Here is a 57,671-nt window from a genome sequence, read left to right on the forward strand (position 1 = left end):
TTAAGTTGAAAGTTGCTTTAAATTTTTTGCCTTTAATTTAGTTCACTTTTATATCCCTTTCATCACTAATCATATTTAAATAAAATTAATTCATTATTATTTATAGTATTAAATTCAATTTTTTTATTAAAAATAATGCTAATGTATTTTAAAGTACTAAATGATTTAGCATAACTAATTACAATACTGATAATAGATTTTTTCGATCAATATCATTTTCAAGAATCGCTTACTCCCTTACTATTGGTTGATTATCACTCAATTAATAATAAAATCTTTGTTATTAGAAATGGGATAAATTGTGCATAAAAGCACAAGCCACAGCACAATTAATTGTGTTGTAGCTTGTGTTTTAAATACAAGCTAATATAAGAAATGAACAGGTAAATATTGAATCAAAATACTAGATATTAAATGTTATTAATTAAATCCTTTAAAAGGTTGAATTAAGGTATTTATTTAATAGCAGTGCAGATACCATTTTTAGATTCACTTTCTCCTCGGCAGTGATATACAGCATTGTAAGTGTGTAAATCACAATATTCTTTTTCATCCTCATCATATAGCCAAAGGCGCTTATAAGAATTACTTTGGTTTGGTGCTGCCGCCCAAGAGTTAGGATAAGCATTTTGGTTTGGATCACCCCATTCACCTAATAATGTGCCTATTTCTCGGGTGAATTTTGCATTTTTACCTTTTGGTGCATTGCTTACTTCATTTGCATGGCTTATACGATAATTGCCGTCTAAATTTTTGCACCCTGTAACTATTTCTTCTGCACTTCCTCTATTGGCCCTTGGTTGGCCAATTAGGTTTTTATCCCAGCCACTGAACCATTTGGTAATGGTAAATGGATACTCAATAGTCTTGCCAGTAATTTTATTTTTTCCTTGAATGATAACTGTAAACCCGTTATCAGATTTCATAATAAGGTTCCAAGCCATTTCAGTGTGCATCGCATCTACGGTGTTAAACATGACGGCCACTGTATCAGCATTACTAGAAATAGTCACAAGCCTATCTCCTTTTATTATCTTCCAAATGTAATTTTGGGCAAGCCCATTTTTTGCTAATAGAAGATCAAACTTTGCACCATAAAAAGCTGTTGTCGGGAAGTTTCTGCTTGCATCAACATTAGATTGAGTTAAGAAACCATAGTTTTTATCCCATTCATTTCTTACACTAACTGCTGCTTGTGAGGGAGCAAGCTCAGGTTTCGCATAGCATATACCAGAGTCTTCCAATATGGTATAAATTTTTGACGGGTGAGTGCGGATATTGACATTTGGATATTCATTAGCTTTAGGTTCTCCATACTTTGAAAATAATGTTAAATCAGCAAATATTTTTACTTTATAAGGCCCTAATTGCCCTTTCTGGGTTAATGAGCAAAACGTCTCTTTGTCTGTTGGTGTAAATTCGACTAATTGGTTTGATGAATTTGTGTAATACCAGATCATTTCTACTTTTTCTTTTATGGCAAGATAATCTAGTTCATCACCATCAACATCTGTATATTGCTCATTATTTGGTTGTTTTAGTGGGGCTAGCTTTATGTGGTTTTTAAATGGATAGCTAATGGGTAATATAGCATTGCCCATTTCATTACCATAATAATTCTTATTATCAATTGTTAAACCAAACAGACCAAAATCATCAATATGCACCTCAATTTTGTCAGATAATCGAGGTTTACTTCCTTCAATTATATTGACTGTTTGGGCAGATAAAATGGCATAACTTATTGTTGTAAATTGTAATAGGTATATTGAACACACAATTGTTTTAATATGTTTTTTAGCTACATTCATTATTATTTTTTCCATTATCTCTATTTAAAACAATCATTGTGGCTTTAATTTTAATTAAGATTTTTGGTTTAAATTTTGGATAGGGGATTGCTTAGCATAGGCGCTTTATTTTATATAAACAAATCGTTTGATACGATCAATTCAGGCGCCATTAATAGCATACATCTATTTATAGTAATTTTATTTATTGCTGATATCTTTTATTTTTCGATAGCTAATATGTAAATACCCCATACTGATCATCACCAAAAAAATGGATAAATGTCATTTCTATTATATAACTAACAATCATAGACGAACACATTATGGTCAAAAAAATTTAGTGTAGAGTTTAAACAACAAGCGGAAGATTATGCTTTATCTAATGCGAAATTCTAAAAAAAAGCAAATGTGTACTTCATCAACAATCCAAGTCAGTGAAGTACCAATATATGAAACAACATTTGTCATCGTATCTGATACCGCCGGTCTGTTGTCAGTTGAAAGTGAGTGTATCAGGTTACTATGCTTGGCTAAAACGTGAGACTAAATCAACGGGGGATGTTTGATAATATCAAAGCGCTTTATTGGCAACATAAAGCCCGCTTAGGTGCACCAAGTTTAGTACATGATATCAGAGACAAAGGCTACGATGTATCAAAAAGAACCGTCAGTCGAATATTACAAAAATTAGGATTACGAAGTAAAGTAGCACGCAAATTTAAACTTCGGGTAGCACCTAAGCTATTTTATAACATGCTGCCCAATACCTTAAATAGACAGTTTAATCCTGAGCGCCCTAATCAAGTTTTGGTCACTAATATCACTTATATCAAAACACATGAAGGCTGGTTATACCTTTGTGTGATTATTGATTTATTCGGTCGAAAAGTGATTAGACAGCAAACAAGTTCGCATATTGATAGGAATTTAGTTTGTAACACACTGAAACATGCTTTATTTCGTCGTCAATTTCCTAAAGGTGTATCACTTCATATTGATCGAGGAAGTTAATATTGCCGTACGGATTTTAAGCGGTTAGTGTTACGGCATAGACTTAGCCAAAGTATGAACCGAACTAGCAATTGTTGGGATAATGCTGTTGCTGAAATTTTTTTCATACGTTAATTGCACAAATCATGGCAATGTGATTGAATAATTTTGTTGTAGTTGCTGTGACCAAGTTTTACGTGCTTGAGTTAGCGCTAGCGCTTTTTTATGATTTATTTTTGAAGCTGTGATTTTAAACTCAGCTCAGCAAACATCTGTTTGAGCTTACGATTTTCAGCCTCTAGCTCTTTTAGACGTTTGAAGTTTCCAACCACCCTATTTTCCTCCATCGATAAAAAGTTGAATTACCCATACCTTATTTACGACAAAGCTCCTTAACAGGAATACCTGCCTCTGCTTCTTTTAAAATAGGTAAGATTTGATTTTCAGCCATTTTTTCATAGTTAAATCCTCTTTAATTTTTATCATAGAGAATTTACTACTTTTTGCTGTACTATTTTATGAGATGGTTACAGATCAATGCGATTTGCAATAATCGTTCATTCATTTCTATTAGTAGATAGTAGATTATTATTCAATTAATAATAAAAATTTTGTTATTAGAAATGAGTGAAATTGTGTATAAAAACACAAGCCACAGCACAATTATTTGTGTTGTAGCTTGTGTTTTAAATACAAGCTAATATAAGAAATGAACAGGTAAATATTGAATCAAAATACCAGATATTGAATGTTATTAATTAAATCCTTTAGAGGGTTGAATTAAAGTTTTTATTTAATAGCAGTGCAGATACCATTTTTAGACTCACCTTCTCCTCGGCAGTGATATACAGCATTGTAAGTGTGTAAATCACAATATTCTTTTTCATCCTCATCATATAGCCAAAGGCGCTTATAAGAATTACTTTGGTTTGGTGCTGCCGCCCAAGAGTTAGGATAAGCATTTTGGTTTGGATCACCCCATTCGCCTAATAATGTGCCTATTTCTCGGGTGAATTTTGCATTTTTACCTTTTGGTGCATTGCTTACTTCATTTGCATGGCTTATACGATAATTGCCGTCTAAATTTTTGCACCCTGAAACTATATCTTCTGCACTTCCTCTATTGGCCCTTGGTTGGCCAATTAGGTTTTTATCCCAGCCACTAAACCATTTGGTAATAGTAAATGAATACTCAATAGTCTTGCCAGTAATTTTATTTTTTCCTTGAATGATAACTGTATACCCGTTATCAGATTTCATAATATGATCCCAAGCCATTTTAGTGTTCTTCGCTTCTTCGGTATTGAACATAACTGCCACTGTATCAGCATTACTAGAAATAGTCACAAGTCTATCTCCTTTTATTATCTTCCAAATGTAATTTTGGGCAAGTCCATTCTTTGCTAATAGAAGATCAAACTTTGCACCATAAAAAGCTGTTGTTGGGAAGTTTCTGCTTGCATCAATATTAGATTGAGTTAAGAAACCATTCTTTTCATCCCATTGATTAGCAGCACTCCCTTTTGCATCATCAGGTTGTAGCTCTGGTTTTGCGTAACAGAACCCAGCATCGGGACTTATCGTATAGGTTTTAGATGGATGTTGGGTCACCTTATTATTGGGATATTGCTTAGTAGATGGATTTCCATATTTTGACGTTAATATTAAATCCCCTAATATTTTTATTTTATACGGACCCAGTTTTCCCTCTTCTGCTAATGAGCAGAGTGTGTCAGATTTTGCAGGAGTAAATTCTACCATTTGGTTTTTAGTATCAGTATAATACCATATCATTTGTGGAGGGGATTGTGTTGTAAGGTATCCTAATTCATCACCATCAACATCAACATATTGTTGTGTATCAGGTTGTTTTATTGGAGCTATTTTAATTTGACTTTTTAATGGATAAGCTGATGATATTGGAAGTTGTGTTACCTCGTTTCCATAGTAATTTTTATTGTCAACAGCTAATCCAAATAGCTCCAAATCTTCTATATTTTTTTCTAATTGTGGCGATAATGATGGTGGAGTCCCTTCAATACTTTTAACTGTTTGAGCTACTAATTGAGCACAAATCTCTGCGCTAAAAAAGAAAGGACTCAGCCCAGATATAATCTTATTAAAGTCCCTTTTAGTTATTCTTTTTTTCATGCTATTTACTACTTATTATTTGTTCTGTGTTTAAAATTATCATTTATATATTTGCATTAAATTTCTATGTAAAGTTTGTTTTTCATAGAATGAATATCATCTAATTTTATAGTGTAAACAAATTAATAACAATAAAATAATTGCTATTACCTATTTGATAATTAGTTAAGATCTTTCGAGAGATTTTTATATTTATTTATAAAAATAGAGAGCTAATTGAATATTTAAGCAATTAAGACTATAGACGTGAGATGATAAAAGAACACAAAATTAGCTATTTTATTTAGATTTGTAGCGTTGTAAGGTGCTTGTGCGATTTTGTTCTTCTATCCATGCTAGTTTATCGGCATAATTTTTTTCCGCACCACGCATTGTTGGATGGTAATATTTTGTATCGGCCATTTCAGGGGGAAAATAGTTTTCTCCGGCGGCAAAGGCATTGGGCTCATTATGAGCATAGCGATATTGCGCACCATAACCTAAATTTTTCATCAAACTGGTTGGCGCATTGCGTAGGTGTTCAGGGACATCATAATCTGGTTTGGATGTTGCATCCTTCATCGCTTGGTTAAAAGCAAGATAAACGGCATTACTCTTAGGTGCACAAGCAAGATAAACAATGGCTTGAGCGATAGCCCGCTCACCTTCTGCTGGCCCAACTCGAGTAAAGCAGTCCCAAGCAGCTAAAGCTACTTGCATGGCTCTTGGATCAGCATTACCAACATCTTCTGATGCAATGGCTAATAATCGACGTGCTACGTATAATGGATCACCACCAGCCGAAATTATCCTTGCATACCAATAAAGAGCGGCATCAGGGGCTGAGCCTCTAATTGATTTATGAACAGCTGATATAAGATCATAAAAACGGTCACCTTGGTTATCAAATCTTGCACTTCGCTCACCAATGACCTCTTTTAGTAATTCAGGTGTTAATGCTTTGCCATCCGACATATTAACAAGCAATTCAAGAGTGTTAAGCGCTCGTCTAGCATCACCACCAACGAATTCGGCAATTTGTTTTTTTGCTTCTTCTAGTAGAGTAATATTTCGGTTGCCATAACCACAATCGGGATCTTCCATCGCTTGTTGCAAAATTTGCTCAATATCATCATTGCTCAATGATTTAAGTAAATAGACCCTAGCACGAGATAATAATGCTGAATTTAATTCAAAAGATGGGTTTTCCGTCGTTGCACCAATAAATGTGACGGTGCCGTCTTCAACATACGGTAAAAAAGCATCTTGTTGGCTTTTATTAAAACGATGGACTTCGTCAACAAATAAGATCGTTCTTACCCCTGATTGTTGATTAATTTTGGCACATTCAATTGCTTCTCGAATATCTTTGATACCAGAAGTTACCGCCGAAATACGCTCAACTTTGGCATTAGCATGGTGAGCAATAATTTCAGCAAGCGTGGTTTTACCTGTACCTGGTGGTCCCCATAAAATCATTGAATGTAAATTACCCGCTTCAATGGCTTTTGAAAGTGGTTTTTCTTTTCCTAATAGATGTGTTTGCCCAATGTATTGTGATAAGATCTGCGGGCGCATTCTTGCTGCTAGAGGCTTAAATTCATCAGTTGTAAATTCAAAAGACATACTAGGCATGATACACTGTATCCATTCTTTGCGATATTAAACGTATTATATACTTGTTAATCAATAAGTGAAAAATAAAATAGCTTTCCGCATAAATCGAAAAAAGCTAATATTCTTACTTAAATTTAGTTTGTTAACAGTTTTTTTAGAATACAATTATTTTCTAGGACGCAGACATAAGGATTTATCATGAAAAAATTTTTATTATTAATTGGGTTATTGGTTAGTATGTCGTCAGCATGGGCAAACGATAAAGAAGTTTTGCAACAACGCCTAGATAAAATTGATGGCTTTTATGCTCAGTTTTCACAGGATGTAAAAACTGTCGATAATCAACCTGTTCAACAAGGAAAAGGCGATTTATGGGTGACAAGGCCTTATTATTTTAATTGGACAATGAATGAGCCTGATGTAACATCAATTATCTCAGATGGTGAAAGTCTTTGGGTTTATACGCCAGCTGTTGAGCAAGTGAGTGTCATGAATTTGAAAAAAGCCGTTGATAATCGTTTAATGTTACTTATTTCTGATAGCCATAATCCGATTTGGAATGCTTATAATGTAACGCGTAGGCAGAATTCATTTACACTTAAGCCAACAGATGGTTCTAATCAAGACTTTGTCATTTCGGTTTTACCAACTGGCATGATCTCAAATTTTACGATAATTGAAGAAGATGGTCAGCGTAGTTTTTATGACTTGTCTCACCAAGTGTTAGGTAAAGTTGATTTAAATAAATTTAAATTTATCCCACCAACAGGGGTTACTATTGATGATCAACGTTAGCCTATTATGACATCACGGAATATGTCAATCCGTAATATATTAGCGTTATTTTTTATATAAAATAACGCTAATAAGATCATAAAAATTTTTCCTATCGGTTTATATCAGAATTTAGTCAAATATAATGTTTTATTTCTTTCTATAAAATTTTCACTCCTTTTGTTTTAACCTATTAATTTTTTTTAAAATAAAATTGTGCACAATAATTTTTCTTATCTAAGTTAATAAAATAATTTTGATGTTGATCACATTTATCCAATAAACCCTTTAAAGCTAAATTTTTAGCTCTGCATACTCAATTACAGTGGTTCACTTTTTATAGGATAAATTATGACAAACGCATTTTATAACAAACCAACTTATTGGTTTGCTTCATGTTACAGTTTTATGTATTACGCTGCAGGTAGTTTCGTCTTTTCATTTTATGCCATATGGCTAAGTAAGGAGATTGGTTTAACGGCAAAACAGACAGGCATTATTTATTCATTTAATTACTTTATCTCATTAATTATTATGATTGTGTATGGTGTTTATCAGGATAAATTAGTTCTGAAAAAACATCTTATCTGGTTTCAAAGTATCATTATTACCTGTGCTGCTCCTGCATTAATTTATGTTTATGAACCTCTATTACGGCATAGTTTTTATATTGGCGTTATTTTTGGTAGTTTCTTTTTGGGGTTTGGTTGGGTTGCTGGAATGGGATTAATTGACTCCTATTGTGAAAAAATCAGCCGAGCATTTGGATTTGAATTTGGTCAATGTCGCACTTGGGGGTGTATTGCTTATGCTGTAGGTACTTTTATTGCTGGTATTTTGATTAGCATAAATCCTCATTTGAATTTCTGGGCTGCATCAGTCGTAGGAATCTGTTTTATGATTCTAAATTTTAATTTTAAACCAGATTTAAACAAATCATCTGAAGCAATTTTTCAGAAAAAGGACAAATTAAGTTTTAACGAAATTATGTCTGTCTTTGCGCTGAAAAAATTCTGGATATTTGTTGTTTATGTGCTTGGTACCTATAGTCTTTATAATATTTATGATCAGCAATTGTTTCCTGTTTATTTTACTCAGCAATTTGAAGATGTAAATGATGGCTATCGCTTATATGGTATCTTAAACTCGTTTCAAGTTTTTCTAGAAGCTGCTGTGATGTTTTGCGTGCCATTCGTTGTAAATCGTGTTGGGGCAAAAAATGCTTTGATTTTTGCTGCATTTATTTCAGCTTCGCGCATCTTCCTTACAGGGCATGTTAGTAGCATTGCCATTATTTCAATCATTAAACTTATGCACTGTTTAGAGATTTCTACCATTTTAGTTTCCGTATTTAAATATATTGATATTAATTTTAATGCTCGTCTTTCAGCAACCGTCTTTTTAATCGGTTATCAGGTTGCAGGCTCTGTTGGTGTTATTTTGTTTTCTACTCTTGTCGGTGATTTTTATGATACCAATGGTGCATCAACAACATTTAATCATCTTGGGTTAGTCGTTTTAGGATTTATGATTTTTGCTATTTTCTTTTTATGCGGTGATAAAAAAGCAAAATACATAAATAAAAAAATTAGTTAAATATAAATAGTTTTAACAAATTGCATTTTATAAACATTAGTAAGGATTGATAATGAACATATATAATTCAGTAACACAATTTCACTTTGAACAGACTAGAACTATTTCGCCAGAAAATATGACAGGAGAAAAAGGTAAATCTTGCATGAAAGCAAGCATTTTAGGTCCAAGCCGTAAAGGACAGGGATGCATTTCAATTCCTGCTGGTAAAACAGTCACTATTGCCGAAATTTCAGGGCCTGCAGAAATTCGTCATATGTGGTTTACCTTAACTGATAGAACACATTGCGGTAGTTTTGTGTTACGTGATGTTGTTATTCGCATTTACTGGGATGATGAATCAGTGCCATCAGTCGAAAGCCCGATTGGTGATTTCTTTTGTAATGGTTTTGGAGCAAGATGTGATATTAATTCAATGCCAATCGTAGTTAATCCTACGGGGGGATTTAATAGTTATTTTAGAATGCCATTTAATAAAAAAGCAAGAATTGAAATTCAAAATGAACATGAAGCTGATTTGCAGCATTTCTTCTTTACTATTAATTATGCCTTAATGCCAAAACCATTTGAGGCTCCACTTTATTTTCATGCTCAATGGCGTAGGCAACGAGTAACTAATTATGCCGAAGATTATGTGCTATTAGATAATATCAAAGGGCATGGTTATTATGTCGGTACTTACTTAGCTCTAACCGCTTTGGAACGTTACTGGTGGGGAGAAGGAGAGTTTAAGTTTTACCTTGATGATGATAGCGAATATCCAACTCAACATTCAACAGGATCTGAAGACTATTTTGGTGGTGCATGGGCATTCCATAATCGTGATAAGCAAGGTCGCCCATCAGCTAAATGCTTTCAAACGTTATTTATGGGTTATCCATATCAAACCAATCGTGATGCAACGCGTGACTTTTTTCAAACAGGCGACGCTAATCCTGTACACGGTTTTGGTGATGATGCTCTACCAATGCATGGGCTATATCGTTGGCATTTACCTGATCCTATTGCATTTCACAAAAATATTAAACTTGCATTTCAACAAATAGGTAACGATGATATAAGATTGTATGAACGTTGTGACGATATTGCTAGTGTTGCGTATTGGTACCAAAATCCTTCGGCTAATTGCAATCCAATATTTCCTAACAAGCAACAACGAACTCCTCGTTGATATATAAAGGGAATAGTGCTATGGCGAGTAATAAATTAAAAATCAATGATATTGCTCGTTTGGCTGGCGTGTCGGCAACGACCGTCAGCCATATTTTTAATAAACGAGATAAAAAATATCGCATTTCAACACAAACACGGCAACGCGTTCTATCCATCGCAGAACAGTACAGTGATCAAGCTCATATTCGCCAATATCTGGTTAAAGCAAATAGTACTGATACCATAGGCGTGATAGTTCCAGACATGTCCAATTCTTTTTTTTCCATGTTTTTGCACTATTTAGAATCTTCATTTAGACAAAAAAACATACAATTATTAATAACTTGTAGTCATTATAATAAAGAAATAGAAATTAAAGTGGCACAAAACTTAATTGAACGAAAAGTTGATGCTATGATCGTTGTTACTTCATTAAATAGTGATGAGTTTTATGTTGATATTAATCAAAATACGCCAGTATTGTTTTTCGATCGTTATATTAAAGATACTTCATTGCCGTTTATCACGAGTGAATCATTACACTCTGTTGCAGAGTTAATTTATCCATATGCTAAACAATTAGATGAATTTTATTTCATTGGGTGTGATACACAATTAACTTCAATCGAAGCCAGATTGCAAGGCTTTAAAAAAGGTCTTCAACAGGTTGGATTAAACGTCAACTCACAATGGTTATTGAGTGATGACTATTGTCCTAATAAAGGATATGAATTACTCAAACAGCTTCACAAAAAATTAGGGCGACTGCCAAAGGCTATTTTTACTCCTTCATGTAATATATTACAAGAAGTGCTTAGCTATTTAGTGGAAGTAGAAGTTAAACCACAACAAATCTATTTGTGTTCTTATGATTATAATATTTATCTGAATTACTCTTACTATCCAATTGATACTATTGCTCAAGATTTTCAAAGCATGGCTTACACTTGTGTCGATGTAATTGATGCTCTACTTAAATTCAAAGAATTAAAAAACAAAGCTTTTTTTATCAAACCACAAATTATACGCCACCGTTAGGGCTATGCTCATATTATTAACGGTTGGCGTTTTTCATAATGCGCGCTTTATCAACTTGCCATTGACGTTCTTTAATATCAGTACGTTTGTCGTATTCTTTCTTACCTTTAGCAACACCAATTTTCACTTTTGCCCAAGCGTTCTTCCAATAAAGCGAAAGTGCAACAACAGTATAACCTTGGCGATTAATTTGACCGAATAATGAATTTAATTCGCGTTCATTTAATAACAATTTACGTGTGCGCATTGGTTCGCAGACAACATGTGTTGACGCAACATTAAGTGGTGTGATAGTTGCACCAAAGAGCCATGCTTCACCATCTTTAAGTAAAACATAACTGTCACTAATGTTGGCTTTTCCTGCGCGTAGGGATTTTACTTCCCAACCTTGTAGGGATAATCCCGCCTCAATTTCCTCTTCAATAAAGTACTCATGGCGTGCACGTTTATTTAATGCAATGGTTGCCGAACCTGGCTTATGTGATTTTTTCTTAGTCATAATGTGCGTTATTATAAAGTTACATGATATAATATGCCACTAATTTTAACTTTTTATTTTATTATTATGGCACATGTTTTTCACGAAGTTATCGAGCCTTATTCTGTAGAGCAAATGTTTTGCTTAGTGAATGATATTACTCGGTACCCTGAATTTGTTCCTGATTGTATCGCAACTGGTATTATTAGCAAACAAAATAATACGTACACAGCGTTTATTGAAGTTGAAAAGTTAGGCTTTAAAAAATCTTTCACTACAGTAAATCAGATTAATCAACCACATTCTATTGAGATAAAATTGTTTGAAGGACCATTTAAACACCTATCGGGAAGGTGGCAATTTAGTTCACTCGGCGAGAGCAAAAGTAAAATTAGTTTTAGTTTAGACTTTGAGTTTAAGAATAAGTTATTAGATATTGCTTTTTCTCCGGTGTTTAAAGAAGTGATGACAAGTATGGTTAATGCGTTTTCAAAACGAGCAAGGCAGATTTATAAATGATAAATATTCAAGTGGTTTATGCGTTACCAAATAACCCGACGGTAATTAATTGCGATGTAGATGAGAAAACTAATGTCTTGCAAGCAATTACAAAATCCAATATCTTATCGTTATGTCAGATTAAACTAGATGAACATCTAATTGGCATCTATGGAAAACGTTGTGATCTCAATGAATTGGTTAAAAATGGCGACCGTATTGAAATATATCGACCTTTAATCAATGACCCTAAAGAAATAAGACGAAGAAAAGCAGCACAAAAAAATAATGACTAAAGGCAAAGGAAACCAAATGCATAATCTGCTCATTGAAAAGATTGAAACTTTATGCAAAAAGCGTGGTATTAAACTGACTACGCAACGTCGAACAGTTTTAGATATTATGTTAGCGGCAAATAAAGCGATGAGTGCCTATGATCTTTTAGATCTACTCAAAGTCAGTGAACCTCAGGCTAAACCACCCACAATTTATCGTGCGCTTGAATTTTTACTAGAGCAAGGTTTCATCCATAAAGTCGAGTCTTCTAATAGTTATATTATTTGCCCACACTTTCAAAACCCACAGCATATTTCAATTTTATTTATTTGCGATAAATGCCAACAGATCATCGAAAAACATTCACAAAATATTGAATATCAATTCAAAAAATTAGCACAGCAATCTGATTTTTTAATCAAACATAGTGTGCTTGAAATACATGGGTTTTGTCAACAGTGTCAATCTTGATCATTACTCTTTGGTTAATTAACATTATCTGCGATACTGTTGGGCAAATTGCATTTAAATATGCAGCGATTAATTCCAAAGATACGCAAGGTCTGCGTTATTGGCAAAAACTTTTTGGTAATTATTGGTTATGGCTAGGTTTTGCTGCTTACTTTATTGGCTGTATTTTTTGGCTAGCTTTTTTAAGCTCTGTGCCATTATCTCAAGGAATATTACTGGGATCATTTAATATGATTACTGTTATGCTAGCTGGTCGGATTTTATTTAAGGAACATCTGACAAGCTTTCGTCTTATTGGTATCCTTTTTATTACGATAGGCGTAGTTTTGGTTGGACTTACGTAATGAAAAAATTTTATATTATTGGGTTTATCTTACTATTGTTTTTTGATACGTTTGGTCAAACAAGCTTTAAGTTAACCGCATTATCGGCTATGCCTCTTGAAATGAGTATTGATTGGTTTATCCGTATTTTTACTCATGGGTGGGTTTATTTGGTAATTATTGGGTATACTGGAGCATTTGTCACATGGATGATGTTATTAAAAAAAGCACCTGTAGGTCCTGCTTTTGCCGTTTCTCATTTACAGTTAGTTACGGTAATGTTGGTTTCGGCTATTGCGTTTGATGAGCCAATTGCATTTATACGTATGCTTGGTGGGATATTCATTATTATTGGCATTATTTTTTTAGCTCTGGCAGAACAAAAATTAAATCATAATACTTAAAATTTTTTATACTGAAGCGTAGTGCTTCCTTAAGCTTTTTGACAATAGATAATATAGTAATTGATTAGGCTTAATTAAGCATATTTAGTGGGAGATACAATATAATTAATAGATATATTGTGTCTCCCAATCTGATATCAGATTATACTCATAGGGAGGTAAGTTTAGTTGCGTTCGCGTTCCATCACAATTAAATAGGCTTCCCTTTTCCAAAATAAAAATAAGCGACGCATATCTTTTTCCATCGTCACTACACGCCAGCCATCTTTAGCATTTTTATTTAAAAATTCGGAAAATCTAACCTCGTCAGCATTCGCTGAACCTAAAAGTAATGAAGACAATGCGCCTTCTTGGAAAACAACTACCTTATATTCTTTCATAACAATTCACACCTTAATATTATTATAATAATACGATTTTTAATGATAAGTAACATTAAAGATCCTCGGCATTATATATTATGTAAATTTGGTTTCCTAGCACATAATTAATCTTCCATAAAAATATATGATTAGTATGCTTTTGTTCAGTTTGTTGTTTACGACTTTCGATTTATGGTTAAAAGTTTAATTTGATAGTAATGTGCACAGTACAACTCTCTTGTTATGTAGTTCTATATGGCATATTAATTTATAATGAAGTATTAAAAATACCCTCAAATTAAAACATGAGATTGCATTAATGAGAAAGACAATTAAAACTAAATCATAATGAATGAACTAAATTTGTTTATCCAAATTTTTAAGCATTTCGATAATTGGTCGATTAGCATCAGGGAATTCATCAGCATTTAAATCTTGCTGATCTACCCAACGGCTTGGTTGCCCTTCTTTTGCAAAAGGAACACCATCCCATTCTTCTACTAAATAAGCATAGATAGTAATATCGCGATCATCATAACTGTGTTCGACTGTTTTTAAGAATTGGGCTTGGCGGATATGAATGTCAACCTCTTCAGCAATTTCACGTTGTAGGGTTTGATAGGGTATTTCTCCTGCTTCTATTTTCCCTCCTGGAAACTCCCAAAACCCCGCTAGATGGGAATCTTCACCGCGTTGGGTAATAAAGATTTGACAATTTTGTGAACGAATAATACCTACAGCAATTTCAGTATGTTTTTTCATAATTGTGTTTATCTATGAGTTAGGTTAGGGAAAGCTTAGCCTTTCCCTTTCTGTTCTTGTCGATCTTAATCGACGATTTAAGCATCAATTTTGCTCAATCACACTAAATTAGTATCTTATTTAACAGATCCATGACAGTGTTTATATTTTTTACCTGAACCACAAGGACATGGATCATTGCGCCCAACTTTAGCTTGTGTACGCATTATCGGTTGAGCTACTGCTTGGCTTTCATTTTCACCACTCATGCTCACTACTGACTCGTGATTAGCTTGTTGCTTAGCCATTAGTTTTTCCATTTCGGCTAGGCGTTGGCGTTCTGCTTCATCAACTTCATCTTGTGAACGAATTTGCACACGGCTCAAAATACCAATAACATCATATTTTAACGATTCTAACATGCTAGCAAACATATTAAATGATTCGCGTTTATATTCTTGTTTTGGATCTTTTTGTGCGTAACCACGTAAATGAATACCTTGACGTAAATAATCCATAGCAGCTAAGTGTTCTTTCCAAAGCGTATCAAGTGTTTGTAGCATGACACTTTTTTCAAAGTGCCTAAATGCTTCAGCTCCAGCAGTATTTTCCTTTTCTAAATATCTTTCTTGTGCCATTTGTAAGATACGCTCGCGCAATGTTTCCTCATGTAGGTTCTGCTCTTCATCTAACCATTTGGTGATGGGTAAATCCAAATCAAAGTCTGTTTTTAGCGCGGCTTCAAGTCCAGGGATATTCCACATTTCTTCAATTGATTGTGGTTGTATGTATTGGTCGATGAGTGTATTAAATACATCACCTCGGATTGAATCAATGGTATCTTTCATGTCGGCATTATCAAGTAAACCGTTTCGTTCACGATAAATTACTTTACGTTGTTCGTTAGCAACATCATCATATTCAAGAAGTTGTTTACGAATATCAAAGTTGCGACTTTCAACTTTCTTTTGTGCATTGGCAATGGCTTTAGTTACCCATGGATGTTCAATGGCCTCTCCCTCTTTCATGCCAAGTTTACGCATCATGTTCCCCACACGTTCAGAGGCGAAGATTCGCATCAATGGATCTTCAAGTGATAGATAAAAACGTGAAGCACCGGGGTCACCTTGACGACCAGCACGACCACGTAACTGGTTGTCGATACGACGCGATTCATGACGCTCTGTACCTAAAATATAAAGCCCACCTAATGCAATCACTTCTTCGTGTTTTGTTTGCCAAACTTGTTTCGCTTTTTCGATATCTTCTTGTGTTGGATTTTCAATTTTAGCTATATCACTTTGCCAATTTCCACCCAGCATAATATCAGTACCGCGCCCAGCCATGTTAGTTGCAATGGTAACGGCACCTTTACTCCCAGCATTAGCAATGATTTCAGCTTCTTGAGCATGGAATTTAGCATTTAGCACATTGTGTTTAATGCCGGCTTTTTTAAATGCTTGTGAAACTAGTTCTGACTTTTCGATTGATGCTGTCCCAACTAAAACGGGTTGACCGCGTTTTACACATTCTTGTACATCAGTAACAATCGCGTTAATCTTTTCCTTTTCAGTCATATAGACAAGGTCAGATTGATCTTTTCGTTGCATTGGGCGATTTGTTGGAATAACAATCGTATCCAATCCATAAATTTGATTAAATTCAAATGCTTCAGTATCAGCAGTACCTGTCATCCCCGCTAATTTTTCGTATAAACGGAAATAGTTTTGGAACGTAATTGAAGCCAGTGTCTGATTCTCATTTTGGATTTTAACATGCTCTTTTGCTTCAACCGCTTGGTGTAAACCATCAGACCAACGACGACCATCCATGGTTCGACCAGTATGTTCGTCCACGATAACTATTTCGTTATCTTTAACAATATAGTCAACGTCGCGATGAAATAAGTGATGAGCACGCAGGGCTGCATTAACGTGATGCATTAGAACAATATTACTTGGCGCATAAAGTGATTCATCACCTTTCATGATGCCTTGTTTAATCAATAGTTCTTCAACTTTAACTAATCCACGCTCGGTTAAATTAACTTGGCGTGATTTTTCATCAATGGAAAAATCTCCATCCCCTTGAAACTGTTCAGAGTCTTCTTTTTCTTGGCGAGTTAAATAAGGAATGATTTTATCAATACTAATATATCTTTCAGAATTCTCTTCGGCTTGACCTGAAATAATCAATGGCGTTCTTGCTTCATCAATTAAAATTGAGTCGACTTCATCGACTAAGGCGTAATGTAATGGACGTTGTACTCGAGCATCTTTGCTAAATACCATATTATCTCGTAGATAATCAAAACCATATTCATTGTTAGTACCATAAGTGATATCAGCATTGTAGGCTTCACGTTTTATGTGTGGCGGCATATTAGGTAAATTAATACCAACAGTTAATCCTAAAAATTCGAATAATGGACGATTATTTTCTGCATCACGCTGTGCTAAGTAATCATTAACTGTAACAACGTGTACACCTTTACCTGTTAGTGCATTTAAATAGGCAGGTAATGTTGCCGTTAAGGTTTTTCCTTCACCTGTGCGCATTTCGGCAATGCAGCGTTCATTTAATACCATACCACCAATTAACTGCACATCAAAATGACGCATACCAAATACACGCTTACTTGCTTCGCGTACCACCGCGAAAGCCTCTTCCAAAATATCATCTAATTGGATACCAGCAGCAACCTTTTGTTTAAATTCTGTGGTTTTAGCTTTTAATTCTTCATCAGACAATGCTTCCATGGCTGGTTCAAGTGCATTAATTTTTTCAACTCGGTTACGCATGGTTTTTAAAACGCGATCATTGCGACTACCAAATACTTTTGTTAATAATTTTAATAACATAACTTTTCTCTTATTTTTTCAATACGGATTTAAGGAATTAACCTTATATAAAAATTAGTTTTATTTGAGTGATAAGCTCATTAAACGGTAGCTTTAGGTCCAGCTCGTATGCCGTTATAAGGGGATAGTCGAATAACTTTACTTGGTGAAAGTTCAATACTATTGGGTATAACAAAAAACGCTGCGATGCATCGTTTTTGTAAATGTGATAGCGTTTGTGATTTTTTTCGCTCTACTTCTAGGTGATCTTGTACAATAGATGCAATTGCAATAATCCCAATTTGCGAAACAGAAGCTTCCGAGGGAAGCGCTTCATGTTGACATAAACTGAACCCAGCAGCCACTACACCTAACAATAAGTGAGATAACGCGGTTTTAATAATCAAGCTTTTGCTGAGTTTTTGCCAATAATACATCATTGTCATAATGATGATATATTAGCATTTTTAGCAAAAATGAAAAACAATTATTATTTTTTATAGATATTGTGTCATAAGGATTTTGTATAATACAGATCCCCGCTATTAATTCAATGATAATTAAACCATAACGGGAATCGTATTAGGTAGGTTATTCTACCATTAATTGTCCCATCATACCGAGCGTTTCATGTTCAACAATATGGCAATGATACATACGTAATCCAGACATATTTTGTTGAATTTTTATGGTGAGCTTTTCATGTGGACGTAAATTAATAGTGTCTTTTAATGCGACATATTCAGGTGGATTTTTTTCACCATTCAATTCGTGTGAAACAACGATAAACTGTGCGCCATGTATATGAAAATTGTGATCCATATGAGAGTTATTGAAAATTGTCCACTCTTCAACCTCATGAATTTTGCTTTTCAAATCGATCCTTTGCATATCATGGCGTTTACCATTAATTAAGAATAGCATGCCACCACGCGGTTCCTTCATGTCCATCACTTCGGTATATTCAATAGATTTATAGGTCGTGGCGTGCCCTAGTTTTGGCAATTCTCGTAATGTTGACGGGATAGTCATTGATTTTGACTGTGTCAATACCAATTCTCCAAGTATGATATCTTGTTCTGGTGATACATTGCCCATTTTTCCGCGATCGTAACCGATAGATTGTAAATACACTGTACCAGATTGTTTTGGCAAAATAACAAGTTCTGCACGTTCAGCTGGCGACAATAGCAGCGGTTTATTGAGTAAAACAGGAGCTGACATCAATCCACCATCGGTACCAACCAAATAAACATCACAGCCAGGAATAGATAAATTAAGATAACGACCAGAACACGCATTCCAAACTCGTACCCTTGTTGCCGTATTTATGGTGATTTTGGGACGATAGGCACCATTTATTAATACAAATTGTCCTTCTCGACCATTCATCCAATCAACCATTGAATTATCAGCAATTTCGCCTTTATCAGTTAATTTTAAATCTGAAAAAAACCAGTGTTGTTCGGGCAAGAATGCAAGCGGATCGTTTTTGCTGCGTACAATAAATATGCCAGCTAATCCTCGCGCAACTTGTTCTGCTACGGTTTCATGACCGTGTGGATGATACCAATAGGTACCAGCATTCCCTTCTGGGATAGTAAACTCATAAGTTCGGCTACTTCCAGCAGGAATTTGATCTTGTGGATTACCATCTTGATTAGATGGGATCAGCAAACCATGCCAATGTACGGTTGTCGCTTGTGGTAAGTTATTTTTAACAGTAATTTTAACATTATCCCCCTCAAAAGCTTCAATCACTGGACCGGGGATATGACTATTATATGCCCAAAATTCTGTTGTAATATCTTGTGTTAACTTTAACTTAACGGGTTTAGCCTCTAAGATTGCTTCAAAAATACCTTGTTTATTACTGGTATTTTCTAAATGAGTTAATTCTGGTAAATTTAGACCTTGTGGCAAAGCTGAGGTCGGTAATAATTTTTGTGAAACTTTGTTACCCATATTCATCTTCATATTCATGTCTCCCATTTCACCTGTTTTACACTGATCAGAGTTGGCTTCACAAGCCATACCTGACATAGTTGAATTATCCATTTTGGCAAAAGCTTTTGTAACTGCTACCCCACTTAAAGCCGCTGTAATATTGAACAAAAAATTTCGACGTTTCATAATATTCCTATAATCATTTTTTTATGATAAACAATCACTATTTAGTGATTAGCGATAAAAACGAATAACAAAAAATTTTTACTGCAAAGATAGATATGTCGACTAATTTTTTATTGAAAATACAAATTAATTAAACAATTCTTAGTAGTTTTAATTCAGAAATAAACTTTTTATATTTTTGAGCAAAGTTAAATGTAAGGTATAGTTCACAATGTGATAAAAACTGAAGATTAAAAGTGGTACAAGCTGAATCATGAGATGATTTTTGTAATAAAGAATGGCAATCATTATGCTCATTCATGCCTAACTTAGCAATTATGCGGTGTGAAATATCATTAACAGTAACTAATAAGCCGATTGTGATTATCAAATATCTAGCAGAATCAGCAAATAAAAAGAAAATAATTGCTGATGCAATAATAAGGTAATTTTGTTTATTGATGATTCTTAATGACATATGCAAATCTCACTATTCATCTAACAATTACTTAGGCTATTGTACTGAAAAAAGAAGCAAAGTTATACAAAATTTATACACTTTAAGTGAGACTATTTTATCGTCACTAAATGAAGCACTGTTGCTTCATTTAGACTAATGAGTAATAACGTTAACCAATGTTGAATTATGACAACTAATCATTAATATCATGTTGCATTTAATCATACAAAATAATTTACATAATAATAAGCTGTTCTGCTATTATATTTGTATAACTTAAATTGACGAATCATAAAGATATGAAAATTCTCTTTGGTGTTCAAGGAACAGGAAATGGTCATGTCAGTCGCTGTAGAACATTAGCTAACGCACTGAAAAAAGCTGGTGCGAATGTTGATTATATTTTCAGTGGCCGCGATCCTAAAGACTATTTCGACATGCAAGCTTTTGGTGATTATAAAACCTATCGTGGTGTCACGTTTGCAACCCTTAATGGTAAAATTAATTTTCGCAAAACCGTGCAACGGATTCGAGCTTTCAGACTCATTAAAGATGTCCGTGAGCTTGATTTATCAAAATATGATTGCATAATTAGCGATTTTGAGCCAGTAAGTGCTTGGGCTGCACATCATCAACATCGTGAATGTTTAGGTATAAGCAATCAAGCAGTTTGCCAATATCTTAAACCAAAAGAATATGGACTAGTCGCAAATGTGATTATGAAATATTACGCTCCCGTCACTAAACCAATTGGCCTACATTGGTTTCATTTTGGGCATAAGCTAATTCCCCCTATGATTGACACTTTTGAAACTGCGCCAACCGAGGATGGCAACATCATCGTCTATTTGCCATTTGAAGCATTAGATGAAATTACGGTATTGTTAAAACAGTTTAAGGAGCACCAGTTTATCTGTTTTCATCCAGATATAAAACAAACATCACAACAAAGTAATATTAATTTTCAACCGCTTGGGCGTGATAATTTTACACAAGCTTTAGTGCGTTGCTCTGGAATTATTTCAAATACAGGATTTGCATTGATTTCTGAAGCATTGACGCTTGGTAAAAAGATTCTAACTAAACCTGTATCAGGTCAATTTGAACAAATTTATAATGCTCAATGTTTGCGTTCTCTTGATATGGCAACAGTTATGGAAAATTTAAGCTGTATCAAACTCAAATACTGGCTTAATTTACCTTCGCCAAAACCAATCATCTACCCTGATGTGGCTACAGCACTGGCTAGTTGGATTGTTTCAGGGCAAAAAGAGTCGTTACTTTCTTTAAGTGAACGGCTTTGGAGCCAAACTATCTTTCCTGAAAATGTGAATCAGCGAATAAAATCTTTAGGGTATGTGTAAAGGAGCGAATATGATATTAAGTATGATTGTAGCCATGGCGGATAATCATGTAATTGGCTTAAATAATCAAATGCCTTGGCATTTACCCGCAGACTTGGCATGGTTTAAAAAAAATACACTTAATAAACCTGTTATTATGGGGCGAAAGACATTTGAGTCTATTGGTCGTCCGTTACCAGGACGTCATAATATTATTATTTCAAGGCAAGCAACCATAGAATCTAACATGGTTCCAAATGTAAGTTGGGTACCATCAATTGATGCCGCGATATTGTTAGCTCAAACACAGCATATTGATGAAGCGTTTATTATTGGTGGTGGTAATATTTATAAGCAGACGTTACCTTTAGTAAATCGACTTTATTTAACACATATAAAGGCAAAACTACAGGGCGATACTTATTTTCCTGATTATACGCCTGAGCAATGGCAAGTTATTTATCAAGAAGCACATCAAGCCGATGATAAAAATAGCTATCCATATCAGTTTGAAATTTTAGAAAGAAAATAATAAGTCCTAACCTATTGCCACTAAATAAAAAGTGGCAATTTAACATGTCAATTAACCTTGAAAACGTTTGGCTTCAATAACATCAGGTAGTTGTTTTATTTTATTGAGTACTCGATTTAACGAATCCTGATCAAAAATTTCCATATCAACATCGATAGTCGCTAATTGCTGCTTCATATCCGAGCGACTAATTAGACCAAGAACATTAACCTTTTCATTGGCCAAAATTGTAGTAATATCTCGCAATAAACCACTGCGATCGTTAGCAACAATTTGTACCACCATGGTATAGCTTGAGTAAGTATTGTTGTTCCAAACAGCATGAGTAATACGTTCGGGAGCATGATTTTTTAGTTCTTGCAATTGTTCACAATCAGCTCGATGAATCGAGATACCCCGCCCTTGAGTAACAAATCCCGCAATGGGATCGCCAGGAATTGGGCGACAACAATTTGCAATGGTGCACATTAAATTACCCACACCTTCAATAATAATTTCACTGCCTTTTTTATTACTAGCTTTATTAGTATTTTTTGTTTGTGCATTAAATTTTTGGGCAATCTGTTTTAATGCTGCTTCGTCTTCTTCTTTCGCTGTTGGTTTGTTAAATTGTGCATTGATGAAATTGACTAATTGATTTATTTTTACATCACCACTACCAATACCTGCTAATACCTCTTCAAAAGAGTGAGCATTATATTTATTGATTAAGATTTTTTCGACACTTTTTAAACTAATATTTAGCGGTTCAAGTTCATTTGCTAGTATTTGTTCACCAGCAACAATATTTTTATCACGATCTTGTTTTTTAAACCATGCTTGAATTTTGGCTCTTGCTCGGCTACTGTTAACAAATCCTGTATTAGAATTTAGCCAATCACGGCTTGGGTTAGGTTGTTTTTGAGTGATGACTTCAACTTGATCGCCCATTTTTAAATTATAGGTAAAAGGCACAATTCGACCACCAACTTTGGCACCGATACAACGATGACCAACATCACTATGTATATGATAAGCAAAATCAAGTGGTGTGGATCGTGCTGGCAAGTCGACAACATCGCCTTTCGGTGTAAAAACATAAACGCGATCATCAAAAATCTGACTACGAACGGCTTCTTGAATTTCACCACGTTCAGACATTTCTTGTTGCCATGTTAATAATTTTCTTAACCAAGAAATTCGCTGGTCATAAGCTGTCATTTTGTCGGTACTACCTTCTTTATACTTCCAATGAGCAGCAACGCCTAGTTCTGCATCGTTGTGCATTTGTTCAGTACGGATTTGAATTTCAATGGCTCTATCTTGTGGACCATAAACGACAGTATGAATTGATTGATAACCATTTGGTTTGGGATTAGCAACATAATCATCAAATTCTTTAGCGATATGTTTGTAATGGCTGTGGACGATGCCTAAGGCGTTATAGCAATCTTCAATTCGATCGCAAATAATACGGACAGCTCGGATATCATATAGATCTTCGAATTCAAGATGTTTACGTTCCATTTTCCGCCATATACTATAAATATGTTTAGGACGACCATAAACCTCTGCGCGAATATGATCTTTGTTCATCAATTTTTGTAGATGTTTAACAAATTGATGGATATATAATTCACGATCTAATCGCTTTTCTTGCAATTTTTTAGCAATAAGCCGATACTCGTCTGGGAATAAATAGCGGAAACAGAAATCTTCTAACTCCCATTTTAATTGACCTATTCCTAAGCGATTGGCTAATGGTGCATAAATATTAAAACACTCTTTAGCTACCAAAACTTGTTCTTCTTGGGGAGATTTGATTAAATTACGTAAATAGGTAATACGCTCAGCCAATTTGATGACTACACTTCGGAAATCATTGACCATCGCCAATAACATGCGACGAATACTATCAATTTGTTCTGTTGTGGCACTACCGTTGCGGATTGCACGCAATTGACGAATTTCTTTCATTTTAACAATGTTAGAGATGATGTGAGAAATTTCACGATCAAAATCTTCAGGGATATCCTCACGGCGAATAATTTTGGCATCAACAAAAGGAAGCAATAAAGCAGCACATAAACTATTGATGTCCATATTTAGAGTCGATAGGATCTCAACCATTTCGATAGCATTTTGGAAACAGAAAAATTGCTCAGAGGCTCCAGCGCTGTTTTCAAAACAAAAATCCCAAACTTCTCTAAACTTTTTATAAGATGCTGGGTTAGCTAATAATAGTTCTTGTTTTGCCCATTGCTCAACTTCAAATTGAGCAAGAGAATAATGTTCTTCTCGATGTTGGTGCGCACCTCTGATAGTTACCATAAATTATGTTCCTGATTTTATTAACAACAACATTGATTCAATATGTTTGGTTTGTGGAAACATATCTAAAATAGCAACTTGAGCAATTTTGTATCCTGCATCTATAAGTTGTTTGCTATCGCGAGCTAGAGTAGCAGGGTTACATGATATATAAACAATTTTTGATGGAGCTAATTTTGCAATTTCTATTACTGCATTTAATGCCCCAGCTCTTGCTGGATCTAATAATACCTTGTTAAATTGTGATTGGCTCCATATCGAAAATTGTTGAGTATCGTCTAAATTGCTAGCTAAAAAATTGGTTTCAGCACAAATCTTATTACTATTTAATATAGTGTTAAATTTTGCTTTTTCAACCAGTGCATCAATACCTTCAATCCCTGTTACTGTTTTACTTAATGTTGCTATAGGTAATGAAAAATTACCCATACCACAAAAGAGATCTAAGACTTGGTCAGTTGGTTGTAATGTTAACCAATCAAGCGCTTGATTGATCATTTTTTGATTTATTTTACAATTTACTTGGATAAAATCTAGAGGGCTAAAAGTTAATTTTAAATGATTAATTAAATAAAAATGCTCTGTATTACCTGTAATATGTACTAAATCTTTACCATGAAAATAAAGTGAAAGGTTGTGATTTTCTGCGAACTCTTTCAATAAGTTAGCATCATAATCAAGTAAAGGCATAGTATGCCTTAAAACAATAATAATACCACTGTCGACTGAAATTAATTCAATATGACCAAGTGCTTTTTTCTGTTTAAAATTGCTAAATATACTTTGCAATGGTGTTAGCAGCGTATCTAATTCATTAACTAATATGGGACAACGTTTAATATTAATTATTTTGTTTGACTCAGCTTGGCGAAATCCAATAACTAATTCGCCTTTAACTATATTAATTGAAAGCCTTGCTCGCCGCCGATAATGGTAAGGCTGATCGGCAATAATTATGGGGGAATTTTGAGTAATATTTGCTAAAGATTGTCCCGTTTCTTTTTGTAGCAGGTTAATTAATGCACTATATTTTGCTTGTTGTTGCAAATGAGGTGCAATATGTTGCAATTCACAACCACCACATTGCTGATAATATTGACATTGTGGTTTAACGCGATTTTGGCTTTGGTTATGATATCTAATGACTTTGGCTTTAGCATAATTTTTTTTGTCTTCAGTTAGTTCAATATCAACGGTTTCATCAGGCAAAGCTGATTTAACAAAAACTGTTTTACCTTTATAACTAGCAACCCCTTGCCCAAAAGCATCTAAGGATGCAATTGTTACTGTCAATTTTTGTTTAATAAGTTTTTTTTTCTGCTGGGTATAAAAATTAGCCATAGACTTTTTTTTAATTTATATTAAGCGTTTGAGTAATTCTGTTTTGACATGCTTTGGCACTAAATTTGTGATATTACCACCATGATAGGCGACATCTTTTACGATTGTTGATGAAATAAACCCCATCGCAATTGATGGCATTAAAAAAATGGTGTCTAAATTGGATTTTAACGCACGATTCATTTCAGCAAGTTGCCTTTCGTATTCAAAATCGTGTGTTGTTCGGACTCCACGAACAATGACTGTAGCATTATGAGTTTGAGCAAAATTTGCCATTAAATTATCAAATCCTATCACTTCGACATTAAGCAAGTGCTCGACCGAAGTTGATGCTAAATTTACCCGTTCTTCTAGGGTAAACAGTGTTTGTTTATTAGGATTTTCAGCAATAGCAACGATTAATCGAGGAAATAGTAGCGAGGCTCGTGTCACAAGGTCAATATGACCATTGGTGATAGGGTCAAAAGTGCCCGGAAAAATAGCTGTTAAGGCTTTGCTTGTCATATTTTATATTTATCCATTGGGTATGATAACCGTATCATACCCAATTTTGATTAGGATTGTTAGTTTAAACGTACAAATTCTTTTATTCAATTTACATATACGAGGAATACTTACAGAAAAAAGCTAGTTTCTATCAATATATGTCCGTAAATGAGTCAAATGATTTAATTTATAACAAATTAAGTCGTTAGGTGATCATGAATTTGTTAAGTCTGTAAAAGCCTACTTGGTTGTGACCATTCAATATGACGAGAACTATCGGGCAAAAACAGTGCTTCTAGTGCTACACCTGCAAAATTCCCATATTTACCATTGTATCAGTTTGGCTTATTCTGAAAAAACAACCTGTATATATTTGTAATGAAGGTTGAGTTGTTATTACATTCATTATTACTTTTTGAGCAGGCGAAATAAGTTGAGTTGCAATAGTCTGTGTTTTATCTAATAAGTAAATATGCTCATAACCACCAGTTATTTACTGCTCAAGGCTTTCATATAGTTTGCCTAATAAAAGTTCGGGTTGTTACAAATCCATATCGTATTTAATGGCTTTCACCAAATAATTATTGTAAATTAAGTTAGCACCACAAACTGTGATTAAGGATATTCTAACTTATTTCTCCATCAAGATTAAAATAAGCGTAATTAGTTAAATTAACTGATGTGGTTTTTGTTGAGATTGCGTGGAACGCAATAATAACTTTGTTATAATCGGCAAGTATATAAGTGACTTTTACACTCAGCTAGCCAGCCACCCTACTCTTTATCAGGAGAAATTAATCAAAATGTCACCTGTTGCTCAAGTTGGGCTTAAATTTGCTATAGTTTTTTGTCAAAACATAATTTTCCACCATATAACAGATTGGCACATTGATTAGTGCTAAGTAGATAATGTTTATTGTTAATATCAATTGTAACACCTAAATAGGCATCTTATTGTTGGTATTGTTCTAGTGATTGGTATTCAAGTAAGGCTTCGCAATTTTGCCCGTTAACAGGTAATATATAAGAGAGCCATATCACCTCCTTAGTTTAGAAATTTGATATGCATTGCTTGCCTATTTAAAAGTGTAATAATTTGTTTTATAAGAATATCGCACTACTCCATTCACTTTATTTACAGTCGTAAAAACCTTCTTTAATACCAATTTGTTAGCTTAATTATCGCTAACAACCGCTCTAACCGCATTGACTTTATCTTTTAGCACTAAGACCACAGCATATCCGCCAAAGCTACCACCAACCATCCGTACACTATCACCGATTACGCCGTCAATTATTTCAAATAAGGTAATCAATATCGAGGACTATTATTTCAATAATCATCACGCATTAAGTTGTGGCTATTGCTCATAAGTATTGATAATAATTTATAATTACCGCTAGCTAAAGCTTGCGTCACTTTTAGCATGAGTTCGTTTTCAGTGATTACATGATGAGACCATTTGAGTACAATGGGAGCAAGCAAGTTTTAAATATTTTGTGATTCGGTTAATGAAGCATCTCTTAGCTATTTTACTTTAAGGGCTTTGACTGCTACCTCACATAGTTTACATAATGCATGTTGACTTTGTTCAAGTGCAGATATTAATTGAATTATTATGCCACAATTGGTTTTCGGCATCTTGACCAATTAATGCTAACTTGGTGCCATCTAAGGTACAAAAAACAAGTTGAATAATAACTAGGATTTTGTTCTTGAGTAAATGTTTCTTGTTGCATTGACCAAGGGCGTTTCACTCTATGTGGTGAAACGCGCACCTATTGGTTGATTAATAAATTATAGAGACTGAGGATGATCAATCGGATTAAAATTAGCTATTTTTACTTCTATTTTACTTTTGTTTATTTTATCGATGTCATACAATTTAATCAGGATAGCCTTGAGGGTTATTTGATTGCCAATTCCACGAATCTTTTACCATGTCATCTAGTGTTAATTTGGTTTTCCAACCTAATTTATGTTCTGCTTTTTTGACATCAGCCCAAAATGCGGGTAAATCGCCAGATCGCCTTGGCGCAAAGTGCCAGTTAAGCGCTTTTCCTGATACTTTTTCAAAAGCTTTGATCACTTGTAATACGCTATAACCAATACCAGAACCCAAATTATAAATATGAACACCAGCTTTGTTGTGATCGGCTTTTAGTGCAGCAATATGTCCATCAGCTAAATCAACGACATGTATAAAATCACGAATACAAGTCCCATCTGTTGTTGGGTAATCATTACCAAAAACGGATAATGATTCTCGCTTACCTACAGCAACCTGAGTAATATATGGCATAAGATTATTAGGAATGCCAAGAGGATCTTCCCCCATCAACCCACTTGAATGGGCTCCAACAGGATTAAAGTACCGTAGTATAGTCAGTGACCAATCAGATTCGGCAACAGCTAAATCCATGATACATTGTTCTACCATTAATTTACTTTTGCCATATGGGCTGGTTGGTAGCCCTTGTGGCAAGGTTTCAACATAAGGTACAGGGGCTAGTTCTCCATAAACGGTGGCCGACGAGCTAAACACTAGCTGCTTAACACCTGCCTCTCGCATTGCTTTCATTAGAGTGATACTGCCGTAAACGTTATTTTCATAATATTCGAGAGGTTTGTGTACTGATTCACCAACTGCTTTTAGCCCAGCAAAATGAATCACTGCTTTGATATCATGTTCTGTAAAGATCTTAGCTAATAATTTTTCATCACACACGTCACCTTGATAAAAATCGACCGATTGACCTGTAATTTTTTGTATTCTATCTAATACTGATACTTTACTGTTAAACAAATTATCAATAATAATTGGTGTATAACCAGATTTAATAAGTTGGACACACGTATGGCTTCCTATATATCCGCATCCGCCAGTAACTAATATTTTCATAATATACCTTAATCTAATGTAATTATTACAGAAAGTATCTGCTTGAGTTCAGATTGTTCGCTGTTTTTTTTGATTCCATAGATCCCATCAACCACGATCTGATAGTGTGAAAGAAGATATTCGCGTAAAACTAAATGCGATCAAACCAAGAACTAGGTATGCTCCTTCAAATCCTATTTTAACATACATAAAACCTATATAAACATAATAGATATTTGTTTTGCAAAACAAATTTCAATTAAGTAAACTGTTGCTGATAATCGAATAGGGGAGTGTTTAGTAATATATTTAAATGCACCAATAAGTAATAAAGGGGGTTCCGAACATATGTAATGTTTTTAATATAATGACTTCAACAGTGATGCTAACAAATACCGAGTTTGTAATACGAATAGATATAATATTACTAGAAACTAGTAATTTATTTTCTGCCTATTTTTATCGCAATCAATGGAACAAAAAGTATTAAAGTTGCATTTAATAATACACCTAGCGTTGTGACATAACTGAATGCTTTGCGACCTGCTTGCTAGAAAAAAATGAGGTAAAAAGAAGATGTTTTGTTAACCCTGACTTGCACAAAATTAAGCTAAGTTGAGGCCCAAAAGGGCAAATAATGGAATGAACGAGAAAATATAGCCTGTATTTCATCCAGTCCATTCATTTTGAGACTGTTTATAATTCTGTGTCAGTTTAATGCACAAAGAGATCACCTTATCAAGGCGATTAGGAAAAATATTATCAACGGTGACAATGCTAAATTCCAATTTTGGATTGGAATTGTTCCTTTTTTCTCCGCATTTTACAACCCCAAATACAACAACTTGAGCAAGCTATTTTCATTTGGAAAACTGTTTTTGGTCTTTGATAATTTGCGAAATTGCCGATGAATAAACTCAATAACATTCGTGGTATAAATCACCTTACGAATAGGCTCAGGATAGCAGAAATAAGTCGATAAATTATTCCATTTACGACGCCACGACTGGATGATTATTGGATATTTATCGCCCCATTTTTGCTCAAATTCATCTAAGGCATCAATTGTCGCATCACGAGACACCACCTTGTAAAACAGGTTTCAAATCACTCATAAAGGCTTTGTGATGTTTAAAGGCAATACACTTAATTAAATGACAAATTTGATGAATAATGCAAAGCTGAATCGCTGCTTGTGGGTAAATGGTATTCATTGTTTCAGAAAAACCAACCCAGCCATCAACACAAACGATTAAGATGTCATTTAACCCTCTGTTTTGCAAATCGGTCAAAATAGATAACCCAAAATGCGTCACTTCGTTTTCAGATAAATAGAAACCTAATACCTCCTTTTTCCCTGCTAAATTAAGGGCGAGTACGGTATAAACAGCCTGGCTATGATAAACCCCATTTTCTTTTACTTTATAATGGATTGCATCCATCCAAATAAACGGATAAATCGACTCTCGTGGCCGTTGCTGCCATCAACGCAATTCGGGAATGATTTTATCTATAATGGTGGTTAAGGTTGCAGGGGAGACACGAAAAGCATAAATCTCTTCAATATGCTAGCTAATCACCCCCAGCGCATACATACTCAGAATTTTTTGTTCAATTTCATCGCTTAATGTTGTCTGATTTTTTTTGATAAGTTGAGGTTCAAATAAACCATTCCTATCTCTTGGTGCATCAAGTTCGAAACTGCCCGATGTGTTTTTTTATTGTATTTGAACTTTAACCGTTGCGTCGATTAGGGGGAATATCATTGGCTAAATGAAAATCTAACTCAGTAGATAACGCCGCTTCGGTGAGCTGTTTAATTAAAGGCGTTAAAATGCCCTCTTTACCCGTTAACGGTTGGTCATTTTGTAATAACATTAATGCTTTTTCAAAATCAAATTCTTGGGACAGGTGTCATTTCCTTTTTGCTACATAGTTTACTGAAATGACACAGAATATTGAACACTCTCTATTATTTCCTTTTTAGTAGTCCACCTAAGATATTAGAAGTTTTTGATTTAGACTTTGAATTATCTTTAGAATGATGATTTTCTAATTTATCTCGAAGTTTTTCTAAACGATCTTGTAATTTGTCACTAAATACATCATTGATTAATTTAGCAATATCAATTTGATAACGAAGCTTAGCAAATTCACCATAAATACGTAGTGGTATTGTTAACTTTTGTAGCTTTGCAATTACCTCATTTTTAGTATTCCAGCCACCTAACATTTTTAAGTTCAAATTAATATCTAAATCACGGTTTAAGAGCCCGACTCTTCCTGAACCTTCAATGATCTCAAGTGTTGCTGAATTCGCTGTTAATGTTGAAAACTCCAAGTTACCTTGCTTCAAATAGGCATTAGCTGAAATTGTTTGAAATTCGGTGTATTTTTTCTGATTTTCAGGTGTTGTATCATTTTTTGAATAGCGAGCTACCGCATTTTGGATAATACTTTCAATATTTAAATTATTGAGCTTTGCATTTGTTACAACAATGGCCACATTGCCTTGTAAGTTTGCTAACAATTTAGAACCTGATAAGGTGTTACTTTGTAAATCCCCGCTAGCATTAAATAAACCATCTAGATCATGTGCCGTATCTATTTGCTTAAAAAATGTATTTAAATCAACATCAGTTATTTTGGTATTTAGTTTTATTAATGTGTTTTTTTGTTTGCCATTTGCAACACCTGTTGCCAATATATGACCTTTAGCAAAATCTAAACTCATATTTCTGAATATAGCAATACCGTCATTATTAGTTATATCAACATTAATATTGTTAAACGTCATTTTATTGGCGTTAAGTTGCTTGATAGTTAACTTAGCCTTAGCATTGAAAGCATTTAAAAAATTTAATTCATTATTGCTCTTTGTAACATTTGACACCACAGGAGGGGTTTGTTGACTATTAGCATTTCCGTTTGTTTTTTCACCAATTTTCAGTAATGAAGAGAGATCAATTTTATCAGAATTTAACTGCAAATTTATTTCTGGTTTACTTGTTAAATCTGCATTGATAACACCAATGAAATTATTACCATTAACTGAGAAAGATAAATTTTGGCTTTTTAAAATCTGAGGATTATGTTGGTAATTAAAAACGCCACTTATGTTTCCTTTTAATTCTTTTGCTGAATTAGCGATGCCTTTATAAGTAAAATTTAACTTATTTAAATCGATGATTGCTTGTCTTGGAAATTCATTTAAATCGACATTAGCATGTATTAGGTATGACATATCTTGTTGATTTTTATCTACGTTACCGTTTAAATCAATAGCGATATTTTTATCTTTAACTTGTTCTACAATAAGATTAGTATTTCTAAAGTTAATAAGATCATCTTTATATTGTAATACCACTGTACTGTCAGTAACTTCAAATTTATTTAAGCTAAACTGCCAACTAGATGTATTTTTTTTATCTTTAGAATCCGTTGACTCATTAGTGGTCGTATCCATAGGTGTTTTTTTAGCACCATTTTTTGCAATATTACCTTTACTTTCATCAGTGACGTCGATGATTGCTGATTTTATAAATACATTTTTGATAGATAATTTTTTTGAGAAAAGAGGCAATAGTTCAACATCAAGTCGCATATTATCCGCAGTTAATATAGGTTTTTTTACATCGACATCAGATAATTTTACCGAATCTGTTAATATACTCACTTGTGGCCATATATGCCAACGCAAATCGCCATCAATAGTTAATTCATAACCGGTTTTATCTTTTACTGTATCAGAAATAAATCCACGAAAGTTGTTAGGATCTACAAAAACAATAAGTGAAATAATACCGATAGTAATAGCTAAAATTAAGGCAAATAAAAAAACCAATATTTTTTTTACCATATTAATGTTCCTTTGTTAATATTATAAGTTGTTTAGTCTTTATCAATACGACTGGCGACAGCGCCATGTTGGTCTTTATATTTTGCATCTTGCCTTCGATTGTATGGTCTTGCAGCCGCTCCAGTTAATGTTTCAAAACTAAGCGCTCCGATTGTCATTCCAGGTCTAAGTGCTAATGGAATTTTCCCTGAGTTATAGAATTCCAAAACAATTTGCCCTTGCCAACCAGGATCAATTCGATGTGCTGTAACGTGAACCATCAGCCCTAGCCTAGCAAGCGATGAACGCCCATCTAACCAGCCAACCAGATCATCGGGAATAGTGACTGATTCTAAGGTTACGGCTAATGCTAATTCTCCTGGATGCAAATAGAAAGCATCGCTTTCAGCTAATACAATTTCCTCGCTCATCACTCGTTCCAATACCGCAGCAACTTCTTCTTTAGGACCACTTAAATCGATATAAGGTGTGGTATGCTCTCGGAAAGTTCGAAACTGGTTACCTAATCTAATATCAACAGTTGCACCATTAATACAACTTGCTGCTGGTTGTGGTGTGATTTTTAATTTACCGTTTTGTAAATATGCTTCGATATCTCGGTCGCATAATCTCATAAGTAATCCTTAATTCAGCTTGTATTTCTTTATTCTAACAGGAACTTTGAATGTCGTCGATGTTAGTTGTTTAAGGTTTTAGCAACCATGCGCGGCCATAGTGATTATAGTATCCCGCTAATTTGCCAGGTTGATCACCTACCCCTAGATAAAGGTCAAAATGCTGCCCTTTAATTGCACCACCTACATCAAGAGCAACCATTAAACGATTTTCTCGCCTACCACGATATTGCCCATCGCTATCAAGCAGAGGCACGTCAACCAGTACTACAGAACCCATTGGTATTAATGATTTATCAGAGGCGATAGAAGCATTGGCAATTAAGGGAACATTAGCGGCCCCTTTTACTTCGGTATTATATTTGGGTTCAAAAAAAACGAATGAATGGTTTTGAACCAATAATTCTTTAATTTTTTCCTCATTTTTATTCTTAGCCCAATCTTTGATAGCCTGTATCGACATTCTTTCTTTTTCGATTTCACCTTGTTCTACTAGCAATCGGCCAATACTTGAATAACCATGTCCATTTTTACCACCATAACTAAAGAAAACTAAAGGTAAATCATCTTCAAAATCAACATAGGCACTACCTTGCACTTCCATAATGAAATTATCTATCAAAGAATTACTGTATGCTATTTCAAGACCTTTATTGGCAAGAATACCATTATAAATTTGCTCTCGATTTGGTAATTGTTTTTCTTCACTAACGGGCATTTTATAAATAGGATATTTAAAATCTGTAGTTAGCTCATGTCTTGCTTTAATGATTGGAGTATAATAACCTGTCATATGGACATTTCCATACCCATCTTGCCCCGACATTTCATAACTTTTAAGCCCAACTTTGCTAAATTCGTCAGTTCCTAAGGAACGATTAATCCAATCATCTATCGCTTTATAGATATGTTCATTTTTAAGATACAAAGAGGGCGATGACGACTTGATTTTGGCAATTTGAATCATGTAGTCTGAAATATTTACTGGAATAGCTAATTGTGGATAGCTTACGTTAAACGGAAAAAAGAGGTTGCCATCTTTATATTGTTGACCTTGTTTGACAGGTTTATTTACATTGCTTTGGCTACTAGTTAGAAGAGATAAAATAAATAAAGAGCATAAAGTACATAAAACATAAAAACGATAATAGCGACGTTTCTTTTCTTTCATCTTGATAGATTATTATAATAAGTTAAGTATCATTGTTAGTTATGCTACACAATTCTATTATAAGAAACTACCAATAATTATGGTGTAGTCATAAAAAGTTTTCATAAAAATTCAACTTGCGATTTTATTCTATAGACTTTATAGTCCTATATTCTTTATTAAATTAAGAAATTGAGCAAATAAAAGGAAAATAGCGATGAGCGCTTCCTCAAAGCATGATCTAAAACGGAACCTTTCTAACCGCCATATTCAATTAATTGCAATTAGTGGTGCTATAGGTACCGGCTTATTTATGGGCTCAGGAAAGACAATTAGCCTTGCAGGGCCGTCTATTATTTTTGTCTATATGGTTATTGGATTTGTTCTATTTTTTGTTATGCGAGCGATGGGAGAAATTCTGCTTTCTAATTTAAAGTATAAATCTTTTAGTGATTTCTCTAACGACCTTTTAGGGCCTTGGGCAGGATTTTTCACTGGTTGGACTTATTGGTTTTGTTGGGTAGTTACAGGAATTGCAGATGTTATTGCAATTGCTGGTTATGCTCAATATTGGTTTCCCGAACTGCAATCTTGGATACCAATGTTATTAACAGTTACCTTACTATTAACCTTAAACCTATTAACAGTAAAAATGTTTGGTGAGACAGAATTCTGGTTTTCAATGATCAAAATTATTGCTATTTTAGCCTTGATTGGTATTGGAATAGTGCTTATTTTAACCTCTTTCCATTCTGAACAAACTAATAGCATAGCTACATTTTCAAATTTATGGGAATATGGTGGATTTTTCCCAAATGGAATTATGGGTTTTTTTGCTGGTTTTCAAATTGCAATCTTTGCTTTTGTAGGGATCGAGTTAGTGGGTACAACAGCAGCAGAAACAGTTGACCCAAACAAGAATTTGCCACGAGCTATTAACTCTGTACCTGTCCGAATCATATTTTTCTATGTTTTTGCTTTAATCATCATTATGAGCGTTACACCATGGACGTTAATTTCTCCAAATAAAAGTCCATTTGTTGAATTATTTACATTAATTGGTTTACCAGCAGCTGCAAGTATCATTAATTTTGTCGTATTAACATCAGCAGCATCTTCCGCTAATAGCGGTATTTACTCTACAAGCAGAATGCTATTTGGGCTAGCTAAAAAACAAGATGCTCCTGAGCCTTTTGGTAAATTATCAACTCGCTCGGTACCCGCTAATGGTTTACTGTTTTCATGTGCTTGCTTATTTGGTGGCGTAGTTTTGATTTATTTAGTACCTAATGTCATGGAAGCTTTTACTATAGTAACCACCATTTCAGCTATTTTATTTATGTTTATTTGGTCAATGATTCTTATTTCTTATATTGCTTATCGTCGTAAAAAAATAAAATTGCATGAACAATCTAAATTTAAAATGCCTGGTGGTATTTTTATGAGTGGTGTTTGTTTAGCTTTTTTTGTTTTTATGATTGTATTGCTTACTTTTGAAGCCGATACTCGCCAAGCACTAGTGGCCACTCCGATTTGGTTTATTATTTTAGCTGTGAGTTATTACATTCGCTCTTTAAAACGCAGATAAATCTAAAAATAAAAAGGCGAGTGATCCTGCCTTTTTATTTTTGTAATTATTGATCTTTATTTTTTACCGGCCAAATAATACTAGCAATAATACCCAAAGTTAAGATGCCTAAAATGACATAAAGACTTGTGGTTGGATCTATATCTATACCACACCCAAATAAATGATTACTTGCATTTAAAGCTAGTTTCCCTGCAATAAAAAAAAGTAAGCAAATCACCGCCTTACTAAGATGGACTAAATACTGTTGCATGGCTTGTAAAATAAAGTACATCGTTCTAAGACCTAAAATAGCGAAGATCATGGCGCTATAGACAATTAATGGTTCTTGGCTCACGGCAATTACTGCAGGAACTGAATCAAAAGCAAACATAACGTCACTTAATTCAATTACAACAATACATAAAAATAGTGGTGTAGCATAAAAAAGACTTTTAGGTATTTTATCAACTAAGTTATTGTTTTCAGCTTTTGCAAGCTCTATATCAAGCTGTTTTTGTGACAATAAAAAACTGTGGCCGACAATTTTTGGGTAAGTTGGAAAAATACGTTTGGCAATACGAAAAGCAAAGTGATTTGAATAATCTTTAATATTTTCGGCATTATCTTGATTTTTCAACATCATTATTCCCGTGCAAGCAACCAATATTGAAAACACCAACTCCATCCAAGGACCTAAATACAACAAACCTGTGCCAATTACGACAAATATGGCGCGAAATATAATAGCACCAATAACCCCCCAATAAAGTAAGCGATGGCGATAGTTATTTGGTACAGCAAACCATGAAAAAATAGCCATAATGACAAACAGATTATCGACCGATAAGGCTTTTTCAAGAACATAACCTGTAATAAATAAGCTGGCTATAGTGCTGCCATGGTGAATGTATAAAAATAGTGCAAATCCTAATGCAACCGCTATCCAAAATAGCGACCAAATAATAGCATTTTTTAAGCTGATTGGTTTATCGTTATGGTGAGCGTATAAATCAATAATAATTGCAGTCACGGCTAGCCCAACAAATACTAATATTGTTTCTATTGGAAAACCTAATGAATTTTGAATCATAGTTATATTACCTAGTATTAAAAGCTATATGAAGTTAACTTTTCTTTTGGCTATGTTAAATTATTCGATAGCACATAATTATAAAAGTGGTTGAGTATATATTGCTAGCTAAATCAAAAAAAGTTATATTTGCAAGTCACATTTAACTGTTTTAATTTAATAACATTTTGAGCAAGCATTCATGGCAAAATTCAGGGTAATAATTTTCTTTCTTCTTCCTTTTTTTTCAGGACTATTACATGCGCAACCAGTAGAGCCTTATATATCATCTTTACCTAAAGGAAGCGATTTGTCTATTCTGGTTCAATCTGTAGGAAGAAGCCCTAAGACATTAGCAAAATATAAAAGCGATCAATTCAAACACCCAGCCAGCACTCAAAAAGTGATAACCGCATTAGCTGCTGAGTTGGAATTAGGTCGAAATTTCCGATTTACAACACGCCTGCAAACTAATGGCGTTATTAGTAATAAACAATTAAATGGTGATCTTATTATTCAACTTAGCGGAGATCCCACTTTTACGCGAGCCAAATTAAAAACAATGATTGCTGAAATGCGCCAAAAAGGTATTGAAAAAATAGCAGGAAATATAATTTTAGATACTTCGATATTTACAAGCCATGACAAAGCTGCGGGGTGGTCATGGAATAATTTAACGGCTTGCTATAATGCCCCACCATCTGCAGCAATTATTGATGATAATTGTTTTTATGCAACTGTGACACCAAATAAAGTAGGTGAAAAAGCCTCAATATCTAAACCTACTAATATTCCAGTTACTGTAACAGCTGATGTAAAAACCATTGCAAAAAACAGTAAAGATCCCAATGATAGGTATTGTGAGTTGGATGTTAGCTATTTAGACAAAAATCGTTATCATTTATCAGGATGTATTGCTGCAAGCTCAGATAAAACACCATTAAAATTTGCAGTAATTGATGGGGTTGAATATTTTTCATCTATTTTAAAAAATGAACTTAAGCAACAAAAGATAACTTATACAGGATCGCTACTTCAACGCAAAGAAAAGAATAATGCTCAATTGACCTTACTCGCCTCTAGCCAATCAGCACCACTTTCAGAACTATTAACTGTCATGCTTAAAAAGTCAAATAATCTATATGCAGATGCTATTTTTAGAACCTTAGGCGCACATTACTATAATGTACAAGGCACATGGCGTAATGGTGGCGATGCAGTTAGACAAATTTTACGCAAAAAAGCAGGTATAAATTTAGAAAATTTAGTGATTGCTGATGGTTCGGGTTTGTCTAGGTTAAACTTGGTAAGCGCTGATAAATTAATGGAAATTTTACAATATATTTCAGCTAATGATTCTCAGCTAAAAATTATTGAAATGTTACCTATTGCAGGTATTGATGGTACATTAAAAAACCGTAAAAGCTTTAATCAGACACCGTTTAAAGAGACAATACGTGCTAAAACTGGTTATATTCAAGGTTGCTATAATTTAGCTGGATTTATCCAAAAACCTGATGGTAAATATGTAGCTTTCGTACAATTATTATCTGGTTATCAAGCGGATAATAAAAACGAATCAAAAAATAGTGCAATTATGCGTTTTGAATCAGAATTTTACAAAAAATTTATTAATTAAGCAGTGATAAGGACATTATAAGTTTAATGTCCTTATTTACTAATAAAAATGTATAAAATTAAATATTATCCCCTAAAAATCCACCGCTTTGATGTTTCCACAGCTGTGCATATAACCCATTTTTTATGAGTAATTCTTGGTGTGTGCCTTGCTCAATAATTTTACCTTGATCAAGTACAACTAACCTATCCATTGCAGCAATGGTTGATAAACGGTGGGCAATAGCAATAACGGTCTTACCTTCCATTAACGTATATAAGCTTTCCTGAATTGCTTGCTCAATTTCGGAATCCAGTGCGCTTGTTGCTTCATCTAACAATAAAATAGGCGCATTTTTAAGAATGACCCGAGCAATTGCAATGCGTTGTCTTTGACCACCAGATAATTTTATACCTCGTTCACCTACAAATGCGTCATATCCTGTTTTACCTTTTGCATCAACTAATGTTTGAATAAAGTTATCTGCATGAGCTTTTTGTGCGGCTTTTATCATTTCTTCTTCTGAAGCATTATTGTTACCATAAAGTAAGTTTTCTCTTACTGAGCGATGTAACAACGAGGTATCTTGTGTTACCATGCCAATTTGAGCGCGCAGGCTTTCTTGAGTAACAGTGGTAATATCCTGACCGTCAATAACAATTTCACCACTTTGTAAATCATAAAAACGGAGTAATAAATTAATAAGCGTTGACTTTCCTGCTCCTGATCGGCCAACTAAACCAATTTTTTCGCCTGGTTTTATCGTTAGGTCTAAATTCTCAATTACTGAGCTACGTTTTTTCTCATCATAACTAAAATAAATATGTTTAAACTCAATTTTACCTTGAGTTACATTAAGCTTAGGCGCATTTGGTTGATCAATCACTGCTTTAGCGACAGAAAACGTATTAATGCCATCTTTTACTACACCAATATTTTCAAATAGCGCTGCTATTTCCCACATAATCCAGTGTGAAAAACCATTTAATCGAAGTGCTACTGCTGTTGCTGTGGCAATTGCGCCAATACCAATTAATTGATTTGTCCATAGCCACAAGGCAACACCTGTTGTGCTTAGCACTAAGGAAATGGACAATAAATGATTTACTATTTCAAAACTACTGACTAGCCGCATTTGTTTATTAACAGTAACTAAAAACTCATTCATCGATTCTTGAGCGTATTTTGCCTCATTACCTGCATGAGAAAATAGTTTTACTGTTATAATGTTGGTATAAGCATCGGTGACTCGCCCAGTCATTGTCGAACGAGCGTCCGCTTGTGCACTTGCTACTTTACTTAAACGAGGAATAAAATAATACATAGCAATGCCATAAATTAGACACCAGATCATAAATGGCACTAATAACAAAAGATCTAATTGCCCGATGATTGTAGCCATAGTAATAAACGAAATAAGAACATAGATAAAAATATCTGCCACTAAAAAACAAGTATCACGAACTGCGAGTGCCGTTTGCATGACTTTTGCCGATATTCTTCCAGCAAATTCATCTTGAAAAAAACGCATACTTTGATTAAGCACTAACCGATGCAGGTTCCACCGCAATCGCATTGGAAAATTTCCAGCTAGGCACTGATGTTTAATAATCGTTTGTAGCCCAATAATAATGGTACTTCCTATAATGATTAGGGCTAACAGCGCTAATGTTGTTTTTTCTTGTTGCCAAAATTTGCTAGGTTCAACAACTGAAAGCCAATCAATAACTTTACCAAGGGCAGCATATAAAAAAGCTTCAAAAGCACCGCCTAATGCGCTAAAAATAATTAATAGCAACAGAAATAAGCGAGTCCCTTTCGCTGATTGCCATATGAAACTAAAAAAGTTTCTAGCCATAGGTTGAGGTTCATCTTTTGGATAAGATGACACCAATTTTTCAAAAAATTGATACATATTAGACCTGATTCATCATAGCGTTTTTTATTAATACTACTATTAATAATATAAAAAAATAGAGGTAGTGCAAATAGGCATATGTTGCCTTTGAATCTCAATTTATCTGGAATTTCCAATTAATATCATTTAGCTATCTGATTGCTATTAATGGGTTTATCAATATAGAAGAAATCAATGAGGGAACAAAATATCTAATATTCCCTCTAACTTCCAATTATATATTGAAAGTTAATATATAGCTATTAAAGGTATTAAAATATGTCTTTAATAAGAAGAACAACACGGCCTACAATATGATATTTATGAAAATCTGACTTGGGAACTTCAATGGTTGGATTCTGGCTATTATTACAAATTAATAACCAACCATTAAGTGTTAAACGAACCTTTCTTAAAAAGGTAATATCTTCGTATTCAATTAGATAAATTGCACCATCAACAATACCTGTTATTTCAGTGTTAAGAATTAGTCCATTATTGTTTTCGATTTCTGGTGACATTAAATCGCCTTTGGCCCAGTATATAATTAATTTTTTAGCATCTAAGCCACGGTGCTTAGCCCAGCCCTCAATGATAGGATAATTCATCAATGGAGGGGTTTCTCTTACAAAACGTTCTTTTTGTGCTTCCTCTTTTGTTGGTAGTTGTTTATTATAAACAGGAATGCGATAAATATTTTCGCTATAGATATCTTCATCGCTATTTTTAGAATCTACAAACTCTAGTTTATGACCAGTAGCAAGCCAATTAAAAGAAACATTACATTTTTCAGCGATGACTTCCAAACGTGTCAGTGAAGGGTAAGTTTTGCCAGATAAGTAGTCTCGAATTACCGTTTCGGACATATCGCATTTTTTAGCGAAGGCTGAAACAGATAAACCTTGCATAGAGCTGAGCAATCTATCTTTAAAAGTTTTAACATTATTATTTTTAATTGTATTCATCTTTAATCCATTATATCTATCACTAGTTTATTAATTATAGTGCATTTTTTTATAGTTTTGTATATACCTATTATTTGGAATAACCGATTAAATTAATTTTATTTTTTTCACTTTTTCGTTTTTTTAAAATTTATATTTTTGTATTTCTCGTTTTTTAATGTATTGGTAAAAACAGTTGAAGAAAATAATTATTCTTTGTTTTTTGTTTGTTTATTTGTTTTTTTCTGCGAAAAAAGTATTTTTTATGATTATTTATACTTTTTTTATTTAAAATTGACATTAATCAAAATTTAATAGTAGCAATCAAAATCATTAACTAATTGTTTTTTAAAAATTTAAATCAAAACTCACATAATAACCAAACAAGCCAATAACAAATAAAAACGATTGACTAAAGCGAAAAAAAATGGATAATAAGCAGGGTAAGGATTTTTCATTGTTTTCTTTCCTTATATTCCTTATATTTCATGTTGGCCTGTATAGTTTTATACAGGTCTTTTTTTATTCTTGAACTATTTATGAAATCCCTTCATAAAAAGAGTATAATGATCACTCCATAAAATATGTTCTAAAGTCTACCCTAAATAGAGCGTTATATTTATTAAGAGGATTTGATTATGTCTTTTAGTATTCCACACCTTTTAGTGTTTCTTGCTGTCGTTATTTTATTATTTGGCACTAAAAAGTTGCGTAATTTAGGTTCTGATCTTGGTTCAGCATTAAAAGGCTTCAAGAAAGCAATGAATGATGATGATATTGAAACCCAAAATGATGATAAGTTAGATAACAAATAGTTTTGCTTCTAGGTATGAATATTCAATTTGATGTAGCAATTGTAGGGGGCGGATTAGTTGGTTTAGCAACTGCTTGCGCACTTAGCCAATACGCGCTAAAAATAGCGATTATAGATACTAAAATTCACCAGCACCAATCTTTCTCACAGAATGAAATAGGCATTAGAGCCTCAGCTATTAATGGCGCAAGTCAACATTACTTTTCGCAAATAGGTATATGGAATGATTTGTGTGCAAGTAAACGTGTACAAGAGTTTACTGAAATAGGTGTATGGGAAAAAAATGGCCAAGCTCATTTATCTGCTCATGCCAAAGATTATGGGTATTCTAATCTTGGCTATATAATCGAAAATAATATTATCTCTCATCACCTTTACCAATATGCTTTAAATTGTAGCAATATTAATATTTATAATTGCGAGGCAATTGATTGTGCATTTAATGATGATTTTGCTTTTTTGACACTTGCTAATAAAGCTATCTTACAAACTAAATTACTAATTGGTGCAGATGGCGCTCATTCTTGGGTACGTCGATGCAAAAATATTCCTGTTTTTGAACGTGATTATCTGCATCATGCTGTTATTACAACGGTTGAAACCGAGTACCCTCACCAATCTTGTGCAAGGCAGATTTTTTATCCAAATGGTATTGTGGCTTTTCTGCCCCTGTGGCAGGCCAACAAAAGTTGTTTGGTTTGGTCAACAAAACCAGATAATGCGACTAGTTTAGCTTCTCTATCTGAATCAGAGTTTTCTGATAAGTTATTTCGGTTAACTGGCGATAAAGTCGGTCAATGTCAGTTAATTAACCCTCGTATGGTATTTCCATTAAAAGCCCGCATTGCAAAACAATTTATTCAACATCGGCTTGTCTTAATTGGTGATGCGGCTCATACCATTCATCCTTTAGCTGGGCAAGGTGTAAATTTAGGGTTTCAAGATTCTGCATTATTAGTCTCAACAATTAAAACATTAATCGATGAACAAAAAGATATTGGTTTAGTTTGCAATTTAAAACCATTTCAGTTTACTCGCCGTAAAGATACTTTAGTGATGTTAGCAGCAATGCAAACAATTCAAGATATGTTTAATGGTGATAACTTGCTTAAAAAGATGATAAGAACAGTAGGAATGAATACTATTGATTGTTGTTCTCCAATAAAAAAACAAATTATCAAATATGCTATGCGTATTTAATCGCTATCTTTTAATAATTCTTGTGGTTTTGCTACAAGAATTAATCATATTATTTTAAAACAGCTTGATAACATCTTAATATAAAATAGGATATAGGAACAGATGAAATCTAATAAGACGCACATTATGCAGATGTTAACTAAATATAATCCAATCTACATCACCAGCGATTAGCTCATACTTGAGCTAAATAAACTATTGTACATTAAGCGATGATAATTAGTTACGATATTGTTGTTCAAATATAGTCATTTTTATATCCTTATCTAAAATTACGATTTGCTTTTATGTATATCTTGTTTTTTATTTAATGCTTAGATTTTTCAATAATTTTTCTAACTGTCATTTCATCAAATATTTTTGGTAAATAGCCACACAGGCCTCCGTTCTGGAAAGCAAATTAGCCATGTTTTTTATTATTCGCAACATCGATGTTATGTAACAAGTCATTTTTATGATTAACCGCTATAGACTTCTGGATATCTTTTACAAAGTATTAAACATAACACCCATTGAATATAAAACACTAAAATAAGCCACATGATTTTTATATGAATTAAGTATTAACCCTCGGGAGGTAACACAGATAATAAACCATTTACTTTTGTTAATAACTTTAAGATTTTTGATGAGTTTTAATATAAAAAAGCCAACTAGTAATGCCTAATATTGCCAAGGAAGTGCTTGCAATAATTATCGCTTTCCATCCGTAATGGCTAAACAAATAAGTCGATCCAGCAGAGCCTAGCATTCCACCAATAAAATAACATACCATATAACCCGTGTTCATTCGGCTACGTGCTTCTGGTCTGATTTGATAAATAGCATTCATATTAGAAACATGGGTAACTTGTACGGCAAAATCTAATAAAACCACACCTAGAATTAAAGCAGTAATTGAATATTGAGCGAATGAAAGTGGTAGCCAAGATAATAGTAATAAGCTTAATCCAATGGTTGTTGCAATATAACCTTTGCCTTTGTCTGACAGTTTTCCAACTATTGGCGATCCCATCGCGCCTGCAGCTCCCGCTAATCCAAATAAACCAATCATAAAATCAGAATAGTGATATGGTGTATTAGTTAACAAAAAGGCAAGTGGTGTCCATAATAATGAAAATAGTGAAAATGAGATAATAGCTAATAATGAACGAATTCTTAATATCGGTTCTTGTTTATATAATGAACCAATTGAGCATAAAAGCTGAAAATAATTAATATTAATGGTATTACTATATTTTGGTAGTGAAATCGAAAGTAGTAGTGTCACAATAATCATAACACCTGTTGCAATCCAATATACGCCATGCCAATCCGCAATTGAGGATATAGCGCCAGCAAAAGTTCTTCCCAATAAAATACCTAGTAACATACCGCTCATTAAAGTACCAACAACTTTACCCCGATGATCTGGCCTTGAGAGCGTTGCCGCAAAGGGTATTAAAACTTGAGCAACCGTTGAAAATAAGCCTGTCATTGCGGTACCGATGATAAGCATCCATATATTTTTAGATAATGCGCTTACCATAAGTCCACAAGTGGATAATATCATTAAAATAATAATTAATCGCTTACGCTCTACCTTATCACCAAGTGGTGTAATAAATAGCAAGCCTATGGCATAGCTAAATTGTGCAGCCATAATGATTGCTCCAGCATGTTCTACTTTTATATGCAGATTATTTGTAATTGAATGTAATAGCGGTTGAGCGTAATAATTGCTAGCAATTGTAATACCAATAGCAAATGCCATTAAAAAGACTAAGTAGCCAGATAAGCCTTGATGTTGTTTGTTTTGCATAATTAAATAGAATTAAAAATAATCAGTAATTATATCCTAAAAATAGCATGAGTATTGATAAACAAACGTTAACAAGACGTTTGTTTTAATAAGTTATAAACAGGTGTTGCAAGCCCTATTTTTGCATTGTCGGATTTTAGGTTATACCAATAACCGCAAGGTTGTTCCCAACATTTTGTATGTTTAGTAATTACACAATAAATTGGAACAATATCTAAGTGAAAGTGGCTAAATGTATGGCGAAATGCAATAAGTTGCTTGGGTTTTGTGGTTTCAATACCTTGTTTTTTTAACCAGTCAGTTAATGCTTGCTGGCTTGCAAACTGAGGCAAGCAGTATAATCCGCCCCATATGCCAGACGGAGGTCTTTTTTCAAGCCAAATCGTATTATTATATTCCAGCATTAAAAAATAGGCTGTCTTTGCAGGAATGGTGCTTTTAGTTTTTTTGGTTGGGTATTGTTGCCAACTTTCTGTCTTATAAGCTAAGCAATTACCATGCAAAGGACATAAAGTACACTTAGGTTTACTGCGAGTACAAACCGTTGCACCTATATCCATCATGGCTTGATTAAACTTTGCAACATCTTGCTTAGGTGTCACTCGCTCGCTTAATTCCCAGAGCTTATTTTCAATCTTTTTAATACCTGGCCAGCCTTCAACAGCAAAATATCGAGTGAGCACACGTTTTACATTACCATCTAAAATGGGGTAATGCTGGTTTTGCGAAAGAGATAAAATAGCGCCAGCAGTTGAACGCCCCACACCTGACAGCGCCACCACATCATCAAATTGTGTTGGAAATGAGCCATTAAATTTTTCCGCAATTGTTTGTGCTGCCTTATGTAAATTGCGCGCTCTTGCATAGTAACCAAGCCCAGTCCAAAGATGTAATACATCATCAAGTGGTGCTTGTGCTAGGTCTGTTATCTTAGGAAATTGCTTAATAAATCGGTTAAAGTAAGGAATCACCGTTGCAACTTGTGTTTGTTGCAACATCACTTCTGATAACCAAACATGATAGGCGCTTTTTTCGAGTTGCCATGGTAATGATTTTCTACCATACTTCTCATACCAGTTAAGCACCGCTTGTGAAAAGTGTTGCATTGTCATAATGATTACATTATAGAAACAATAGAATCACTTGGATAGCATCCGAGCACTTTGGTATATAGTGTCATTGAAGCTAGCTCTTTAAGCGCTGTTTGCATTTCATAAGAATGAATGTTGCCATGTAAATCAATATAAAACATTTCTTCCCATGGTGTACCATGAATTGGACGAGATTCAAGCTTAGTCATGATGATATTATGATTGCGTAATACTAATAACGCATCAACTAAAGCACCAGCTTGTTGGCCTGTTTTCATTAAAATAGTGGTTTTAGCAGGAATTTGATCTGAAACAGCAATTGGTTGTCTTGCAAGCACGATAAAACGCGTTATGTTCTCTTTTTGATTAGCAAAGTTATGTTCAAGAACTTGTAATCCATATAATTCGCCACCATCCTTATTCCCCATTGCGGCAACATTCGGCTTATTCAATTTAGCAACGGTTTCCATTGCTGATGAAGTACTATCACAATATACAATCTTCCAATGAGGGTGACTTTCTAAGAAATTACTACATTGCTGGAAGGGTTGTGGGTGGCTATAAATAGTGTCGATTTGCTCTAATTGCGAATTCGGCATGGCAAGCACACAATGATCAATAGGTAATGAAAGTTCGCCAATAATATGCAAGTTGGTTTTTTGTAATAAGTCATAAACTTCGTTAATTGAACCAGAGCTAGAATTTTCTATCGGCAAAATTCCATAGTCGACTTCGCCCTTTTCAACCTTCTCAAATACATCTTTGAATGAAGTGCAACTAGATTCGATCATCTGATCTAAGTGAGCACTTGCATAACGGCGTGTTGCTGAATGTGAATAAGACCCCTTAGGTCCTAAAAAAGCAACTTTGGCTGTGGCGATAATATCGTCATTCAGTTTTTCTTGTAAAATTTTTTGTTGTAATAGGACTGAGTCTTCAATAATTAATTGATATAAACGTTTAATAAACACATCATCAAGATGATAGTTTTTCCCTTGATTAATTAATGAAATAATAAGTGAACGCTCACGCTCTATATCGCGAACAGGAATATTTGCTCCAATTTTTGTGTGAATAACTTGTGTTGAAAGATTACGCCGTTTAGCAATAAGCTCTAACAACATCTTATCAAGTTCATTAATTTTATCGCGTAAAGGTAACAAAGGATTTGTAGTCATTTTTATAATGATATTAAAAAAAAGATAGGTTGTATTATAACAAGCAAAAAAATAAAGGCACTATCGAAGTGCCTTTTTATTGCATCGAAAAAATAAATCAAATTTCTTCTAATACAGTATCTTTTATACTGCTTGTCGCTCGGCGTGCTTCACCTCTATGTTGCAGTTTATTAAGCTGTTTTTCAAGCTTTTCAATAAGGTCATTAATCGCTGCATACATATCAATATGTTTAGCTGAAGCCACTAATGGTGTGCCTTTTGTGATAATGGTTGCATCAACGACAAAGCCGTCTGGCTCTTTGCATAAAATAAAATGAGGATTTATTAATTGTGCTCGCCATTTGTCCAATTTAGTATATTTTTCTTCTAAATAACTACGCATAGCAGGAGTAATATCCATTTGTTTACTGGTAATATTTAACGCCATAATTAATCTCCTTGTTTTTTCAGACGATGGTTAATGCCGTTATTGATTTGAGCCATTTTCATGATTATACAGTGCCAAATTATATTTGGCTCGTCAATATAATCTTTATTATTAATCCTATTTTGTGATTGTTGTCTAAAAAATTCAATTTTACATTTTATGCTAATTTACTATTAATAGCAGTTAATCACATGTTTGTTTTTTTATTATTTTTATAATGGAAAACAATTTTATTAATATCTAATCGTATCAGTAATCACCTATATTCTGCACCTTAATGCCATTTTAGTATATACTTATTTTATGCATTTTTTAGTTATGATTGATTAATATTTTAATGAGGATGATGTGAATTATTTAGATAATGTAAAAATTGTTTTAGTCGAAACATCGCATACAGGCAACATGGGTTCTGTGGCAAGAGCAATGAAAACAATGGGATTAACTAGCCTTTGTTTAGTCAACCCAACCATCAAACCTGATTCTCAATCGATTTCGTTAGCGGCAGGAGCTAGTGATATTATTAAAAATGCACAACTCTTTGCGTCGCTTGAACAAGCAATTGCCGATTGTACTTTAGTGATTGGCACTAGCGCACGTTCTCGTAGTTTACAATGGCCTCATTTAACGCCGAAAGAGTGTAGTGATAAAATTATTCAAGAAACAACCAATACTCGTTCTAAAGTTGCTTTAGTGTTTGGGCGTGAGCGAGTTGGTTTAACCAATGAAGAATTGCAAAAGTGCCATTACCATGTTGGCATTCCTGCTAATCCTGATTATAGTTCTCTAAATTTAGCAATGTCAGTACAAGTTTTGTGCTACGAAATTCGCATGTCAATGCTAAATCTTGACGATCAGCGTTCTGAATTAAAAGGCAACGGCAATATAAACTCAGAGTTTCCGGTAGATGCTGATATAGAGCGTTTTTACCAGCATTTAGAACAAACTTTATTACAGACAGGTTTTATCAATGCCAATCATCCAGGGCAAATTATGGGACGTTTGCGTCGATTATTTACTCGAGCGCGTATTGAACAACAAGAGTTAAATATTTTACGCGGCATTTTAACGTCGATAGATAAAAAGTTGTGATAACTGATAAAAAACACCCACTAATATGTGGGTGTTTTTTAAGAACGGCTGATTGTAATAACAAAAAATTAACCGATTAATTTTTTTTGCGCCAAGTAGTACCATTTGCACCATCTTCAAGAACAATGTTCATCGCATTTAATTTGTCTCGGGCTTCATCTGCTTGCACCCAATTCTTGCTCGCTCTTGCATCGTTGCGTTGTTTAATTAATGCTTCAATTAATGCACTATCAGCATCCTCTTGATTGTCACCTTGTAAAAACTTTACAGGATCTTGTTCCAATAGCCCCAGCACTGATGATAAATAACGTAATTCAGCAGCTAATTCATTAGCGAGTAGCATATTATTATCTGCTTTAGCTTTATTGATTTCGCGAGCAAGGTCAAAAAGAGTTGAATAAGCTTCAGGTGTATTAAAATCATCATTCATTGCGTCACAAAATTGGCGGTAATAGTTACTATCAGGTGTTGTGCGCGAATGAGCAGGATCGGTGTCTCGTAATGCAGTATATAGCCGCTCTAGTGCTACTCTTGCTTGTTTTAGATTTTCTTCACTATAGTTTAATTGGCTTCGATAGTGACCAGATAGTAAAAAATAACGTACTGTTTCGGCATCATAATGCGCTAATACATCACGAATAGTGAAAAAGTTATTGAGTGATTTTGACATTTTTTCTTGGTCTATCATGACCATGCCTGAATGCATCCAATAATTGACGTATTGCCCATCGTGTGCGCAAGTTGATTGGGCAATTTCATTTTCATGATGTGGGAACATTAAATCAGAACCACCACCATGAATATCAAAGTAATTGCCTAATTGGTAACTGTTCATCGCAGAACATTCAATATGCCAACCAGGACGACCTTTTCCCCATGGAGAATCCCAACTTGGTTCGTTAGGTTTTGACATCTTCCATAATACAAAATCCATTGGATTACGTTTAACCTCCACCACATCAACTCGCGCTCCTGCTTGAAGCTGTTCTAAATTTTGGCGAGATAAAATACCATAATTTGGATCACTGTCTACCGAAAACATAACATCACCATTATCGGCAATATAAGCATGATTTTTTAAAATTAACTCTTCAACTAATTGAATGATTTGTGGCATGTGATACGTCGCACGAGGCTCAAAATCAGGGCGTTTTATATTAAGTGCATCAAAATCTGCATACATTTCTTGTAGCATTCGATTAGTAAGTTGATCACAGGTTTCGCCGTTTTCGAGCGCACGTTTAATAATCTTGTCATCAACATCAGTAATATTGCGCACATAAGTTAAATCATAACCTAAAAAACGTAAATATCGAGTGATCACATCAAATGCCACAAACGTGCGTCCATGACCAATATGACAAAGATCATAAATAGTGACGCCACAGACATAGAGCCCGACTTTATTTGGAGTAATTGGTTGAAAGGTTTCCTTTTCTCTAGTTAATGTGTTGAATATTTTTAACATTATAATCTACAAGTTAAATTTAATGGATTTTGTTAAATAATATAACAAAAATCGAGATATGGCGAAATTACTTATTATGAACTTTGTAAGGAAAAATAGACAAATTTAAAATAGTAAGCAATTTTTGCCCTTAAATAAATCATTAATTAGTTACACTGAGCATGTTCATTTATTGAAAAATACGCTAAAGGATTAATGAATCTATTTCCATAACCTGAAAAATATTATGGTAAATCGGTTTTTTATGTGATTAGAAGACTTATTTGAATCGTGTAAGCAAACATGCACATTTAAGTTATTCATCATTCATTTAATTCAAATATACTTTAAAAGATTTTATTTAATAAAAATGACAATTAAAATGAAGACTGATTAATGATAGCCTAAATTAGGTGATAAAAAATAATCCTTACGCGCATTATTTAGTTATTATTTCAAACAAAGGCTAAAATAGTTAATCTATAAAAGTGGAATTAAGAACGGCTGTTGTTTCTATTTAGAAACGTTAAATTTCTTTTCAAGTTATTCAGTATTAGAATAAGAGGGAGAAAGCGTCTAATAGTGTAAATTATAGGGTTATCTAAATTGGCGGTTTCCCGCCAATTTAGCATAAAAACAACTATTGTTTTAAATGGCGATAAATAAAAATAACCACAATCGCCCCAAGCACTGAAATTAACAAACTAGGGAAGTTAAATCCTGTCACACTACCCCAACCAAAGAAGGTGCTAATATATCCACCTACTAAGGCACCCGCAATGCCTAATAAAATCGTTTTTATCACCCCTACACTTCCTAAAGGCATAAAAAACTTCGCAATCCAGCCGGCAATTAATCCTAGAATTATCCAACTTATAATACCCATGATAATTTCCTTTTGTTATTGAACTTAGTTTTAGTTTACTCAGATTAAATAAAAAATCTAACAGGTGTTAATATTTAATGTAATAGCTTTAATCAATTAATTAAAAGTAAAAAACAATATTCAAAATAGATTAATAACTAATGTCAAGCAATTTAACAATAGATGATTAACCTAAAAAATTACCTATATATGAGTGCAGTAGATAAAATATTATTAATTCATTAATAATTTATCTTTATATAATTCGTTATAATTAAAATTTATGAATAAGTAAAAAGGAGATTAAATCTCCCTTTTAATATTACTGTTCAAAAATTGTTTTATGCAAAATTTTAATAATTGATTCTGCATCACTGCTTTTTGCCAAAAGGCAAAGATTATGGGTGCTTGCTCCATAACAGCAAAGTCTAATAATGAAATCATCTAGTACACCAAAAACTTCTTTGGCTATACCCTGTGTTGAAGTTAAATTATTTCCAATAATAGCAATTAAAGCCAAGTCTTCTTCAACTGTTACATGGCAAACGGTTGACAGTTCATCAAATAGTTCTTTCGTTAACAAACTGCTACCGTTGGTATTAGTACCAGTGGTATCAATAGTTAATGCGATACTGACTTCAGATGTTGTCACTAAATCAACCGAAATATTATGTTTAGCTAATATTGTAAACACATTTGCTAGAAAGCCTTGTGCATGAAGCATATTTAGGCTAGTTAGCGTCAGCAAAGTTTGTTTGCGACGTAACGCCAATGCTCTAAATACAGGTAATTTAGATGTAATGCTATTAGTGTTGTAAACAATAGTTCCTCCTTCTTGAGGTGCTTTACTTGAACCAACAAAAACAGGGATATTACTCCGCACAGCTGGGACTAGTGTTGCTGGGTGTAGTACCTTCGCGCCAAACGTTGCCATTTCGGTTGCTTCAGCAAAAGATATTTCATCAATGCGTTTAGCCGCTGGGGTAATGCGCGGATCGTTAGTATAAATTCCTGCAACATCAGTCCAAATGTCAATTTGAGTGGCATTCAATGCTTCACCTAATAACGCTGCTGTATAATCACTTCCTCCACGGCCTAAAGTGGTCGTTTTGCCAGAACTTTCACTACCGATAAACCCTTGCGTTACAATGACGCTACGATTGTTTAGTGATTTTAAATGGGCACAGCAAAGCTGTTTAATATCTTCAATTTTTGGGGTGGCTTTACCAAATTTATCATCGGTGCGCATAACTTTACGTACATCAAACCACATAGCATTTGTTTGCTTTTCTTTTAATATTTCGACAAACAGTTTTGATGACATAATTTCGCCATGACTTACAAGCTCATCTGTTAATGCCGGTGAAGTTGCTAAACTAGCTGCCTCAGACAAAGAAGCTATGTTAGCAATGATTTGGTCGATTTCGCTTCGTAGTTTAGGGTTTTCTGGCAATTGTTCTAAGATGCCGTATTGGATTGATTGAATTTTAGCAATATGTTGAGTGCGCACCTCAGCGTCACGTCCTTCAGCTAATGCAACTAGTAAATTTGTCACGCCAGCAGAAGCCGATAATACAACAACTTTTACGTTGGGATTAGCGATTACAATATTGGCACTATTTACCATTGCTGAATAATCGGCAACACTAGTACCGCCAAATTTAGCAATTACAAATGATGTTTCCATGAATTCCTCATATTAAAAATTTTTATTTTTAACAGAGTTAGAGCGGGAATGTCCTATTTACAATTAAAAAGCACAAACCGTGAAGCGCTCCACCTGTTAAGGTGACAACCCAAGGGATTCAGCCCTTGCAGTCGATTTGATTGCTTCTGGATTGGCAATCAAACCTCGGCATTACATCCCCTCAATCATTTATTCGTGGCTCCAGTTCCTAAAATGATTTACCTGAGTAATGCGCCTCTTCGTTTTTGCAACTTCTGTTACGAAATCAGCGTTGTATAGCATTAACGATTTTATTAATTGTGTCAATAGGTTAAACTTTAAAATTTATTCGACCTGAATATAACGAAATTAAAAGCGCTATAATTCTCGCTCAAATAGTTCAATAATGGTTTGGTACAATTTTTTTACAGTATATTCTTTGGTTGGTGTACTAAAAATTGTATCATCGCCAGCAATTGAGCCCAAAATCCCCTCTGATTTACCGATAGAATCTAGCAAACGAGCAATTAGTTGAGCAGCGCCTGGACTGGTTTTTATGACCACCATTGAACTATTGAAATCAATATCAAGGACTAAATTTTTTAATGGACTACTAGTTGTTGGTACACTTATTTCTGCAGGCAAACAATAGACCATTTCGGATTTTGCATTACGGGTTCTCACTGCGCCAAATTTGGTAAGCATGCGTGAGACTTTGGATTGATTGATATTATCAAAACCTTGTTCTTGCAACGCTTGGACGATTTCTACTTGCGAACTAAACTTCTCTTGGCGAAGCATCTCTTTAAATGTCTTAGTGAGATCGGTTGATTTCATAATGTTCCTTGTTTCTTTACTTGTTACTTTTTCTACTAATACATGCAGTTATAATACCGAGAATAAAACTGCGTACTATTCACGCTAGCTTACTCCACGATTTTTTAGATAGTATTAATAACCGTTATTTATATTGATAAATTATACATCTAACGCATAATTATCATATACATAATTATGCGTTAAATTTGCATAAAATTAAAGATTTGACTGAATTGCATCTTTAGGGCGAAAAGACTTGACTATATGATCATGGGTTTCGATATAAGGCCCGTCTAATAGTTGTATACAATAGGGGATACTAGCAAATATACCGTTAATAATGACATTGCCTTGATTATCTTTAACCCCCTCAAGCGTTTCTTTGATTGATTTTGGTCTGCCTGGTAGGTTTATGATTAAGCATTTTTTACGAATCACACCAACTTGCCTAGATAAAATCGCAGTTGGCACAAAATGTAAACTGATTTGCCGCATTTGCTCACCATAACCAGGCATCACCCGATCGGCGATCGCTAATGTTGCATCAGGCGTTACATCTCTCATGGCAGGGCCAGTTCCACCCGTAGTTAAAATTAAATGGCAATGTAAATTATCAACCAGCTCGCATAATGTTTGTTCGATGATAGTTTGCTCATCAGGAATAATATAATTTTCGGTAATAAAAGGCGTTTTTAGTGTTGTTTGCAACCATGATATTAATGATGGAATACCTTCATCTTGGTAAACACCTCTTGAAGCTCTGTCAGATATTGAAATTAAGCCAATTTTAAACATAACACTTATTCCTTAAGCAATAATTAGATATACAGACACAATTGAATTCACTGTGTTAGTGACCACATTCAATAATATGCGCCATAATATCGAAATGATAATTTATTTCTTTGGTATAAATAAAATTAAACCGTTCTTTACAATAAATTGATTATATTGTCGATTCATTTAACATGATATTATATCACTTAAATAGTAATTGATTCATTTAGGACATATTTATGCCATCAACTCCTGCACTTGAGTTAATCTCTCTGAAAAAAGTTTACAAAAATGGTATAGAAGCATTAAAAGGTATCGATTTAACTGTACAGGCGGGTGATTTTTATGCCTTATTAGGACCAAATGGTGCTGGTAAATCGACAACTATCGGTATTATCAGTTCATTAGTAACTAAAACATCGGGAAAAGTGAAAATTTTTGGTTACGACTTAGATAACGACATAGTAAACGCCAAAAGGCAATTAGGGCTTGTGCCACAAGAGTTTAACTTTAATCAATTTGAAGAAGTTCTACAAATAGTCACTAATCAAGGTGGTTATTATGGATTACCCCGAAAACTTGCATTAGAGCACGCTGAAAAATATTTACGAATTTTAGATTTATGGGATAAACGCCATAGCCGAGCCAATATGTTATCAGGCGGTATGAAAAGACGATTAATGATAGCAAGAGCGCTTGTGCATGAACCCAAATTGTTGATTCTTGATGAACCAACCGCAGGCGTTGATATTGAACTGCGTCGCTCTATGTGGGATTTTTTGCGCGTTATCAATCGTCAAGGTATCACAATTATTTTAACTACTCATTATTTAGAAGAAGCTGAAATGCTATGCCGTAATATTGGTATTATTCAACGAGGCCAATTGATAGCAAACTCGTCAATGCGCGATCTACTGGCAAAAAGCCAATCTGAAACAATTATTATTGATTACGTGCCAACCTCTAAACCGATTGAATTACATGGCTATAATTATTCTGATATTGAAATGGGCATGTTAGAAGTGAAAGTAGATAAACAATTTGGATTAAACCAATTATTTGAGCAACTCAATCAGCAAAATATTAAAGTGATCAGCGTACGAAATAAAGCGAATCGTTTAGAAGAGCTATTTGTTGATCTGTTACATAATGATACAAAACAAAAAGGTAGCATTGATGAATAATTTATATTGGATTGCCTTAAAAAGTATTTGGCGTAAAGAAGTGACACGATTTTTAAGAATTTGGGTTCAAACGCTAATTCCGCCGGTTATTACAATGTCTCTTTATTTTATCATCTTTGGTAATTTAATTGGCTCTCGTGTTGGTGACATGGGGGGATTTAGCTATATGGCATTTATTGTGCCGGGATTAATCATGATGTCAGTCATTACCAATTCTTATACCAATGTTTGTTCATCCTTTTTTAGCGCTAAATTTCAACATAACATTGAAGAGTTATTGGTAGCACCTGTACCAACGCATATTCTTATTTTGGGATATGTGGGAGGGGGTGTGATGCGAGGTATTTTAACTGGTATTTTAGTTACTATAGTGTCACTATTTTTTGTTCGTTATGAGGTGCATTCTTGGTTATTTGTTGTTTGCACATTACTATTAACTTCAATTTTGTTTTCATTAGCCGGTTTATTAAATGCAGTGTTTGCCAAAACTTTTGACGATATAAGCATTATTCCTACATTCGTATTAACACCATTAACATACCTTGGTGGCGTTTTTTATTCGATTACTATGTTGCCAACCTTTTGGCAATGGATATCCAAAGTTAACCCAATAGTTTATATGATTAACGGTTTTCGTTATGGATTTTTAGGAGTGACAGACGTATCGTTATCAATTACCTTCTCGATGCTAATTTTGTTTGTTACTGTGCTTTATGTAATTGCATGGAAGCTTATTGAAAGTGGTCGTGGACTAAGAAGCTAATAAGAGTTAGAAGGTTAGGTTTTGAGTAGTCGCCGATATTTTATCGGCGGAATCAATCATTATTGTGCATCAGCAACATTGTGCATCAGCAACGGCTTGTTTAGCCATCTCGGTAATTTTAGCAAAATCACCTTTTGCAATTGCATCAGTTGGAATAAACCAAGTACCGCCCACGCAAAGCACATTATCAAGAGCAAGATAATCACGGTAGTTTTTCGGATTTACTCCTCCTGTTGGGCAAAATTTCATATATCCGCAAGGACCAGCAAAAGCTTTTAATGCAGCAACGCCACCATTGACTTCAGCAGGGAAAAATTTTAATGCAGTGAGACCATATTCTTGTGCAGTTAACAACTCAGAAATAGTTGCAATACCAGGAATAACAGGTACTGAACCTTCAACCGCCGCTTTTAAAATAGCATCAGTAATACCTGGTGTTATCACAAATTGAACGCCAGCTTCGGTAACCTGTTTTAGTTGCGCAACACTTGTTACTGTTCCTGCACCAACCACCGCTTCAGGCACTTCTTGAATAATTTTCTTTATTGCATCAATTGCACAAGCAGTTCTTAATGTAACTTCAAGTACTTTTACTCCGCCAGCAATTAGCGCTTTAGCTAGTGGTACCGCATCTTCTAAACGCTCAATAACAATAACGGGAATAACAGGACCTAATGTTAAAATTTCTTCAGCACTTCTTTTCCAATTTTTCATTTATTTTTACCCATACCTTATTGATTCTTTTATATAGAAATAATCCCTAATAAATAGGGATTATTTTGTTACTCATAAATGCCTAATTTCTTTTCTAAATAATGAATGTTTGTGCCGCCTTTTTGGAAACCTTTATCATTCATAATATCAATATGAAGATCAA

At 34.0% G+C, this 57,671-nt stretch carries 52 protein-coding genes, 3 pseudogenes and 1 riboswitch (1 of these 56 running past the window's edge); of the genes and pseudogenes, 19 read left to right on the top strand and 36 right to left on the bottom strand.

What is annotated here, in order from left to right; all coding sequences use genetic code 11:
* Positions 1–455: 455 nt before the first annotated feature.
* Positions 456–1,826 carry a hypothetical protein gene (locus A9G41_RS06675; protein WP_141675159.1) on the bottom strand — a complete coding sequence of 457 codons (1,371 nt, stop codon included), beginning with the start codon at positions 1,824–1,826 and terminating at the stop codon, positions 456–458.
* A 504-nt stretch (positions 1,827–2,330) separates the two neighbouring features.
* Here A9G41_RS06675 and A9G41_RS06680 point away from each other — a divergent pair.
* A complete protein-coding gene (locus A9G41_RS06680) occupies positions 2,331–2,804 on the top strand; it encodes a DDE-type integrase/transposase/recombinase (RefSeq protein ID WP_141675158.1) in 474 nt (157 codons plus the stop codon).
* A 768-nt stretch (positions 2,805–3,572) separates the two neighbouring features.
* Here A9G41_RS06680 and A9G41_RS06690 read toward each other — a convergent pair.
* On the bottom strand, positions 3,573–4,934 hold the full coding sequence (locus A9G41_RS06690; RefSeq protein ID WP_065581666.1) for a hypothetical protein: 1,362 nt from the start codon (positions 4,932–4,934) through the stop codon (positions 3,573–3,575).
* Positions 4,935–5,213: 279 nt separating this feature from the next.
* Complete coding sequence (locus A9G41_RS06695) at positions 5,214–6,548, bottom strand: replication-associated recombination protein A (RefSeq protein ID WP_065581665.1); 1,335 nt, start codon at positions 6,546–6,548, stop codon at positions 5,214–5,216.
* A gap of 180 nt (positions 6,549–6,728) precedes the next feature.
* Here A9G41_RS06695 and lolA point away from each other — a divergent pair, with 180 nt between their 5' ends.
* The 4 genes from lolA (at position 6,729) to A9G41_RS06715 (ending at position 11,090) form a co-directional block, all read left to right on the top strand.
* Complete coding sequence (gene lolA / locus A9G41_RS06700) at positions 6,729–7,325, top strand: outer membrane lipoprotein chaperone LolA (RefSeq protein WP_065581664.1); 597 nt, start codon at positions 6,729–6,731, stop codon at positions 7,323–7,325.
* 330 nt (positions 7,326–7,655) lie between these two features.
* Positions 7,656–8,900, top strand: a complete 1,245-nt coding sequence (locus tag A9G41_RS06705; protein ID WP_065581663.1) for an oligosaccharide MFS transporter — start codon at positions 7,656–7,658, stop codon at positions 8,898–8,900.
* A gap of 52 nt (positions 8,901–8,952) precedes the next feature.
* Positions 8,953–10,071, top strand: a complete 1,119-nt coding sequence (locus A9G41_RS06710; protein WP_065581662.1) for a glycoside hydrolase family 172 protein — start codon at positions 8,953–8,955, stop codon at positions 10,069–10,071.
* A 20-nt stretch (positions 10,072–10,091) separates the two neighbouring features.
* Positions 10,092–11,090, top strand: a complete 999-nt coding sequence (locus A9G41_RS06715) for a substrate-binding domain-containing protein (protein ID WP_065581661.1) — start codon at positions 10,092–10,094, stop codon at positions 11,088–11,090.
* Between the two features lie 16 nt (positions 11,091–11,106).
* Here the strand turns inward: A9G41_RS06715 and smpB are convergent, their stop codons facing one another.
* Complete coding sequence (gene smpB, locus A9G41_RS06720; RefSeq protein WP_065581660.1) at positions 11,107–11,589, bottom strand: SsrA-binding protein SmpB; 483 nt, start codon at positions 11,587–11,589, stop codon at positions 11,107–11,109.
* 33 nt (positions 11,590–11,622) lie between these two features.
* Between smpB and A9G41_RS06725 the strand changes: the two genes are divergently transcribed.
* Genes A9G41_RS06725 through A9G41_RS06745 form a run of 5 tightly spaced genes read left to right on the top strand, consistent with a single transcriptional unit; the run spans position 11,623 to position 13,540 of the window.
* Positions 11,623–12,087 (top strand): type II toxin-antitoxin system RatA family toxin, encoded by a 465-nt coding sequence (locus A9G41_RS06725; protein WP_081302114.1) that lies wholly within the window; start codon positions 11,623–11,625, stop codon positions 12,085–12,087.
* Positions 12,084–12,362 (top strand): RnfH family protein, encoded by a 279-nt coding sequence (locus tag A9G41_RS06730; protein ID WP_065581659.1) that lies wholly within the window; start codon positions 12,084–12,086, stop codon positions 12,360–12,362. The genes A9G41_RS06725 and A9G41_RS06730 overlap by 4 nt, the downstream gene beginning before the upstream one ends.
* Before the next feature lie 16 nt (positions 12,363–12,378).
* A complete protein-coding gene (gene zur / locus A9G41_RS06735; protein WP_065581702.1) occupies positions 12,379–12,813 on the top strand; it encodes a zinc uptake transcriptional repressor Zur in 435 nt (144 codons plus the stop codon).
* Positions 12,801–13,157 carry an EamA family transporter gene (locus tag A9G41_RS06740; protein WP_065581658.1) on the top strand — a complete coding sequence of 119 codons (357 nt, stop codon included), beginning with the start codon at positions 12,801–12,803 and terminating at the stop codon, positions 13,155–13,157. The genes zur and A9G41_RS06740 overlap by 13 nt, the downstream gene beginning before the upstream one ends.
* The gene (locus tag A9G41_RS06745) at positions 13,157–13,540 is read left to right on the top strand and encodes an EamA family transporter (protein WP_065581657.1); all 384 of its coding nucleotides are present in this window, start codon (positions 13,157–13,159) and stop codon (positions 13,538–13,540) included. The genes A9G41_RS06740 and A9G41_RS06745 overlap by 1 nt, the downstream gene beginning before the upstream one ends.
* 164 nt (positions 13,541–13,704) lie before the next feature.
* Here the strand turns inward: A9G41_RS06745 and A9G41_RS06750 are convergent, their stop codons facing one another.
* The 6 genes from A9G41_RS06750 to A9G41_RS06775 form a co-directional block, all read right to left on the bottom strand.
* Positions 13,705–13,920, bottom strand: a complete 216-nt coding sequence (locus tag A9G41_RS06750; RefSeq protein ID WP_065581656.1) for a DUF4177 domain-containing protein — start codon at positions 13,918–13,920, stop codon at positions 13,705–13,707.
* A gap of 339 nt (positions 13,921–14,259) precedes the next feature.
* Positions 14,260–14,664: an 8-oxo-dGTP diphosphatase MutT gene (mutT, locus tag A9G41_RS06755; protein WP_065581655.1), complete on the bottom strand. Its 405-nt coding sequence runs from the start codon at positions 14,662–14,664 to the stop codon at positions 14,260–14,262.
* Positions 14,665–14,780: 116 nt separating this feature from the next.
* On the bottom strand, positions 14,781–17,504 hold the full coding sequence (gene secA, locus A9G41_RS14720; RefSeq protein ID WP_065581654.1) for a preprotein translocase subunit SecA: 2,724 nt from the start codon (positions 17,502–17,504) through the stop codon (positions 14,781–14,783).
* Positions 17,505–17,584: 80 nt separating this feature from the next.
* Positions 17,585–17,929: a hypothetical protein gene (locus A9G41_RS06765; RefSeq protein ID WP_141673119.1), complete on the bottom strand. Its 345-nt coding sequence runs from the start codon at positions 17,927–17,929 to the stop codon at positions 17,585–17,587.
* Positions 17,930–18,074: 145 nt separating this feature from the next.
* Positions 18,075–19,616 carry a multicopper oxidase family protein gene (locus A9G41_RS06770; protein ID WP_218057915.1) on the bottom strand — a complete coding sequence of 514 codons (1,542 nt, stop codon included), beginning with the start codon at positions 19,614–19,616 and terminating at the stop codon, positions 18,075–18,077.
* A 130-nt stretch (positions 19,617–19,746) separates the two neighbouring features.
* Positions 19,747–20,073 carry a hypothetical protein gene (locus tag A9G41_RS06775; protein ID WP_065581652.1) on the bottom strand — a complete coding sequence of 109 codons (327 nt, stop codon included), beginning with the start codon at positions 20,071–20,073 and terminating at the stop codon, positions 19,747–19,749.
* A 281-nt stretch (positions 20,074–20,354) separates the two neighbouring features.
* On the opposite strand from A9G41_RS06775, the gene A9G41_RS06780 reads away from it, so the two are divergent.
* On the top strand, positions 20,355–21,419 hold the full coding sequence (locus A9G41_RS06780) for an MJ1255/VC2487 family glycosyltransferase (protein WP_065581651.1): 1,065 nt from the start codon (positions 20,355–20,357) through the stop codon (positions 21,417–21,419).
* A gap of 10 nt (positions 21,420–21,429) precedes the next feature.
* Entirely contained in the window at positions 21,430–21,930 is a 501-nt protein-coding gene (folA, locus tag A9G41_RS06785) for a type 3 dihydrofolate reductase (protein ID WP_065581650.1), read from the top strand.
* A 51-nt stretch (positions 21,931–21,981) separates the two neighbouring features.
* Here folA and relA read toward each other — a convergent pair whose 3' ends face one another.
* The 12 genes and pseudogenes from relA to mltA all read right to left on the bottom strand — a co-directional run bounded on the left by relA (position 21,982) and on the right by mltA (position 34,593).
* Positions 21,982–24,240 carry a GTP diphosphokinase gene (gene relA, locus A9G41_RS06790; RefSeq protein ID WP_065581649.1) on the bottom strand — a complete coding sequence of 753 codons (2,259 nt, stop codon included), beginning with the start codon at positions 24,238–24,240 and terminating at the stop codon, positions 21,982–21,984.
* Between the two features lie 3 nt (positions 24,241–24,243).
* Positions 24,244–25,581 carry a 23S rRNA (uracil(1939)-C(5))-methyltransferase RlmD gene (rlmD, locus tag A9G41_RS06795; RefSeq protein ID WP_065581648.1) on the bottom strand — a complete coding sequence of 446 codons (1,338 nt, stop codon included), beginning with the start codon at positions 25,579–25,581 and terminating at the stop codon, positions 24,244–24,246.
* Positions 25,582–25,596: 15 nt separating this feature from the next.
* Complete coding sequence (coaD, locus tag A9G41_RS06800) at positions 25,597–26,085, bottom strand: pantetheine-phosphate adenylyltransferase (protein WP_065581647.1); 489 nt, start codon at positions 26,083–26,085, stop codon at positions 25,597–25,599.
* A gap of 608 nt (positions 26,086–26,693) precedes the next feature.
* Positions 26,694–26,828, bottom strand: coding sequence for an aldose epimerase family protein (locus A9G41_RS15035; protein WP_141675166.1), 135 nt, complete (start codon positions 26,826–26,828; stop codon positions 26,694–26,696).
* 414 nt (positions 26,829–27,242) lie between these two features.
* Complete coding sequence (locus tag A9G41_RS14285) at positions 27,243–27,383, bottom strand: hypothetical protein (RefSeq protein ID WP_176700419.1); 141 nt, start codon at positions 27,381–27,383, stop codon at positions 27,243–27,245.
* A 570-nt stretch (positions 27,384–27,953) separates the two neighbouring features.
* Positions 27,954–28,970, bottom strand: a complete 1,017-nt coding sequence (gene galE, locus A9G41_RS06805) for a UDP-glucose 4-epimerase GalE (protein ID WP_065581646.1) — start codon at positions 28,968–28,970, stop codon at positions 27,954–27,956.
* Between the two features lie 87 nt (positions 28,971–29,057).
* Positions 29,058–29,299: pseudogene (locus A9G41_RS15040) on the bottom strand (MFS transporter).
* A pseudogene (locus tag A9G41_RS15045) lies at positions 29,259–29,390 on the bottom strand (MFS transporter); the annotation flags it as partial. The pseudogenes A9G41_RS15045 and A9G41_RS15040, both read right to left, overlap by 41 nt.
* A gap of 227 nt (positions 29,391–29,617) precedes the next feature.
* Positions 29,618–30,860 (bottom strand): annotated as a pseudogene (locus A9G41_RS13515) (IS256 family transposase).
* A 61-nt stretch (positions 30,861–30,921) separates the two neighbouring features.
* A complete protein-coding gene (gene asmA, locus A9G41_RS06825) occupies positions 30,922–32,808 on the bottom strand; it encodes an outer membrane assembly protein AsmA (RefSeq protein ID WP_075539471.1) in 1,887 nt (628 codons plus the stop codon).
* Positions 32,809–32,840: 32 nt separating this feature from the next.
* Positions 32,841–33,422: a dCTP deaminase gene (gene dcd, locus A9G41_RS06830; RefSeq protein ID WP_065567715.1), complete on the bottom strand. Its 582-nt coding sequence runs from the start codon at positions 33,420–33,422 to the stop codon at positions 32,841–32,843.
* Positions 33,423–33,492: 70 nt separating this feature from the next.
* The gene (gene mltA / locus A9G41_RS06835) at positions 33,493–34,593 is read right to left on the bottom strand and encodes a murein transglycosylase A (RefSeq protein WP_081302113.1); all 1,101 of its coding nucleotides are present in this window, start codon (positions 34,591–34,593) and stop codon (positions 33,493–33,495) included.
* A 196-nt stretch (positions 34,594–34,789) separates the two neighbouring features.
* On the opposite strand from mltA, the gene cycA reads away from it, so the two are divergent.
* Positions 34,790–36,160, top strand: coding sequence for a D-serine/D-alanine/glycine transporter (gene cycA / locus A9G41_RS06840; RefSeq protein WP_065567716.1), 1,371 nt, complete (start codon positions 34,790–34,792; stop codon positions 36,158–36,160).
* Between the two features lie 46 nt (positions 36,161–36,206).
* Here the strand turns inward: cycA and A9G41_RS06845 are convergent, their stop codons facing one another.
* On the bottom strand, positions 36,207–37,232 hold the full coding sequence (locus tag A9G41_RS06845) for a TerC/Alx family metal homeostasis membrane protein (protein ID WP_065567717.1): 1,026 nt from the start codon (positions 37,230–37,232) through the stop codon (positions 36,207–36,209).
* Between the two features lie 181 nt (positions 37,233–37,413).
* Between A9G41_RS06845 and dacB the strand changes: the two genes are divergently transcribed.
* Positions 37,414–38,850, top strand: coding sequence for a serine-type D-Ala-D-Ala carboxypeptidase (gene dacB / locus A9G41_RS06850; protein WP_065581641.1), 1,437 nt, complete (start codon positions 37,414–37,416; stop codon positions 38,848–38,850).
* Positions 38,851–38,908: 58 nt separating this feature from the next.
* Here dacB and A9G41_RS06855 read toward each other — a convergent pair whose 3' ends face one another.
* On the bottom strand, positions 38,909–40,744 hold the full coding sequence (locus tag A9G41_RS06855; RefSeq protein WP_065581640.1) for an ABC transporter ATP-binding protein: 1,836 nt from the start codon (positions 40,742–40,744) through the stop codon (positions 38,909–38,911).
* Between the two features lie 254 nt (positions 40,745–40,998).
* Entirely contained in the window at positions 40,999–41,691 is a 693-nt protein-coding gene (locus A9G41_RS06860; protein WP_065579741.1) for a LexA family transcriptional regulator, read from the bottom strand.
* 617 nt (positions 41,692–42,308) lie between these two features.
* On the opposite strand from A9G41_RS06860, the gene A9G41_RS13520 reads away from it, so the two are divergent.
* Positions 42,309–42,485, top strand: a complete 177-nt coding sequence (locus A9G41_RS13520; protein WP_081302112.1) for a Sec-independent protein translocase subunit TatA — start codon at positions 42,309–42,311, stop codon at positions 42,483–42,485.
* A gap of 14 nt (positions 42,486–42,499) precedes the next feature.
* A complete protein-coding gene (locus A9G41_RS06865; protein ID WP_065581639.1) occupies positions 42,500–43,684 on the top strand; it encodes an FAD-dependent monooxygenase in 1,185 nt (394 codons plus the stop codon).
* 616 nt (positions 43,685–44,300) lie between these two features.
* On the opposite strand, the gene A9G41_RS06870 is transcribed toward A9G41_RS06865, so the two are convergent.
* The 4 genes from A9G41_RS06870 to raiA all read right to left on the bottom strand — a co-directional run bounded on the left by A9G41_RS06870 (position 44,301) and on the right by raiA (position 48,181).
* Complete coding sequence (locus tag A9G41_RS06870; RefSeq protein WP_075539472.1) at positions 44,301–45,485, bottom strand: MFS transporter; 1,185 nt, start codon at positions 45,483–45,485, stop codon at positions 44,301–44,303.
* Between the two features lie 68 nt (positions 45,486–45,553).
* Positions 45,554–46,597 carry an A/G-specific adenine glycosylase gene (mutY, locus tag A9G41_RS06875; RefSeq protein WP_075539473.1) on the bottom strand — a complete coding sequence of 348 codons (1,044 nt, stop codon included), beginning with the start codon at positions 46,595–46,597 and terminating at the stop codon, positions 45,554–45,556.
* Between the two features lie 5 nt (positions 46,598–46,602).
* Complete coding sequence (gene pheA, locus A9G41_RS06880) at positions 46,603–47,754, bottom strand: bifunctional chorismate mutase/prephenate dehydratase (RefSeq protein ID WP_075539474.1); 1,152 nt, start codon at positions 47,752–47,754, stop codon at positions 46,603–46,605.
* Positions 47,755–47,851: 97 nt separating this feature from the next.
* Entirely contained in the window at positions 47,852–48,181 is a 330-nt protein-coding gene (gene raiA / locus A9G41_RS06885) for a ribosome-associated translation inhibitor RaiA (protein WP_065581635.1), read from the bottom strand.
* 405 nt (positions 48,182–48,586) lie between these two features.
* On the opposite strand from raiA, the gene trmJ reads away from it, so the two are divergent.
* Positions 48,587–49,273 carry a tRNA (cytosine(32)/uridine(32)-2'-O)-methyltransferase TrmJ gene (gene trmJ / locus A9G41_RS06890; RefSeq protein ID WP_065581699.1) on the top strand — a complete coding sequence of 229 codons (687 nt, stop codon included), beginning with the start codon at positions 48,587–48,589 and terminating at the stop codon, positions 49,271–49,273.
* Positions 49,274–49,349: 76 nt separating this feature from the next.
* Here trmJ and cysS read toward each other — a convergent pair whose 3' ends face one another.
* The 5 genes from cysS to mog all read right to left on the bottom strand — a co-directional run bounded on the left by cysS (position 49,350) and on the right by mog (position 54,865).
* On the bottom strand, positions 49,350–50,741 hold the full coding sequence (gene cysS / locus A9G41_RS06895; RefSeq protein WP_065581634.1) for a cysteine--tRNA ligase: 1,392 nt from the start codon (positions 50,739–50,741) through the stop codon (positions 49,350–49,352).
* Between the two features lie 619 nt (positions 50,742–51,360).
* Positions 51,361–51,606 carry a GlsB/YeaQ/YmgE family stress response membrane protein gene (locus A9G41_RS06900; protein WP_065567727.1) on the bottom strand — a complete coding sequence of 82 codons (246 nt, stop codon included), beginning with the start codon at positions 51,604–51,606 and terminating at the stop codon, positions 51,361–51,363.
* Positions 51,607–51,907: 301 nt separating this feature from the next.
* Positions 51,908–53,272, bottom strand: coding sequence for a lysine-sensitive aspartokinase 3 (lysC, locus tag A9G41_RS06905; RefSeq protein WP_065581633.1), 1,365 nt, complete (start codon positions 53,270–53,272; stop codon positions 51,908–51,910).
* Between the two features lie 74 nt (positions 53,273–53,346).
* Positions 53,347–53,520, bottom strand: a riboswitch (Lysine riboswitch).
* Between the two features lie 109 nt (positions 53,521–53,629).
* Positions 53,630–54,088: a transcriptional regulator ArgR gene (argR, locus tag A9G41_RS06910; protein ID WP_065579746.1), complete on the bottom strand. Its 459-nt coding sequence runs from the start codon at positions 54,086–54,088 to the stop codon at positions 53,630–53,632.
* Positions 54,089–54,286: 198 nt separating this feature from the next.
* Complete coding sequence (mog, locus tag A9G41_RS06915; RefSeq protein WP_065581631.1) at positions 54,287–54,865, bottom strand: molybdopterin adenylyltransferase; 579 nt, start codon at positions 54,863–54,865, stop codon at positions 54,287–54,289.
* A gap of 221 nt (positions 54,866–55,086) precedes the next feature.
* Between mog and A9G41_RS06920 the strand changes: the two genes are divergently transcribed.
* Together A9G41_RS06920 and A9G41_RS06925 are read left to right on the top strand one after the other, a co-directional pair.
* A complete protein-coding gene (locus tag A9G41_RS06920) occupies positions 55,087–56,031 on the top strand; it encodes an ABC transporter ATP-binding protein (RefSeq protein ID WP_065581630.1) in 945 nt (314 codons plus the stop codon).
* Positions 56,024–56,794 carry an ABC transporter permease gene (locus A9G41_RS06925; protein ID WP_065581629.1) on the top strand — a complete coding sequence of 257 codons (771 nt, stop codon included), beginning with the start codon at positions 56,024–56,026 and terminating at the stop codon, positions 56,792–56,794. Before A9G41_RS06920 ends, A9G41_RS06925 begins: the two co-directional genes overlap by 8 nt.
* A 69-nt stretch (positions 56,795–56,863) precedes the next feature.
* On the opposite strand, the gene A9G41_RS06930 is transcribed toward A9G41_RS06925, so the two are convergent.
* A complete protein-coding gene (locus A9G41_RS06930; RefSeq protein WP_065581628.1) occupies positions 56,864–57,508 on the bottom strand; it encodes a bifunctional 4-hydroxy-2-oxoglutarate aldolase/2-dehydro-3-deoxy-phosphogluconate aldolase in 645 nt (214 codons plus the stop codon).
* Between the two features lie 68 nt (positions 57,509–57,576).
* On the bottom strand, positions 57,577–57,671 hold the final stretch of the coding sequence (gene accC, locus A9G41_RS06935; protein ID WP_065581627.1) for an acetyl-CoA carboxylase biotin carboxylase subunit. It continues 1,252 nt past the right edge of the window; only the last 95 of its 1,347 coding nucleotides appear in the window; the start codon falls outside the window, past its right edge; its stop codon occupies positions 57,577–57,579.

The organism is Gilliamella sp. Nev5-1, assembly GCF_001690895.1.
In the GTDB taxonomy this organism is placed as follows: Bacteria; Pseudomonadota; Gammaproteobacteria; order Enterobacterales; family Orbaceae; genus Gilliamella; species Gilliamella apicola_C.

Excerpts from the sequence above, each read along its gene's own strand:
- A9G41_RS06675 (WP_141675159.1), bottom strand. The coding sequence starts at position 1,826 with ATGGAAAAAATAATAATGAATGTAGCTAAAAAACATATTAAAACAATT.
- A9G41_RS06690 (WP_065581666.1), bottom strand. The coding sequence starts at position 4,934 with ATGAAAAAAAGAATAACTAAAAGGGACTTTAATAAGATTATATCTGGG.
- A9G41_RS06695 (WP_065581665.1), bottom strand. The coding sequence starts at position 6,548 with ATGCCTAGTATGTCTTTTGAATTTACAACTGATGAATTTAAGCCTCTA.
- lolA (WP_065581664.1), top strand. The coding sequence starts at position 6,729 with ATGAAAAAATTTTTATTATTAATTGGGTTATTGGTTAGTATGTCGTCA.
- A9G41_RS06705 (WP_065581663.1), top strand. The coding sequence starts at position 7,656 with ATGACAAACGCATTTTATAACAAACCAACTTATTGGTTTGCTTCATGT.
- A9G41_RS06710 (WP_065581662.1), top strand. The coding sequence starts at position 8,953 with ATGAACATATATAATTCAGTAACACAATTTCACTTTGAACAGACTAGA.
- A9G41_RS06715 (WP_065581661.1), top strand. The coding sequence starts at position 10,092 with ATGGCGAGTAATAAATTAAAAATCAATGATATTGCTCGTTTGGCTGGC.
- smpB (WP_065581660.1), bottom strand. The coding sequence starts at position 11,589 with ATGACTAAGAAAAAATCACATAAGCCAGGTTCGGCAACCATTGCATTA.
- A9G41_RS06725 (WP_081302114.1), top strand. The coding sequence starts at position 11,623 with ATGCCACTAATTTTAACTTTTTATTTTATTATTATGGCACATGTTTTT.
- A9G41_RS06730 (WP_065581659.1), top strand. The coding sequence starts at position 12,084 with ATGATAAATATTCAAGTGGTTTATGCGTTACCAAATAACCCGACGGTA.
- zur (WP_065581702.1), top strand. The coding sequence starts at position 12,379 with ATGCATAATCTGCTCATTGAAAAGATTGAAACTTTATGCAAAAAGCGT.
- A9G41_RS06745 (WP_065581657.1), top strand. The coding sequence starts at position 13,157 with ATGAAAAAATTTTATATTATTGGGTTTATCTTACTATTGTTTTTTGAT.
- A9G41_RS06750 (WP_065581656.1), bottom strand. The coding sequence starts at position 13,920 with ATGAAAGAATATAAGGTAGTTGTTTTCCAAGAAGGCGCATTGTCTTCA.
- mutT (WP_065581655.1), bottom strand. The coding sequence starts at position 14,664 with ATGAAAAAACATACTGAAATTGCTGTAGGTATTATTCGTTCACAAAAT.
- secA (WP_065581654.1), bottom strand. The coding sequence starts at position 17,504 with ATGTTATTAAAATTATTAACAAAAGTATTTGGTAGTCGCAATGATCGC.
- A9G41_RS06765 (WP_141673119.1), bottom strand. The coding sequence starts at position 17,929 with ATGACAATGATGTATTATTGGCAAAAACTCAGCAAAAGCTTGATTATT.
- A9G41_RS06770 (WP_218057915.1), bottom strand. The coding sequence starts at position 19,616 with ATGAAACGTCGAAATTTTTTGTTCAATATTACAGCGGCTTTAAGTGGG.
- A9G41_RS06775 (WP_065581652.1), bottom strand. The coding sequence starts at position 20,073 with ATGTCATTAAGAATCATCAATAAACAAAATTACCTTATTATTGCATCA.
- A9G41_RS06780 (WP_065581651.1), top strand. The coding sequence starts at position 20,355 with ATGAAAATTCTCTTTGGTGTTCAAGGAACAGGAAATGGTCATGTCAGT.
- folA (WP_065581650.1), top strand. The coding sequence starts at position 21,430 with ATGATATTAAGTATGATTGTAGCCATGGCGGATAATCATGTAATTGGC.
- relA (WP_065581649.1), bottom strand. The coding sequence starts at position 24,240 with ATGGTAACTATCAGAGGTGCGCACCAACATCGAGAAGAACATTATTCT.
- rlmD (WP_065581648.1), bottom strand. The coding sequence starts at position 25,581 with ATGGCTAATTTTTATACCCAGCAGAAAAAAAAACTTATTAAACAAAAA.
- coaD (WP_065581647.1), bottom strand. The coding sequence starts at position 26,085 with ATGACAAGCAAAGCCTTAACAGCTATTTTTCCGGGCACTTTTGACCCT.
- galE (WP_065581646.1), bottom strand. The coding sequence starts at position 28,970 with ATGAAAATATTAGTTACTGGCGGATGCGGATATATAGGAAGCCATACG.
- asmA (WP_075539471.1), bottom strand. The coding sequence starts at position 32,808 with ATGGTAAAAAAAATATTGGTTTTTTTATTTGCCTTAATTTTAGCTATT.
- dcd (WP_065567715.1), bottom strand. The coding sequence starts at position 33,422 with ATGAGATTATGCGACCGAGATATCGAAGCATATTTACAAAACGGTAAA.
- mltA (WP_081302113.1), bottom strand. The coding sequence starts at position 34,593 with ATGAAAGAAAAGAAACGTCGCTATTATCGTTTTTATGTTTTATGTACT.
- cycA (WP_065567716.1), top strand. The coding sequence starts at position 34,790 with ATGAGCGCTTCCTCAAAGCATGATCTAAAACGGAACCTTTCTAACCGC.
- A9G41_RS06845 (WP_065567717.1), bottom strand. The coding sequence starts at position 37,232 with ATGATTCAAAATTCATTAGGTTTTCCAATAGAAACAATATTAGTATTT.
- dacB (WP_065581641.1), top strand. The coding sequence starts at position 37,414 with ATGGCAAAATTCAGGGTAATAATTTTCTTTCTTCTTCCTTTTTTTTCA.
- A9G41_RS06855 (WP_065581640.1), bottom strand. The coding sequence starts at position 40,744 with ATGTATCAATTTTTTGAAAAATTGGTGTCATCTTATCCAAAAGATGAA.
- A9G41_RS06860 (WP_065579741.1), bottom strand. The coding sequence starts at position 41,691 with ATGAATACAATTAAAAATAATAATGTTAAAACTTTTAAAGATAGATTG.
- A9G41_RS13520 (WP_081302112.1), top strand. The coding sequence starts at position 42,309 with ATGTCTTTTAGTATTCCACACCTTTTAGTGTTTCTTGCTGTCGTTATT.
- A9G41_RS06865 (WP_065581639.1), top strand. The coding sequence starts at position 42,500 with ATGAATATTCAATTTGATGTAGCAATTGTAGGGGGCGGATTAGTTGGT.
- A9G41_RS06870 (WP_075539472.1), bottom strand. The coding sequence starts at position 45,485 with ATGCAAAACAAACAACATCAAGGCTTATCTGGCTACTTAGTCTTTTTA.
- mutY (WP_075539473.1), bottom strand. The coding sequence starts at position 46,597 with ATGACAATGCAACACTTTTCACAAGCGGTGCTTAACTGGTATGAGAAG.
- pheA (WP_075539474.1), bottom strand. The coding sequence starts at position 47,754 with ATGACTACAAATCCTTTGTTACCTTTACGCGATAAAATTAATGAACTT.
- raiA (WP_065581635.1), bottom strand. The coding sequence starts at position 48,181 with ATGGCGTTAAATATTACCAGTAAACAAATGGATATTACTCCTGCTATG.
- trmJ (WP_065581699.1), top strand. The coding sequence starts at position 48,587 with ATGGGTTCTGTGGCAAGAGCAATGAAAACAATGGGATTAACTAGCCTT.
- cysS (WP_065581634.1), bottom strand. The coding sequence starts at position 50,741 with ATGTTAAAAATATTCAACACATTAACTAGAGAAAAGGAAACCTTTCAA.
- A9G41_RS06900 (WP_065567727.1), bottom strand. The coding sequence starts at position 51,606 with ATGGGTATTATAAGTTGGATAATTCTAGGATTAATTGCCGGCTGGATT.
- lysC (WP_065581633.1), bottom strand. The coding sequence starts at position 53,272 with ATGGAAACATCATTTGTAATTGCTAAATTTGGCGGTACTAGTGTTGCC.
- argR (WP_065579746.1), bottom strand. The coding sequence starts at position 54,088 with ATGAAATCAACCGATCTCACTAAGACATTTAAAGAGATGCTTCGCCAA.
- mog (WP_065581631.1), bottom strand. The coding sequence starts at position 54,865 with ATGTTTAAAATTGGCTTAATTTCAATATCTGACAGAGCTTCAAGAGGT.
- A9G41_RS06920 (WP_065581630.1), top strand. The coding sequence starts at position 55,087 with ATGCCATCAACTCCTGCACTTGAGTTAATCTCTCTGAAAAAAGTTTAC.
- A9G41_RS06925 (WP_065581629.1), top strand. The coding sequence starts at position 56,024 with ATGAATAATTTATATTGGATTGCCTTAAAAAGTATTTGGCGTAAAGAA.
- A9G41_RS06930 (WP_065581628.1), bottom strand. The coding sequence starts at position 57,508 with ATGAAAAATTGGAAAAGAAGTGCTGAAGAAATTTTAACATTAGGTCCT.